The sequence below is a fragment of the Caldicellulosiruptor morganii genome (assembly GCF_026810225.1).
Taxonomy (GTDB): domain Bacteria; phylum Bacillota; class Thermoanaerobacteria; order Caldicellulosiruptorales; family Caldicellulosiruptoraceae; genus Caldicellulosiruptor; species Caldicellulosiruptor morganii.
On the sequence record NZ_CP113865.1, the window covers coordinates 2161103 to 2218773 of the forward strand.

At 38.3% G+C, this 57671-nt stretch carries 31 protein-coding genes and 1 riboswitch (2 of these 32 running past the window's edge); of the genes, 2 read left to right on the plus strand and 29 right to left on the minus strand.

Annotated features, from left to right (window positions below; translation table 11 throughout):
- The 22 genes from OTK00_RS10775 to OTK00_RS10880 form a co-directional block, all read right to left on the minus strand.
- Positions 1-606 carry the 5' portion of a glycosyltransferase family 4 protein gene (locus OTK00_RS10775; RefSeq protein ID WP_045168830.1) on the minus strand. Its footprint begins 564 nt before the window's first position, so only the first 606 of its 1170 coding nucleotides appear in the window; its start codon is at positions 604-606; its stop codon lies beyond the left edge, outside the window.
- Positions 607-654: 48 nt separating this feature from the next.
- Entirely contained in the window at positions 655-1773 is a 1119-nt protein-coding gene (locus tag OTK00_RS10780; protein WP_045168829.1) for a glycosyltransferase family 4 protein, read from the minus strand.
- Positions 1766-2914 carry a DegT/DnrJ/EryC1/StrS family aminotransferase gene (locus tag OTK00_RS10785; RefSeq protein WP_045170075.1) on the minus strand — a complete coding sequence of 383 codons (1149 nt, stop codon included), beginning with the start codon at positions 2912-2914 and terminating at the stop codon, positions 1766-1768. The genes OTK00_RS10780 and OTK00_RS10785 overlap by 8 nt, the downstream gene beginning before the upstream one ends.
- Before the next feature lie 10 nt (positions 2915-2924).
- Positions 2925-3566 carry an acetyltransferase gene (locus OTK00_RS10790; RefSeq protein WP_045168827.1) on the minus strand — a complete coding sequence of 214 codons (642 nt, stop codon included), beginning with the start codon at positions 3564-3566 and terminating at the stop codon, positions 2925-2927.
- Positions 3563-4201 (minus strand): sugar transferase, encoded by a 639-nt coding sequence (locus OTK00_RS10795; RefSeq protein WP_045168826.1) that lies wholly within the window; start codon positions 4199-4201, stop codon positions 3563-3565. The genes OTK00_RS10790 and OTK00_RS10795 overlap by 4 nt, the downstream gene beginning before the upstream one ends.
- Positions 4198-6078 carry a polysaccharide biosynthesis protein gene (locus tag OTK00_RS10800; protein ID WP_045168825.1) on the minus strand — a complete coding sequence of 627 codons (1881 nt, stop codon included), beginning with the start codon at positions 6076-6078 and terminating at the stop codon, positions 4198-4200. Before OTK00_RS10800 ends, OTK00_RS10795 begins: the two co-directional genes overlap by 4 nt.
- Before the next feature lie 167 nt (positions 6079-6245).
- A complete protein-coding gene (locus OTK00_RS10805; RefSeq protein ID WP_052670823.1) occupies positions 6246-8705 on the minus strand; it encodes an S-layer homology domain-containing protein in 2460 nt (819 codons plus the stop codon).
- 10 nt (positions 8706-8715) lie between these two features.
- Positions 8716-9447 (minus strand): tyrosine-protein phosphatase, encoded by a 732-nt coding sequence (locus OTK00_RS10810; RefSeq protein WP_108720981.1) that lies wholly within the window; start codon positions 9445-9447, stop codon positions 8716-8718.
- Positions 9431-10207, minus strand: a complete 777-nt coding sequence (locus tag OTK00_RS10815; RefSeq protein WP_045168823.1) for a CpsD/CapB family tyrosine-protein kinase — start codon at positions 10205-10207, stop codon at positions 9431-9433. Before OTK00_RS10815 ends, OTK00_RS10810 begins: the two co-directional genes overlap by 17 nt.
- A gap of 3 nt (positions 10208-10210) precedes the next feature.
- Positions 10211-10894: a YveK family protein gene (locus tag OTK00_RS10820; RefSeq protein WP_045168822.1), complete on the minus strand. Its 684-nt coding sequence runs from the start codon at positions 10892-10894 to the stop codon at positions 10211-10213.
- 201 nt (positions 10895-11095) lie between these two features.
- A complete protein-coding gene (locus OTK00_RS10825) occupies positions 11096-12238 on the minus strand; it encodes an O-antigen ligase family protein (RefSeq protein ID WP_157841004.1) in 1143 nt (380 codons plus the stop codon).
- 269 nt (positions 12239-12507) lie between these two features.
- On the minus strand, positions 12508-13608 hold the full coding sequence (locus OTK00_RS10830; RefSeq protein WP_268760785.1) for a glycosyltransferase: 1101 nt from the start codon (positions 13606-13608) through the stop codon (positions 12508-12510).
- A 176-nt stretch (positions 13609-13784) separates the two neighbouring features.
- Positions 13785-14951 (minus strand): glycosyltransferase family 4 protein, encoded by a 1167-nt coding sequence (locus OTK00_RS10835; protein ID WP_045168819.1) that lies wholly within the window; start codon positions 14949-14951, stop codon positions 13785-13787.
- Positions 14948-15076 carry a hypothetical protein gene (locus OTK00_RS10840; RefSeq protein WP_268760786.1) on the minus strand — a complete coding sequence of 43 codons (129 nt, stop codon included), beginning with the start codon at positions 15074-15076 and terminating at the stop codon, positions 14948-14950. The genes OTK00_RS10835 and OTK00_RS10840 overlap by 4 nt, the downstream gene beginning before the upstream one ends.
- A gap of 33 nt (positions 15077-15109) precedes the next feature.
- A complete protein-coding gene (locus OTK00_RS10845; RefSeq protein WP_045168818.1) occupies positions 15110-15853 on the minus strand; it encodes a WecB/TagA/CpsF family glycosyltransferase in 744 nt (247 codons plus the stop codon).
- A gap of 28 nt (positions 15854-15881) precedes the next feature.
- On the minus strand, positions 15882-16811 hold the full coding sequence (locus tag OTK00_RS10850) for a UDP-glucuronic acid decarboxylase family protein (RefSeq protein ID WP_045168817.1): 930 nt from the start codon (positions 16809-16811) through the stop codon (positions 15882-15884).
- Complete coding sequence (locus OTK00_RS10855) at positions 16808-18166, minus strand: UDP-glucose dehydrogenase family protein (RefSeq protein ID WP_241765525.1); 1359 nt, start codon at positions 18164-18166, stop codon at positions 16808-16810. Before OTK00_RS10855 ends, OTK00_RS10850 begins: the two co-directional genes overlap by 4 nt.
- A 47-nt stretch (positions 18167-18213) precedes the next feature.
- On the minus strand, positions 18214-19605 hold the full coding sequence (locus OTK00_RS10860) for a sugar transferase (protein WP_082054595.1): 1392 nt from the start codon (positions 19603-19605) through the stop codon (positions 18214-18216).
- Positions 19606-19622: 17 nt separating this feature from the next.
- Positions 19623-20552: a GDP-L-fucose synthase gene (gene fcl, locus OTK00_RS10865; RefSeq protein ID WP_045168815.1), complete on the minus strand. Its 930-nt coding sequence runs from the start codon at positions 20550-20552 to the stop codon at positions 19623-19625.
- Positions 20553-20566: 14 nt separating this feature from the next.
- Complete coding sequence (gene gmd, locus OTK00_RS10870) at positions 20567-21655, minus strand: GDP-mannose 4,6-dehydratase (RefSeq protein WP_045168814.1); 1089 nt, start codon at positions 21653-21655, stop codon at positions 20567-20569.
- Positions 21656-21692: 37 nt separating this feature from the next.
- A complete protein-coding gene (locus tag OTK00_RS10875; protein ID WP_045168813.1) occupies positions 21693-22256 on the minus strand; it encodes a hypothetical protein in 564 nt (187 codons plus the stop codon).
- Between the two features lie 98 nt (positions 22257-22354).
- Positions 22355-25192 (minus strand): S-layer homology domain-containing protein, encoded by a 2838-nt coding sequence (locus tag OTK00_RS10880; RefSeq protein ID WP_052670820.1) that lies wholly within the window; start codon positions 25190-25192, stop codon positions 22355-22357.
- Between the two features lie 510 nt (positions 25193-25702).
- Here OTK00_RS10880 and OTK00_RS10885 point away from each other — a divergent pair.
- Positions 25703-26947: an IS110 family RNA-guided transposase gene (locus tag OTK00_RS10885; protein ID WP_045168518.1), complete on the plus strand. Its 1245-nt coding sequence runs from the start codon at positions 25703-25705 to the stop codon at positions 26945-26947.
- An 883-nt stretch (positions 26948-27830) separates the two neighbouring features.
- On the opposite strand, the gene OTK00_RS10890 is transcribed toward OTK00_RS10885, so the two are convergent.
- The 7 genes from OTK00_RS10890 to OTK00_RS10920 form a co-directional block, all read right to left on the minus strand.
- Complete coding sequence (locus OTK00_RS10890) at positions 27831-29372, minus strand: WG repeat-containing protein (protein WP_045168812.1); 1542 nt, start codon at positions 29370-29372, stop codon at positions 27831-27833.
- Positions 29373-29485: 113 nt separating this feature from the next.
- Positions 29486-30943: a hypothetical protein gene (locus OTK00_RS10895; RefSeq protein ID WP_052670818.1), complete on the minus strand. Its 1458-nt coding sequence runs from the start codon at positions 30941-30943 to the stop codon at positions 29486-29488.
- Positions 30944-30976: 33 nt separating this feature from the next.
- Positions 30977-32662: a glycosyltransferase family 39 protein gene (locus tag OTK00_RS10900; RefSeq protein ID WP_045168811.1), complete on the minus strand. Its 1686-nt coding sequence runs from the start codon at positions 32660-32662 to the stop codon at positions 30977-30979.
- Between the two features lie 284 nt (positions 32663-32946).
- Complete coding sequence (locus OTK00_RS10905) at positions 32947-38229, minus strand: glycoside hydrolase family 9 protein (protein WP_045168810.1); 5283 nt, start codon at positions 38227-38229, stop codon at positions 32947-32949.
- 120 nt (positions 38230-38349) lie between these two features.
- Positions 38350-43212, minus strand: a complete 4863-nt coding sequence (locus tag OTK00_RS10910) for a glycoside hydrolase family 48 protein (RefSeq protein ID WP_082054594.1) — start codon at positions 43210-43212, stop codon at positions 38350-38352.
- Between the two features lie 160 nt (positions 43213-43372).
- Positions 43373-48802: a glycoside hydrolase family 48 protein gene (locus OTK00_RS10915; protein ID WP_082054593.1), complete on the minus strand. Its 5430-nt coding sequence runs from the start codon at positions 48800-48802 to the stop codon at positions 43373-43375.
- Positions 48803-48920: 118 nt separating this feature from the next.
- Positions 48921-54641, minus strand: a complete 5721-nt coding sequence (locus OTK00_RS10920) for a glycoside hydrolase family 48 protein (protein WP_082054592.1) — start codon at positions 54639-54641, stop codon at positions 48921-48923.
- A gap of 577 nt (positions 54642-55218) precedes the next feature.
- Positions 55219-55446, plus strand: a riboswitch (cobalamin riboswitch).
- A 258-nt stretch (positions 55447-55704) separates the two neighbouring features.
- On the opposite strand from OTK00_RS10920, the gene metE reads away from it, so the two are divergent.
- Positions 55705-57671, plus strand: the 5' portion of a protein-coding gene (metE, locus tag OTK00_RS10925; RefSeq protein ID WP_045168809.1) for a 5-methyltetrahydropteroyltriglutamate--homocysteine S-methyltransferase. Its footprint extends 307 nt past the window's final position; only the first 1967 of its 2274 coding nucleotides appear in the window; the start codon lies at positions 55705-55707; its stop codon lies beyond the right edge, outside the window.

The following is a 57671-nucleotide window of genomic DNA, read 5'->3' on the forward strand; positions in this document are numbered from 1 at the left end:
TCTTCTTAATCGCTTTTCTATTATGTCCTCAGAAAGTGAGGGTATCACCACATCTGAACAACTAAGTTTATAACCCTTAGTTGGATAACGTCTCTGAAGAAATTCATTAGAAACATAAATAACAAATTTTGATTTCAAAATCCAACGCCTGTACAAAAAAAACATAAAAGGTGCTATAATTTTTCCTTTTAGACTGTAATTCCATAAAGCATCCCATATACATCCCACAACCTCAACTAAACAAGCTTTTTTAAATTTTTTAGCTGCTTTTGCAGCCATTAGTCCTAAGGTACTCGTTCTAGCAATTACTCCATCACATTCTTTAACAATATTTTCTATTTCTTTTTGGACAAATTTTATATTAAATAAACCCCGTATCGAGTTTACATTTGGCATTCCTACGAATTTAATTTTATTTGAGGTTATTAAATTTAAATTTCTCACTTGATTTGAATCAATTCGCTCCACTCTTCCTATAACAATTAACTCATCACACAGCTTTGTATATCTTTCGAACACCTCATTATTAAAAGCACCTCCAGAATATAAATTCCCTTTCTCATCTAATTTAAACTTATTGTCATGAGCAAAAACAAGTTTTACCAAACTACCACTCCTTTTGTTTTTATATACCACAAATCTAATTAAACTTAATTATTTATATAGGTTATAAATTGTTTTCATGTGCTCACAAATTACTGATATAGAGAAGTTAGATATTTTCTCTAAATTCTTTTTGCCAATTATACTTCTCAAATCCTTATTATTATACATATTCTCTATTGCTTTATCAAAGCTAACAACACCCTTAATATCAATTAGTAAGCCATTTACACTATCTTCTATCAAATCTACATTCCCTCTAATTCTTGTTGCAATTACTGGTAACCCGCAAGCCATTGCTTCCATTAAAGCTCTTGGTAAACCTTCTTGTTTGGATGGAAAAACAAATACATCTGAAGCTTTGAGAATTTCTATGACATCCTTTCGATGCCCCAAAAATACAACATGATCTTCGATATTTAATTTTTGAGATAATCTCTTTAATTTCAACTCTAAAATACCTTTTCCTACAATTAAGTAATATATATTTTTACTTCGAATATCAATTTTTGAGAGAGCTTTAATTACTTGAGAGTGATTTTTTCTTGGTATTAATTCCCCCACACTTACCAATACAAATGCATTTTCTGGAATACCCAATTCTCTTCTCTTTTGAATTTTATCAACTTCTATCATTTTTATCCGCTCAACGTCTATACCTACTCCAGGGACATAAAACAATTTCCCATCTTTTGCGAGTTTAAATGTTTTGGCTCTTTCATAATCCTCTGAATTGATTGTTATTAGTCCATCTGTATACCTTGCTAAAAATTTTTCTATAGGGTAATACAACAGCCAATTAATAATTGGTGCTCCTTTGTAAAAATGAAACCCGTGAGCTGTATATAAAACTTTTGTTCCTCTTTTTCTTGCATTTATAGCTGCTAATCTTGCTAACACACCACCCATTGGTGTGTGGCAATGAACAAGATCATATTTATTCTCCTCAATTATTCTCTTCAATATGAAATATGCTCGTATATTGTTCAACCTATAAGGCGATCTTTCTATAGGAATATTAAACTTTTTATCACAATATGGTAAATCTAAATCTCCTTTAGCTGCAACATGAAGTTCCCATCCTTCTTCTTTTAGCATTTTAAAATAAGGTAAGTGAAATGCTTCAAAATGATAATCTACTGTAGCAACAAATAATATTTTTTTATTCATATCTGTCACCCTTAAAAATGCTCTTTATAAGAGAAATAATGACACTTTGTTCTTCTTCATTTAAATTCACTCCTGAAGGCAAACAAATCCCCTTTTCAAATAAAGTTTTTGATACATCAGTATCGTGTTCAAAATATCTAAATTTACTAAATATGGGTTGTAAATGCATCGGTTTCCACACCGGTCGCGATTCTATATTATTCTTTTCTAATCCATTAATAATTGCATCAGGTGTTACATTACAATTTTCGTCAATTGTCATCACAGAAAGCCAATAATTCGGCTCCCCTTCTTCAAAAATTGGCATCATTTGAATGGACAAATCTTTAAAAGCTTCTTTGTATCTGTAATAAATTTCTTTTTTTCTTTTAACTCGATATTCAATATCTTTTAACTGTGCCCTGCCTAATGTAGCACAGATATTCGACATTCTATAGTTATATCCTATCTCTTTGTGTTCATAATGCCTAACAGGTTCACGTGCTTGGGTTGCCCAAAACCTCATTTTCTTTATGGCATCCTCATCATTAGAAACTACCATCCCGCCACCAGAAGTTGTAATTATTTTATTTCCATTAAATGAAAATATTCCTATATATCCAAAAGACCCACACTTTCTGCCTTTATATGATGCACCTAAAGCTTCTGCAGCATCTTCAATTACAGGAACTTTATAATACTCACATATTGGTAATAATTTATCATAGTTTGCACTTTGACCATACAGATCTACAACTATAACCGCCTTGGGTAATTTACCTTCTTTCTTTGCCCAATAAAAAGCTTTCTCCAGTGCCTCTGGGGACATATTCCACGTTTCAGGCTCAGAGTCAATAAATACAGGAATGGCCTTTTCATATAAAATTGGAAAGCAGGTCCCTGCAAATGTCAATGTAGAACAAAAAACTAAATCGCCTTCTTTTACACCCACATATTTTAACGCCAAATGAATTGCAGCAGTCCCTGACGAAGTTGCCAATCCATATTTTACTCCTACGTATTCACAAATCTCTTTTTCAAATGCTTCAACATGTGGCCCCAACGGAGCTATCCATCCTGAGTCTAAAGCATCTAATATGTAACCTTTTTCGATTCCTGATAAATACGGTGGTGAAAGATAAATTCTATTTTCATTTTTCATTTTTTTCACCTTATCTTGTTTCATTAAGTTTAATGATCTTTTTTATTTCACCCGGTACACCGGCTATCATAACATTATCCGGAACATCTCTTATTACAGTTGAACCTGCTGCAATAATGCAATTTTTACCAATGTTTATATTGTTAATGATCGTTGCACCAATACACACCCATGTATTATCACCTATATTGACTGACCCACCAATCGTTACACCTGGTGATATATGAACTCCATCACCAATTTGACAATCATGGTCTATGCTTGCATTTGTATTTATTATACATGCTTTCCCTATTACAGTATTTGTATTAATTATACTTCCTGGCATTATCACAGTTCCTTTATTAATTTTAACATTATTGCTTATTATACTACTTGGGTGAATTAAAACAGGAATTTCATAATTCATTTCTTCCAAGTATTTAAACCACTCTACTCTCTTCATATTGTCACCTATAGAAACAAAAGCATGCGTAAACTCCTTTCTCAATTCCTTTATCTTATCCAATGTACCTATTACCTTGATACCATTAATTTCCTGTCCCACTTTATTATCATCAAGAAAATAAATGTCATCCCACTTTTTCATAAGTAGTGCTATTTCAGATACAACCTTCCCATGTCCACCAGCACCCAAAATTAATAACTTCATGTTGCTATTTTTTCTCCTTTTTTACTTGCCATTATTTCATCGAATCTTGGCATAGTAAGATAATCACTACTATTGACACCTTCCTTTTTAAGCACCTTAATTAAGGTAAGTAAAATAATTTTCAAGTCAAGCATAAAAGACATATTTTCTACATACCAAACATCATACTTAAATCTTTCTTCCCAACTCAGTAGATTTCTTCCATTTACTTGTGCCCAGCCAGTTATTCCTGGAAGTACTTTATGTCTTTTTAGCTGATATTCATCATAATACTCAAGATATTCAACTAATAGAGGTCGAGGGCCAACAAAACTCATTTCTCCTTTAATTATATTAAAAAGTTGCGGTAGCTCATCAAGTGAGAATAATCTCAAAAATCTTCCCAATCTTGTCATCCTTTCAAAATCAGAAAGTTGTCTGCCATCTCTGTTAGTTTCTACTATCATCGTTCTGAATTTATATATCGTAAATACTTTATTGTCTTTTCCCACTCTCTTTTGTTTATATAGAATAGGCCCTTTTGAATCAACTTTTATCAAAAGAGCAATAATTAACATTATAGGTAAGCATATTATTAAAAGAATAAAGGCAGCTATCAAATCCAGAACACGTTTTACAGTGGGATAGAAAATCATATTTCCCCTTTCTCCTCCATAACAGTAATTAGAGGTTGTTCAAATTCTTCAATAAGAGCTTTTAAATAAGTTTTAATTTCCTCCGAATTTAATACTTCAATTTTATCTTTAAGGAAAAACAAATTGCTCAATATGTCTTCCTTTTGGCTTAAAACATTGTGATTTACTTTTTCAATCCATATCTTATCATTCTTAGTAGCCACACAATTTTCCTTATCAATCAAAAGCTCTTCATATAACTTCTCCCCTGGGCGAAGCCCAGTGATTTCAATTTTAATATCTTTATCCGGTTCATAGCCATAAATTCTTATCAAATCTCTTGCTAAGTCAATTATCCTAACAGGTTCTCCCATATCCAGTACAAAAACCTCGCCACCTTTTGCAAAAGCTGCAGCTTGCAGTACAAGCTGCACAGCTTCATTAATGGTCATAAAATACCTTCTTACTTCTTCATGAGTAACTGTAACAGGACCACCTTTTTCTATTTGCTTTATAAATAAAGGCACAACACTGCCATTGCTTCCCAATACATTGCCAAATCTGACAATTGAAAATTCAGTTTTGCTCTTTGCATTAAAAGCCTGAACAAGCAGTTCACAAATTCTTTTTGTCATGCCCATTACACTTGTAGGATTTACTGCTTTGTCTGTTGAAATCATAATAAACTTCTGCACATTGTATTTTTCTGATACTTCTATCAAATTGAGTGTTCCAAATATATTGTTTTTAACTGCTTCTTGAGGATTCTCTTCCATAAGTGGAACATGTTTATGTGCAGCAGCGTGAAAAACAACCTCTGGTCTATATTTGTTAAATATGCTTTCCAATCTACTGACATCCCTTATGCTTCCAATTAGAAACCTGCATTTAGAAATATATGGGGTACTTCTCAGTTCTTGCTGTAACTCATACAATGTATTTTCGTATATATCCAAACATACAACCTCAGCCGGTTCAAACCTTAAAACCTGCCGAACAATTTCTGAACCAATAGAACCCCCCGCTCCTGTTACAATCACTCTCTTATTCACTAAAAATTCAGTTACATCTTCTAAATCAATCTTTATTTGCTCTCTCTTTAGTAAGTCCTCTAAATTTATCTTTCTTATGTTTCTTGCATTTAACACCTGTGGATTCCGCAATATCTCATATATTCCCGGAATAGTTCTAAGCTCTACTTTTGCTTGATTGCAAAGTTCCAAAACATGTCTCAGTAAATTAGAAGGTGCTGAAGGAATAGCATAAATTATCAGATCAACACTCTTTTCTTCAACAGCATATGGCAAATCTTCTATATTACCCAGAACAACTACACCGTTTATGTATCTTCTATGCTTGCTTTTATCGTCATCAAGAAAAGCAACCGGTTTTATCCCCATTTCAGGATGTTTTTTTATTTCATCCAAAATTAACTGCCCTGCTGATCCCGCTCCAACAATTATTGCTCTCCTCTGTTTCTGACTTTTTACACCTTTTGTTATGCCAATTTTTCGATTTGCATACATGTACACAATTCTAATCCCTGATAAAAAGATTGACGTTAACACAAATGTAAGAATTGATATACTACGGGGAATACTCATCTGGAAAATATAACATATAAAAGTTGCAAAACTGCAACCAATCAAGATTGAAAACAGCAACTTTATAAGTTCATCAGCTGTTGCGTATTTCCATATTATGTGATATCCCTTAAATAGCCAAATCGAAACGGTAATTGATATCACAAAAAACAATGTGGTAATTAAAATATTTCTGTAATATGTATAATCGATTTTAAAATCAAATCTAATCAAATATGAAGAAAAATACGAAAAGGCAATTAAAATAGCATCAAATAGCACAAGAGCACTGGTCTTTTTATTAAAGTAAAACATTACTCAATACACCTTCTCTGTTTTTTTATAGCAGAATCTCAGTACTTACTATACAATTTTTATATATATACCAAGTCTAATTTTTAGTATTTTACAATAATCTTATTATATCCATCCCAATTTTAAACCTCCAAAATTACCCACCCAATAGAAATATTAATTTCAGTTTACTTAAACATAGCACGAAGTAAAACTGTCACAACCTCCGCCCTTGTTGCATTTGCCTTTGGCACAAAAGCATTTTGTCCTCTTCCTTCCATAATGCCATTTTTAACAGCTATCTCAACATACTCTTTTGCCCAGTTAGCTATTTCATTTTTATCTCTGAAATCATGTTTATCGCTGTCAGAAACAAGTTTTTTCCCCGTTTTTAAAAGAGAAATTGATATAACTTTGGCAATCTCTTCTCTTGTAACTGGTTCATTTGGTGCAAACCTCTTTTCACTTTTCCCATTTATTATCCCTAAATTATAAAGTGTAGTAACATAGGGATAGAACCAGTCTGTTTGTTGTACATCCTCAAATTTTGCAGTGTTCTGAGATATTATATCAAATTGAAAAGCCTTTACAACCATTTTGGCAAATTCTGCCCTTGTCACCAATTTGTTTGGTCGGAAGGTTTTGTCCGGATAACCCTCACATATTCCTTTGGCACAAGCTGCCTGAATGCTTTCATAAAACCACGCCTTCAAATCCAAATCTGAGTAAGTTTTTCTAAAAACAGTCGCATAATATGCACCATTAAAAGCTTTTTCAATAAACAAACTGCTTATTGTTGATATATATATGCTCGGAACAATTTCATTTTGGTTCTCAGATATTCTATAAACAGCAACAGACAAATTATCTGATGCTTTATCAGAAATTTTAAGTATTAACGTTACAGGTTTATTCAAAGTCTTGTGCTGACTATCACCTGTAGTTATACTTACATAAATCGCTGGAGATAAAGCATCAGAAACCTGCTTTTGAGCTATATTTATTGCCAATTGTTTAGAAGGTAAATCTGTAACCGAAAAAATAATTGTGGCATCTTGAGTAGCCAACAATATGTTTTTAATTTTATTTTCGTTTTTTATTTTTTCTATTGCTTCTTTTTCAAAGATGACAACAGCATTTTTGTTTTTAGTTGTAACATTTAGAGAAAGAACATAATTAACGTTATTTAGAACTTTTCTTAAAACTTGATTTGAAATAGACTGCATAGCCAGAGCAATTCTCTCTGTTTTTGAAATCACTACAGGTATATCATTTTCATCAATCTTAAATATTACATTCGCCGACTCTTCTGTCTTTTTTGGCACTAATGCAACTGCCTCATAAGCCTTAACAAACAACCCCGTTATTTCAAACTTCAGTTCTTCGAGCAGGTGCTGTTTCTCCACATTTGAAATTGATTGTTTCTGGATATTTAAAGCAACCTGATCTGCAGCCTTTATTAGACTTTTCATAATAGAATCTTTATCAGACTCATTTAAAACCTTATGCAAAACTAAAGCTACCTTTTTCGTAACATTTTCAAAGATCAATACTTCTTTATTTATATCTCTTTCAGATGCTAAAACCGAAGGCAAAACATTAAGAATTTCAGGTATTTGACCAAACTTTTCTTGATTAATTATTTGTTCAAGGCGTTCTGTAAAATCTGCTATCGTTGCAAAACTGGGTTGTTGGACGTTTTGAGGATTCTGAGTTTGTCGGGAATCTTGGACCGGCAAAGTACCATCCGGTATCCCTGCACTACTGCTGTTTGTGCCATTTTCGGAGGATATTGGCTGTATCTGCTGTGCACTTTGATTAGGCTGAACCTGCTGAAGTGCCCCATCAGTTTTGCTATTTTTTTCATCTATACTGCTCGCATTTGAGTTGGTGCTTGTAGAAGGAACCACAAGCAAAAAACCATACGCTTCCAATAAGGCTCTTGCCCCTTTTTTTTCATCCAGTGTTCTAGATGCATTAATGTTTGTGACAAATGTTACAAAAGCAGCAGTTATTAAATCTTTAATTTTTTGTGAGTCAATAGAACCCCCCAGAACTGTACTTGCAATACCAATTAAATTATCCAAACCTGTCTGATTAATATAAAAAGTAAATGTCGATTCATCAAGCTTTGTCGTTTTTAACTGGTTACTTGCTCTCATCAAACTTATTAACATATTCATTTTGCTCAGCTGTGATTCAGCCTGTTTAATATCACCAACCAACGCCACATATTTATTTGCAAAATCAATGGCTGCATTATCTAATATCTTACTGTCATTTGATGTCACAAGATTTACAAGCCAAAATTGATTTGAACCATCCTGATAATTGAACACCCACTCAAACAAATAACTTAGCGCCTTTGTATTTAATCCTAAACTAGAAAGCTGACTAAACAAATCTGTAAGAAGCACCTTACCACTACCATTAATAAATTTACCAATCTGTTCAGCTGTTTGTGAAGGTGAATCTGTTTTTTTAGCATAATCCACCATGTACTGCAAAAGATTTTTAGCAGCATCAATACAACCTTGATTTGCTATTTGGGAACTTGAATCCCCGAAAGCAATTATATTGCATAACATAACTGCTATAGCTATTTGTAAACTAATTATTTTTTTTATTGATTTTTTAAAACCATGCATAACAGAGGTTTTACCTCCTCAAAGTTTTTTTAAATATCATTTTAATGAAATTGTCTTTCTTGAAAGCGACAGATTTTACTGTGGTTATATCCCCAATTACCGCCTGCTGGTTTTGCAACAAAAGAACATCAACCTGCTCTTTAGAACCATATTTGCCAATCAAATATCTTTTTGCATCACTAACATAAAATCTTCTTTTTTGGCTATCATGTGCATCAGAAGCTAAAAAATGACATAAACCCTTTTCCATCAGTTGGATAGCAAACTTCTGGACTTCTCTTCCAAATATCCCGAGAATACTTCCGCATGTAATTTGAAAATAAATACCCATTTCGCTGAGCTTATAAAGCTTCTCCATGTCTTTTATAGCAAAAGATCTTTCAGGGTGAGCAACAATAACCTCATACCCGGCAACTCTAAGCTCATAAATTTGATTAAATATATAGTCACCAAGAAAACCATGTTTAATTTCTATCAATACATATTCAGAACCGGCCAATGTAGTAAGCTTTCCCTTCTCCAAGAGTGCATCATGAATACTATATTCACAGCCTTTGTGAAGAATAATCCCTTTATTGCTGGCAATTTTTTTTATTTCTTCAAACCTGCTTTCATATAAATTTTTTAGCCTCGCTGAGTAATGAGGTGTTACTATAATCTCTTTTATCCCTTCTTCTTGAGCAAGTTCAAGCATTTTCTCTGCTTCATCTATTGTTTGTGGACCATCATCCACGTTCACCATCAGATGGCAGTGTATATCTATCATTTTTTCTTCTCCTACTGGCTTTTTTCTTTTTTACTTTTTCATCATTTTCGTCGTAATAATAGTAATAGTAATAATAATAGTAGTAATAATATCCCGAAGCCTTTCTTTTTACTTTGTTTAGAACAACTCCTAAAATGTTTGCATTTACCTTCTGAAGGTTTTCCTTTGCCTGCTGAATTGCCTCAATTTGCACCTCTCCTGCAGCTGCAACCAATATTACCCCATCCACAATTCTTCCTACTATAGCAGCATCGGTTAAACTACCACACGGCGGTGTATCAATAATTATATAATCATAATTCTGACAGCATGTGTTTATGAAGTTTTCAAATTTTTTTGAACCAAGCAACTCGGCTGGATTGGGTGGAATTGGACCTGATGTTATAATATCCAATCCCTCTACACCGTTTTTCAAAACAATATCTTCAAATTTTTTATTTTCGACAAGTAAATTGGTTAAACCCATTTTGTTATTAATACCAAAAACTTTATGTACGCTGGGTCGCCTCAAGTCAGCATCTATTATAAGAACTTTGCTACCAGCTTGTGCCATCACAACCGCCAGGTTTGCAGAAGTAATTGTTTTTCCTTCCGAAGGACCTGTACTGGTAACAACTATGGTTTTTATTGGCTTGTCCAAGCTTGAATACTGAATGTTTGTCCTCAGCATCCTATAGCTTTCAGTAATAGGTGACCGAGGTTCGTGCAGGGCAATAACTTCTTTTACAACATTCATCTACTATTTTCCTCCTTCATTCATATCTGTTATAATAGCCAATACAGGAAGCTCCAGGTATTTCTCTACATCATCAGGTGTTTTAATGGTATTATCCATGTATTCAACAAAAAATGCTATACCTACTCCACCCATCAAACCTATTACAAAAGCTACCACTGTGTTCAGGAGCTTTTTGGGCTTCTCCGGTTTTTTGGGGATTACAGCATTATCAACAATTTGCACATTTTCAATTTTCATGATTCTCTGTACCGCCTCTATAAAAACTTCTGCCAGCTTATTTGCAATAGTTGCGGCCATCTTTGGATCTCTGCTTTCAATACTTATCATAAGTATCCGGGTATCATTTTTAAGCTGCACAGAAACCATGCTGCCAAGCTCTTCAGTTGTCATATTTAAATTCAGCTCTTTTATCACTTTTTCTAAAACATTTCGGCTTACAGCTATCTCTCTGTAATCTTTTACAAGTTGCTGACCTAACAGAACATCACTGTACAGAGTTTGGATGGTGTCCTTATTTCCGTCACTATTTGTAGATCGCCCCGCAAAGAGTGTAACACTTGCCTTATAAATCGGAGGAAGAACATAAAAACTCAATAAAAGTGCAATTAAAGTTGAAATCAAGGTAGTTGAAATTATTAAGGGAAGCCTTTTTCTAATAATTAATACATACTCTTTTATTTCCATACCTGCATCCTCTCCTATTTTTATTGTATTTTTCCTTTGGTTAAATAGACATATTCATGCTTCATGCTAATAGTTTCGCTACATACATAATTATACTATTAAAAAAGTGCATTTTTCAACAACTTCAGAAAACTTTTTTATCCTTTGTTTTATTATTAAAAATCAAATGGTTAAAAATAGAATAAATCAGATGTGAGTAACTCACTGATAATTTTGTCTGGTTTTTAAATTAAAAAATTCGCTTTTAATGTCAATACCATCTTCGGATGTCTTTTTCAATATATATGTTAGTAAATACATTAATATTGTTAATAACTGTAAATTAAAGCTGATTGTTGTCAGGTTTGCTTCTGTCAAACCCCGAACAGAAAAATAAGTAAAATACAATAACGCCATCAATGTTTCAATTTCGTACTTTTCTCTGAAATAAAATATACAGGTTAACAGTTTTTTAATGTATGTTATAAAAACAAATAAATATAAACTCAAACCAATAGCTCCAAAATTAAATATAACATTTAAAAAATCATTATGAGCGCTTCCAATTCTCACCGCTGCTACCTGTGGTCCAACTTCTCTGAAAGCCAAAAATCCATATCCCATAAGTAATCTTTCCTTTATCATATAAAGTGTATATTGCCAGATTATTGTCCTACCCGTTAACGTAGAAATTAATCTTTGATTTTCAATATAATCAGTTATATAATCACCAATAAAATACCTGTACACAATGTAAAAAACCCCAGTGAAAAATAAAATGAGAAATAACTTTGTTTTAAAGGTAAGTCTGCTGAATAAAATAAGCACCAACATTGTTACCGTAAAAGCTATAATTGCAGTCTTACTGATGGTCAAAAACAAGCAAACCATTAAAAAACTCAGCACAACTACATCTACTACTCTAAACCCTTTGTAACGGTATCTATACTCATACATGCAAACTACACTACCAATTAAAGACATCGATAGTAAATTCCCCAGAACATTGGGATGCAAAAATTCATCATTGCCAAGCCTGCCCACACTGTTGAACCCATTGAAGAGAGCAATTATAGCCAGTATTACGCCACCCACAATTATGCCCTTCAGAGTATGCTCTAAAACTTTTTCTATCTCAAAGGTTTTTAAAAAAAATAAAATTGTAAAAACATCCGCCATGGAAGTTAGCCAGTATACAAATGCTGAAAAAAAGTTTGCTGCTGTCCATAAAATAGATAGAAACATCCATCCCAAAAATAAAATTAAAACAAACGGTATATTACTCAGTTTCATGTAATTTCTATCCAGTGGTCTTATTCTTGAAAAATATATGATAACTATGCACAGATATACTATTTTAACCATTAAGATAGTTAATGTGCCTATTTGAGGATCTTTCCTAAAAAAAAGCAGATGTATTGAATGCAAAAAGTAAAATATTATCCAGTAAAAAGAAATCAAACTATATCCTTTTGATGTATTAACACTTATATTATTCATTTTATAGATCATATTTCCATTTCACCCAAACTTTCGTAAATTTGTGCAAATTTATACTGTCTGGACATGTAATAGCCCACCGACTTTCAAAAGCTGCCTCAATCCAATCGGGTGGTTTTCGAAACAACCGGCAGCTATTCCATTACTCTCGACAATACATTGCCAAAAACTTTAACAGTATTATTTTCAGCAAATTTTTTACATCCCATTTTCAACAATTCGTATATACTTTTTTCTTTCATAATTGTCTCCAGGCAACTTCTCAAACTATTAAAATTACCATAATCAAATGTTAAGCCAATGTTATTAGTCTTTACTCTGTATCCAATCAATCCGTGAGAAGTAGTGATTACAGGAACCCCTGTAGCGCACGCTCTTACCAAAACACCGCTTGAAAAACCAAACTCTTTTGAATACGGAAGCAAAATAACATCTGCCACAGCAAAAGAGTATGCTATTTCATCCTCGCTTAAAAACCTATCAATATATATAATCCTTTCCGGATATTTACCTACAATATTTCGCAATGTATTCTCTTCTATCTGGTTTTCTATTTTCCCGCTAATAAAAACAACAATATTTCTATTTATTTGTAAAATATCCTCCAAATGTAATAAAATAAACGAAAAACCTTTACGTTTGTTCTGCCTTCCAATCAATGATATTACAAATTTATCATCCCCTATGTTGTATCTTTTTCTGGCACTGGCTCTTAAATTACCTGAATAAGGACCCTCCCAGGGATCAGGCAAAATATAAAACCCCTTCTTAACACAAGCAGGTAATTCCCGCACCCGTTCATCAAATACCAATATCTTAAATTTTCTTGCAATCAGGTACTTTAATAAAGTAATCACGGTAAACTGCTTTATCTTCTCTAATGTGTTAGTGCCGGTGTAAAGAATTCTATATCTTATCCCAAAATACCTAATGCCTTTTTTTCTGAGCAGAAAAAATTCGTGTAACATAACAAAAGGCAAAAAATAATCATCCAAAGCCATAAAAATCACATCAATCTTTGCATTATCTTGCATCCTTAGTTTGTTAATTAAATCTCTTAAAGTTTTAAACACTGCTTTCATCTCTTTTATTGTGAGTTTTTTAAGCCAGGCGTTTTTCAAATCTAAACTTTCAATTGCAACTACGGTGTATTTGGCTTCTGTCCTGGCTGAAAATTCCTTAAAGTGGTCTGTAAAATAATCTTTCCTTGTTATTATATAAATTTCATCATACATGTTTTTTAAAGAATTTAAGGTGTAAAAGAGTATTTGTAATCTACTGCCTCTAAAAATCGGCTCTAAAAGTATCAGGTATTTCAAAATCATATCGCCTCTTTTCAAATTGTTTTTTACCTTTTCTTACAAGTTGAAAAAACAACTTTAATTCATTCTTTAAAATATTTGTTCATAATTTATTTAAGAACCTCTGTATATATCTTTTCTATTATATCCCAATTTTTTGTGCTTATATATCTATCTTCAATATACACCTTGTTTCCCTCACTCTCTTCCATACCATTCTTTTCCAGGTTATCTAAAACTTTTAATATCACGTCAGGCAAATTCTGTTCAGAGAAATCAAATAAGTATCCGTTCACACCCTCTTTAACAATCTCAGATACTCCGCCTAAATTATTTGCTAAAACAGGAGTTCCAACGCTGAATGCTTCCAGAATAGTCATTGGAAATCCTTCAAACCAGATGCTTGGAAATATCAGTAATTTTGCTTTGCTTATTAGCTCCAATACTTTGTCTCTCTTCTGTGCTCCCAAATATTTTATATTGTTTAACCTGTTTTTTTCTATGAAATTTATAACATCCTGCCTTAAAGGACCATCTCCAACAACCAAAAGTGTTATTTTTCTCTCAATTTGCTTCATAGCTTCTAATAACAGCATTATCCCTTTTTCATATGAAAGTCTGCCAACAAAAATTATATAATTTTCTTTGGTGCAGACCGGATTTATCTCATCCACAAATATAAAGTTGGGTTTAACTGCTATTTTACTGTAAGGAATACCAAATTTTATAAATAAATCGCGCGCAAAGCTTGTCAATGCAATAAGTTTATCAACATAATCAAATACATTTTTCTTATAATTAATCATATTTGCCAAGGCAATAGCAATATTTCTAATCCAGTTATTTGAACAAATTGTATAAAATGTTGCACCAATTCCTTTGTCCAAACATTTAGTACATATTTTCTTCTTTTTGTAGTCAAAAAAAGTTGCATTGGCACAAATTAAACGATAGTTATGTAACGTTTGAATTACCTTTGCTCCACTTTCTTGGGCAGCAATATATACTGAAGGTGAAATGTAAGGAAAAATATTGTGGCAATGCACTATATTAATCTTTTTCTCTTTTACAACCTCTCGGACCTCATTGTATGTTTTCCTGTTAAAGATCATATTTTTAGTTAATAATGGCAAATCAAAAAAACTTATTTCTGAATTATGATACGTATATTCAAAAACTTCAATCCCATTTTGAATAAGTAGCTTTCTTTCCTGCTCGAATACTCTATCTTCGCCTCCATACTGTCGATAAAATGAATGAACAAGTAAAACTCTCATTTTTTCTCTTCCTCTTTAGATAATTTACCTTTAATTGCTTTTTTGTTAAAAACATAAAAACATGCTTCCTCCCAAAGTTCCATTTCACTTTCAGCATGTAAACATTTTATTAACAATTCCCTCAATTTTCCTTCCCTTAGAAAAAGTTCACTTTCAATTTACTTTGCTATCTGGTTGTGTAACATTAAACAAATAAATTTAAAATTTGTATACAAATATCTCCTCCATAACCTTCGTGGCTCCTGGATTAATCTGTACAGCCACTCAAAACCCAGCCTTTGCAACCATTGAGGTGCCTGCTTTACTTTACCTGCATGAAAGGAAAAAGCAGCACCCACGCCCAGCATAACTGCGTTTATTCTACCTTTGTTTTTTATAATCCACTTTTCCTGTTTGGGACAACCCAATGCAACAAAAAGAATCTGAACTTTACTTTCATTTATATTTTTCACAATATTCTTTTCTTCTTCCTTTGTTAGTTCTCTGAAAGGAGGAGCAAATGAATACACTATGTTCAATGCTGGAAATTTCATCTTCAATTTACTTATCAAGCTATGCAATGTGTCGCTGTCACTCCCGTATAACCCTATGTTGTACTGTTTTTTTTCTGCCAACTCGCAAATCTCCAGCATCATTTCCGGACCATATACTCTTTCTTGATACACCTCACCGTTTTTTCTCAGCCACCAAACCAGAGGCATTCCATCCGGGCAAACAACATCAGCATAATTATTCAGAAGCTGCTGAAATTGATTGTTCTTGTAACTTTCTATGTTCATGTGCACATTTGCAAAACAAATCACCCTGCTTTCCCTTTTTTCTGCCCATTTGGATACAATTTCAAGCAATTCATTCTTTGAAATTGAATGAAGTTTCATATTGTTGATATAATATGTTTTCATTTCCACACCACCTAAGGCAAAAGTTCATTCAGATTAGCTTTCTGAAATAATCAATGGTTTTTAGTAATCCTTCTTTCACGGCAGTTTTCGGTTCCCAACCCAGTATTCTTTTTGCACAAGAAATGTCTGGTTTCCTTCTTTCCGGATCATCTTCTGGCAGAGGTAAATATTCAACTTTACTTTTGCTGTCTGTCAGTTTTATAATCATCTCAGCCAGATCTCTTATTGTATATTCCTCTGGATTTCCAATATTTACTGGTTCATGGTATTCAACCTCCATTAATCTTAGAATACCTTCAATCAAATCATCAATATATTGGAAGCTTCTGGTTTGTTTCCCATCACCATAAATTGTAATGGGTTCATTTTTAAGTGCCTGAGTAATAAAGTTTGAAACAACTCTACCATCATTTGGATCCATTTTGGGACCGTAGGTATTGAATATTCTAACAATTCTTACTGATAAACCATATTTTCTTCTATACGCAGCAATCAGAGCTTCGGCATATCTTTTAGACTCGTCATAAACACTTCGAGGACCTATGGGATTAACATTACCCCAGTAACTCTCTGTTTGGGGATGAACTAAAGGATTACCATATACTTCACTGGTAGAACTAAATAAAAACTTTGCCCCTTTTCTCCGAGCCAATTCAAGTAAATGCAAAGTGCCTTCACTGTTTACTCTCATGGTCTCTACAGGATATTTCAAGTATTTAGGAGGACTCGCTGGGCTTGCCAAATGAACAATCCAATCAAGTTCTTCTTCTATGTCAATAGGTTCAATTACATCGTGATTCATAAAAGTAAAATTTGAAGTATTTAAAAACTCTTCAATGTTCTCAATTCTCCCTGTTATGAGGTTATCAACCCCTATAACCCTGTGGCCCTCGGTTAATAGTCGCTCAACAAGGTTGCTGCCTATGAAACCACATGCACCTGTTATTAAATATCTCATCTCCCTACCCCCACATATTTAAAATTCAGCTTGCTTAATTGTTCTTCATCCAATGCATTTCTCCCATCTACAATCAAATTCCCTGCCATTATATTCTTCACTTTTTCCCAATCCAGTTCTTTGTACTCATCCCAATCTGTTACAAGAATTAATGCATCACAATCTTCTACCATTTGATAAACATCTTCATTCACCACTACATTCAAACTGGAATACATACTTCTAAAATTATCCAGTGCTACAGGATCATGTACTTTTAAGTGCGCCCCTCTCTCTAACAATGTTCTTATTATATCAATAGCCGGTGAATCTCTCAGGTCATCAGTATTTGGCTTAAATGCCAACCCCAGGATTCCTATTGTTTTGCCCTTTACAATCTTTAATTTTTCATAAAGCTTTTCTATAATTCTTTTCCTTTGAAGATAATTTACTTTTCTAACTGCTTCAATAATGTGCATTTCAAGTCCATATTCTTTGCCCATCTCAACCAATGCTGCAGTATCTTTACCAAAGCAGCTGCCACCCCAGCCAACTCCTGCATTTAAAAACTTTGAACCTATTCTTGAGTCAAGTCCAATTCCCTTGGCAATTTCCTTAATATCGGCTCCAACTTTTTCGCACAGGTTTGCTATTTCGTTTATAAAACTAATCTTTGTCGCTAAGAATGCGTTGGATGCATATTTTATTAATTCAGCCGACACTAAGTTTGTAGTAATTATTGGTACAGCACTCAACCCGTTGGGTCGAGGTAGAAACGGAGGTGGATTAAAACTCTGATTCATTATTGGGCGGAACAATTCCAGCAAAACTTCAAAAGCCCGATTATTATCAGCACCAATAACAATTCTTTCTGGATAAAAGGCATCATACAATGCAGAGCCTTCTCTTAAAAATTCAGGATTGGAGGCAACAACAAAGTTATGTCCTTGATTGCTTCTACACTTATCATTAAGGTTGGTTTTAATAACTGACTCAACCCAATTTCCTCCTCCTACAGGAACAGTTGACTTGTTAACAATTACTTTAAATTTACCATTCAGATATCTTCCTATCTCTTTTGCCGCTGCTGTTAAACCTGTTAGATCTGGTTTCCCATCTTTATCAGGTGGAGTTCCCACACAAATGAATATGATATCAGCCTTTTCAATTGCCTCCTTGTATTCTGTAGAAAATTCCAAATTACTGTATACTAAATTCAACATCTCTTCAATATATGGTTCATAGAATGGTATAACTCTGTTTTTGAGTTTCTCTATTTTTTGTCTGTCTATGTCAACAAAAATAACTTTATTGCCCAAATATGCAAATAACAAACCTGTTGTCAGCCCCACATAGCCCGTACCTATTACCGACACATTCAAAGCAAATCACCTCACTTTCAAAAAAATCTGTCCGATAATTTTTATCGCCCTGTCATTTTCAAAACAGCCATTATCGTCTTTAGTAATAGTACAATATCTAAAAGCAAGTTTCTCTTCATAACATACTCTTTGTCCATATTCATCCATTCACAATAACTGACGCTGTTTCTACCTGACACCTGCCAAATGCATGTTAAACCCGGCTTCACCGCATGCCTAATCTGGTGTTCTATTTCGCACTCAATCCCTTCACTTGTTGGTAATGGACGCGGACCTACCAAACTCATTTCGCCTTTTAAAACATTTATAAGTTGAGGTAATTCGTCCAAACTAAGTTTTCTTAAAATTTTCCCAATTCTTGTTATTCGTGGATCATTTGTAATCTTGAAAACCGGCCCATCCATTTCATTATATTTTGCTAACTCTTTCTTTCGTTTCTCTGCATCTGGTATCATTGTTCTAAATTTAATGAGTTTGAACCTGCGCCCATTTAAACCAATTCGCTCCTGAATGAAAAAAACCGGTCCTTCTGGAGAATCAATTTTTATTAGTATAGCAATAAGCAGGAAAAGTGGCGACGTTAAAACCAGAGCAGCTGCAGACAATATTATGTCAAACAACCGTTTTACAAATTTGTATACAGTTGAGGTTTCAACCGGTCTTAATTCAAAAATAAGCTTATCATCGACAGCAGCAAAATAAACCTTTTCATTGCCAAATTCATTTCGGAAAATTATCTTCAGCCTTCGCCCTGTTAATTTGCATATGTTGATCACTTTTTGTTGAAATTCCTTATCGAGCGTATCACATGCAAGAATCACAACCTCGTCAACTATTGAATTTTTTACTAAATTGATTAGCATTTCAATCGCAGCATTATATGAACTTTGATCCATATTATCAATTGTAATGTCATGTACTTTGGTTTTCATTTCTTTGTTCAAATTCAAAAAAATATTTTCCAACTTTACAAATTTTAGTTGGTTTTTTGTTCCAATAACTGCTATGTAATAGTCAGTCGAACACTTAAATATTAGTTTTTCAACTTTTAGCAAACCAATTTTAAAGATTGCTTCAAGTAAGATATAAACAATTAGAAATGTTGCAATAAAAATTCTACTTAAGTCAAGCTTGATAACCAAGCTTATACATGCGACATAAACAAATATTAACCCTGCTCTTTTCAATATATGCAGGACAAATAAATTTCTTACAGTTATTTTATTTGTATTTAATTCTTTAGAAAATCCAAAAGCAATTAGTAATAGAAAAATAAAAATTAGTACATATAATAATTTATAGTCACTTTTCTCAAATACTATCTCCTTCTGCCCAAATCTAAATTTATACCCCAAACAAAAAGACAGGCTCAGCGAAATAAAGCTTGTAAAGTTATAAACAATTTTTCTAAATGCCTTGAGCTCATCAATCAATTATGGTCTCTCCTCTTTTATTTATAATTATCAATAAACCATTTATATGTCATTCTGAGTCCTTCTTCTAACCCAACTTTTCTTTGCCAGCCCAAATTCTTAAGTCTTGTTGTATCAAGTAGCTTTCTGGGCGTCCCATCAGGCATTTTTGAATTAAAAACAATTTCACCCTTGTAACCAACAACCTTTTTTATTAGTTCAGCAAGTTCTGCAATAGAAATTTCTTCACCGCTCCCCACATTTATCCACAGTTCGTCATCATAATTCTCCATTAAAAATACACAGGCATCTGCTAAATCATCTACATATAGAAATTCTCTAAGTGGTTTGCCAGTACCCCAAACCTCCACATAGGGATAGTTATTAATCTTTGCTTCATGAAATTTCCTAATCAATGCTGGAATAACATGAGAAGTATTTAAATCAAAATTGTCATTAATTCCATATAAGTTTGTTGGCATGCAACTTATAAAGTTAGCTCCATATTGTCTTTTGTAAAACTGACATAGTTTTAAACCCGCAATTTTGGCTACAGCATATGCCTCATTTGTTTGTTCTAAATATCCCGATAACAGGTATTCCTCCTTCATTGGCTGAGGACAATCTCGAGGATATATGCAAGAACTGCCCAAAAATAAAAGCTTCTTTACTCCAAATTTATATGCACTATGAATAACATTGCATTCTATCATAAGATTCTGATAAATGAACTCTGCCGGGTATGTATTGTTGGCATAAATTCCACCAACTCTTGCAGCAGCTAAAAAAACATATTCCGGCCTGTGTTCTTCAAAAAACCTCTCAACCTCTTCCTGTCGGGTTAGATCTACCTCTTCTCTCCCCTTCAGTATCAGATTAGTATAATTCTCTTTTAAAAGTCGCCTTACAATTGCCGAGCCAACCAGACCACGGTGTCCCGCTACATATATTTTGCTGCTTTTTTCCATTTTTTTATTCCCCTCTATTCAATATAAGTTTGCTGGTATATATATCCTCTATTTTTAAATAATAATTCTTTTTCAACTTCTTTTAAATCAGAGTCCATCATTATTTGAACAAGCTCATCAAATGAAACTGTTGGTTGCCAGCCCAGAACTTCCCTTGCCTTTGATGCGTCACCAACTAATATATCAACCTCAGTAGGTCTGAAATATCTGGGATCCACTTCTATCAGGACTTTTCCTGTGTTCTTGTCAATGCCTTTTTCATAAATACCCTTTCCAATCCATTCTATTTCTATCCCGACATAACTAAAAGCTTTTTCAACAAATTCTCTAACGCTGTGAACTTCACCAGTTGCAATTACATAATCATCAGGTACTTCATGATTCAGTATCATCCACATTGCACGTACATAATCTTTTGCATAACCCCAGTCTCTCTTTGCATCAAGATTACCCAAATAAAGTTTATCTTGAAGTCCGTATCTTATTCGTGCAACTGCACGAGTTATCTTTCTTGTTACAAAAGTCTCTCCTCGTATAGGTGACTCATGATTAAATAATATCCCATTGCATGCAAAGATACCATAAGCTTCCCTGTAATTAACAGTAATCCAGTATGCATACAGCTTAGCAACAGCATAAGGACTTCGTGGATAAAATGGCGTTGTCTCTTTCTGAGGAATTTCTTGAACTTTGCCAAAAAGTTCACTCGTTGATGCCTGGTAGAACCTGGTTTTACTTTCCAATTTCAATATCCTAATAGCTTCTAACAAACGCAGAGTCCCCAGTGCATCTGCATTTGCTGTGTATTCGGGAGATTCAAATGATACCTTGACATGGCTTTGCGCTGCAAGGTTATAAATTTCATCTGGTTGAACTTCTTGAATTATTCTTATCAAATTTGTTGAATCAGTCATATCACCGTAGTGAAGGTAAAATCTCCTGTTTTCACAATGAGGTTCTTCATAGAGATGATCTATTCGCTGTGTGTTAATTAGAGAACTTCTTCTTTTTATACCATGAACCTCATAACCCTTTTCTAATAAATATTCTGCCAAGTAAGCACCATCTTGGCCGGTGATGCCGGTTATCAATGCCTTTTTCATAATTATAACACCTACTCTCTAATATTTATATTATTTATTACTTTTTATAGTATTTGTAATAAATCTCCTTCAATCTGTTCTTCTGCTGGGAACTAAGTCTGGCACTTAATATTTGTTTAAACTTTCCTATTGCCTCAGCTTTTTTACCCGACTTGTACATATTTGTTAGTTCTTTTATTTCAGAGATAGACATTACTGATAAGATAATTTTCATTACTTCAACCTGATCCGAATATGCTATTTTTATATTGCCTGTATTACTTTTTTGCACCTCCGATTGATTAACATTGCTAATACTTTCTTGTGTTTTTACTGAGTCTTCATCAAATTGATTATTTTCCACTAAAATATTTTTAGAATTCACATTTTTTTCGTTTATACCTGGCGTGCGATAAATTTCTCGTTGCACTTCTTCTGGTGTTATAGCATTTTTTGCAATCTTCTCAATTTCTTTTTTTAAATCTTCGTCTTCCATTAACTGTTTAACCATGGTGGGTGATATAATCGAGTTCACAGTTTTCTCCACCATTACGACTATCAGAATACCCACTACAATGATTAAAATTGTTATTATCAAAAGAGTCTTCCTTTTTTTCGTCACTATTACCACTTCCTTCTAAAATGCCTTGAGGTCTCATCAACTGAGACCTCAAGGCAACATATTATTCACAATTTTCTTAAATTGTAACTCCAACCTAATTATTTGAGAAATGCCCTCATAATAACCGCTGCAGTCTCTGCTCTGGTTGCATTGCTCTTGGGCGCAAAAGCATTATTTGCTCTGCCTTCCATTATTCCATTTTCGACCACAGTGGATACATATCCTTTTGCCCACTCTGCAATCTGATCATTGTCAGTAAATGTATATTTTGCCTCTGTAGAATTCGAGATTTTACCAGTCTTCAACAGTACCATTGCAATTATTTTTGTCATTTCTTCTCTTGTAATTGGTGCATTTGGAGCAAACTGCGTTGCACTTCTACCATTTACAATTCCCAAATTATACAATGTAGCAACGTATGGATAGAACCAGTCTGTTTTCTTAACATCTTTAAATTTGGTAACCTCCTGATCTTCCACGTCAAACTGGAAAGCCTGAACAATCATCTTTGCAAACTCTGCTCTTGTCACATTCTTCTGCGGTTTAAATGTTCCATCCAAATAGCCCTCTGTAATACCTTTTGCAGAAACTAATTGAACATATTCAAAATACCATGCCTTTGAATCAACATCCTTATATGTCTTGGAATAATTACCAATATAAATGTATGAGCCAAGTCTATTTATATTTACTATAAAACTGTTCAAAGCTTTTGCGTAGTTACCAGGAACAATACCTGTTCCTAATGTGTCTGCACTGTAAGCAGCATAATTTGTCTCTTTATCAATCTTCTTATTCAAGATTAAAACAATAGATAATGATGGATTCACTTTTGTAAGCATCTCATCACCAGCACTTATACTTACTGCAACAGCCTGTGAAACAGCATCCGAAATTGTTGTCGGCGATACAGTAATAACAACTTTATCACTACTAATAGCTGATTTTGGAACAAAAATCACAAAGTTTTTAGAAGTCAACAATACACCGGTAATCTTGCTGTCACCATTTATCTTTTCAATGGCGTCTTTTTCTATGACAATGTTTGCTTCTTTGTCACCCATTATACCAACTGGCACAGCACCACTAATCATATTTATCAAATTCTTAAATGCCGCATTTTTTATTTTGCCAGCTACAGTGCTCATATATGAAGTTTTTGAAAGTGCATCTGCAACAAAACTGCTGTCTACTGAGTAGGTAATGCTATCTTCACTTTCAATCATCTTTGGAACAACAGCACTTATTGCAAATGCCTTTACGAATATGCTGTAGAGCTCATTTTTTGTTTTCCCATAAATTACCGTTTTCTGAACTGCTGATAATGAGCTATTTTGTACAACTTTATCAAAAGCATTTGCAATATTAACTGCATTATCAATTATGCTCTTTACTTGATTCGTATTGCTGAACTTGTCAATTGCATTTACAATTGTTTGGCTTACTTTTTCAAAGATATCTACTGCATTGTTTGCATCCTTTTCACTGGCCAACTTATTCGCTAATTGCTGTGATAAAGTTACAAATGTATCAATATCACCTGATTTACTTGTCTCATCCATTCTATCTAAAATCTCTGGTATAGTCAAAACCTCAGGAGTCGGTTTGGGAGTTACTGTTGGCTTTGGAACAGGTGTTGATACAGGTGTTTCTGTGGGAGCTACTGTTGGTGTTGGTGTCACAGATGCTGTTGGTTCAGGTGTGACAACAGGACCGACTATCGGACCCGGAATAATTGGACTTCCAATAGGCAATGTTGGTGTTGCTGTTGGGGTTGGTGTTGGTGTCTCTGTTGGTGTTGCTGTTGGGGTTGGTGTTGGTGTCTCTGTTGGTGTTGCTGTTGGGGTTGGTGTTGGTGTCTCTGTTGGTGTTGCTGTTGGGGTTGGTGTTGGTGTCTCTGTTGGTGTTGCTGTTGGGGTTGGTGCTGGTGTCTCTGTTGGTGTTGCTGTTGGGGTTGGTGTTGGTGTCTCTGTTGGTGTTGCTGTTGGGGTTGGTGTTGGTGTCTCTGTTGGTGTTGCTGTTGGGGTTGGTGCTGGTGTCTCTGTTGGTGTTGCTGTTGGGGTTGGTGCTGGTGTCTCTGTTGGTGTTGCTGTTGGGGTTGGTGCTGGTGTCTCTGTTGGTGTTGCTGTTGGGGTTGGTGCTGGTGTCTCTGTTGGGGTTGGTGTTGGTATAACTTCAGTGTAAATTAATCCGAGCGAATCTAAAACAAGTTTTGCACCAACTTTTTCCTGTTCATTTCCAACTAAATTGACGGCATCTACAATAATTTGAAATGCATCTCTTATTGCCAACTTATTGTCAGCTGACTCAATGGGATCAGTTAACTGAGTATTCAGAAGATCTATTAAATTATAAACTCCATGATCGTAGACATAAAATTTATTTTCTTTCTCATCATATATAATTGGCTTATACTCATTACCAATGTAACTTAATATTATAATTCCATCTCTTACTTTCTTCAAAAGATACTCTGCTTTGCTCACATCACCCACAATTTCTATAAGCTTATTTACAAAATCACCTGCAGCAACATCCAGGGAAACAGTACCATTTACCAGGCTCACAAACCAGCTCTGCCCCTCGTTACTCTGTGAAGGTGGATAACCTGCCATCCAGGAAAGAAGATTTTCTATCGCTGTTTCATCCAATCCCAAAACATCCTTAAGCCTTTGTGCAGCCCCTGGTCCACTCGATAGCTTTTCAAAAGCGTCTATCAAGTATTGCTTACCTTCACCACTTACAAACTTGCTAATAAGTGCAGCAATCTCTTCGGCTGCATTTGAATCTTTAACTGCTGAAATAAACCTACTCAAAATCTCTTCAGTATAGCTCTTGCAGTTGTCATAGGAAGAACTTTGCCCGTATGCAATTATGTTTACCAGTAGAAACGCACATATCATTCCAAGACTAACTATTCTCTTGATTTTTTTCATCACTTTACCTCCTCGTATAATATGATTATCAAATCACTTAAAACTTCATATCTCAATTGGTACATTAAATTATTAGTACCAATTGATTACTGGAAACTGACCTTGATAACAAAGCTTTTCTTAACACATTCACTTCTTAAAAAATTGAATATTAAAATTGACTGCTACAGTTTAAATTTGCCCTTTATCTCTGGTAAACTAATATCAGAAAAAGTTTAAGCCTGATTTAGTTTATTTGGATATTTTTTGACCACCTCCTGCTGGACGTGCTTTGATATCTGCACGCCACAGCTTGAGAAAGACTGAACCCCAAAGGATTACATGAGTAATGTTTACTCGTTTGCTGTGCACGGTCAGTTTACCACATCTGATTTGAGCATGTCAGATGTGTGCACCCTGTAAACTGCTCCGTAGCTCTAATATCGGCGAGGCTGCATTACATGTAATCCCCAGGGATAAAGGGCAAAACTTTTTTCTAACACCACACACTTTAGAAAGGAGGCCTTTAAATTGCCAAATACTTTAATCGTGGGCATTGATATCAGTAGTCAGTCAAATTCTATCTTCTTCATCGATGATGCCGGAAATCACTTGATTAAAAAACCCTTTTCCTTGCCTAACGATCAAGAAGGTGCTAATGAATTAATCAAAAGAGTCATTGACTGCCTCAGCCAGTATAATCTGTCCTACGTTAAATTCGGCATGGAAGCAACTTCACATTACGGTTGGCATCTGCATTTGTATCTTGCTTCCTCTTCTGAATTACTACCTTACAAACCAACCTTTTACGTGCTCAACCCAAGCATCGTCAAAGGATTTAAAAAGATCTACACTTTCTTGCCTAAAACAGATAACATCGACGCTGTCGTTATTGCTGAATGCGTCAGGTTCAGTAAGCTAAATCCAACACCTTTGCCTGACTTCAAATATGCTGCACTACAACGCCTTACCAGAATGCGCTATCACCTTGTTCATAATCTAACTCGCGAAAAAAACAGAGCTCTCAATCTCATATACCTTAAATTCTCCACTTATTCTCAAGACTGCCCATTTTCTGATATCTTCGGTAAGGCATCTTGCGCTATCATCGAAAACTTCACCCCAGATGATATTGCTTCCATGCCTTTAGAAGATTTAATTAAATTTGTATCTGACAACGGCAACAACAGATTATCAGATGTCAATAAAATCGCTGAAATACTTAAAACCGCTGCTAATCGTTCATACAGATTACATCCTCTGTTGGCTGAGGCAAATGACTTAGCTTTGTCTATGACTCTTGAAAACATTAGATTTATGCAAGAACAACTTAAAAAACTCGACAAAGAAATCTCAAAACTTCTTAAAGCTTTCTCCCAAACCTTGACCACCATCCCTGGCATAGGAGATGTTCTTGCAGCCGGCATCATCGCTGAAATCGGTGATATCAAGCGCTTCAAAAATGAAGCTGCTTTAGCTAAATACTCCGGCCTTGTTTGGACTCAATACCAATCAGGCAATTTCAATGCCCAGGAAACCTCATTGGCTAAGTGTGGTAACCAATACCTGAGATACTATCTTGTTGAGGCTGCTAACTGTGTTAGGGTGCACACAGTCCGTTATAAAGCCTTCTACAACAAGAAGTTCTCAGAGGTTACCAAACATCAGCATAAACGTGCCCTCGTCCTCACCGCAAGACGATTAATTCCTCTGATCTTTGCAATGCTCAGCAAAGGTCAAATATATCAAGAAAGAGGTGATGTTTACAATACTTAGTTAATCCCATTTCTTAATTTAATAATCTTCTCAAAACAAGCTGCCAGTTAAATTTTTCCAGGCTGAGCGGCTCGGTATTCTATTGCCTTTTTTGCCCTAATTATCTAAAAAATTTTTTTAAAAAACCCCCTTGACATTATACCGTTTGTCTTTTTTTAGTACATTTTGTAATTAAATAGACATTTTTTTTGAAAAATTTTGAGTTTCACTTAAGCTTCTAAAAATTTAAATAAGGCTAAAATTTGATGGGCATAATATACTGTTACTTTGTTGAAATTTCTTTTCAGGTAATGTCTATTAGGTACAGCACATCCAAGTACGATTGCCAATAATACACCAGGCTCTTAGCTGCACTCCTATCAACAAAAGCTTCCCTGGAATATCCAAAACCACTGTACATGCGCATTTAAACCTCATTTAGCACTTCCTCAAGGCATAAAGTTTTATCCCCCATCACCTCACTCAATTTTGTATTTTTCGTCAGTAAATTTCCCACACATTGTCTTTAATTAGGAAGACTTAAAAATTTGTCGCTTCTCCAGCCAAGCATTGTTATGGACTTTTTAGAAGCCCTGACACATTAAAATTACCACTTGATATGCTGCAATTTGTTGGTTTGTTTTTGCTGACTATTTTTAGTTTAAGTTTTACCGCAAAATTTTCTACTCTATTATTATACAAAAAAAGGTTTTATATTTTCAACATAAAATTTCTCTAATGGATTTTATCTGTAAGGCATATTTGTATTTTCTGACATATTAGGTTGCACGCTTTCATTCAATTGATTATCCTAATTCATATGCGCAAACTGCTGCGTTATTTCTGTATTGTAATCACTCAAAATATTACCAATTTTAGATAGTGAAAAATTTGTTATATAAGGCTACTTTAGCAGGAATAACAACCTATACTTATTGTTTGGTGTAATGATACCATAAACACTATCATTTATTTTTGAAATTGTTGATGTATTCAAGCTATAAGATAAAACTTTATAGCCTTTTCTCAAAAGGATAAACCATTTAACATCTCTTCGTGCAAAAATAATATTATTGCTGTGTATAATAATTTCATTGTATTTTGCAGAAACAAGTTCTTTTGTATTTAAATCAGCAACTCCCCAATTCCCATTCAACTGAAATGCCACCAGTCCACTTTTTACTTCACCAATTAGATCATATCTAATTGGTAATAATATATCACCATTTAAGTTTAACAATCCCCATTTCTTATTCTTTTGGACTATCATATAATTTTTTTCACCCAACCATATTGCATCATATACAGGTTTTATAACAAATTCCCCTTTTTGATTTACAACCCCCCATTTTTGACCGACTTTAACTGCAGCATAACCTGCGTTAAATTGTGTGATTTCATCACCTTTAACTCTGTTGACAATTTTCTCTTTGTTTATATTAATGAAATAAATAAACCCATCTACATCTTTGACACATATCAGGTTATCAGATGAGAGCATAACCGCATTCCTGTCAAAACTTTGTGTTAAAAACCTTCCTGTTTTAAAGTATATATATGTTCTATTTCCTTTTTTTAATTCGATCCACCCTTCTTTATGTGACCATGCATCTTCATAGGAAGCTGGAACTCTTTGCTGAAAAGTTTGTATATCCAAAATACCCCATTTCCCATCTATCATAATTGGCAGACAATTCTTTACATTGATTCTAAAATCACTAAAATAAAAATTCTCAAACATTTTCTCATTTTTAGTTGATCTGGGTTTGACCACCTTATAACCTTTTTTGTTTTTCACAAGGAAAGTTTCCTCATCTTCAAGGACTTGAACATCATCATAATCAAATGGCACAAGAACTTTATTTTCCAGTGATATGATGCCCCATTTATTATTCTTTTTTGCTGCTATTGTTTTGTTTGTATGTATTATTATGTCTTGATACTGTGGTTTTACCAGATACCTTCCTGTATTGTCTATTATCCCCCATTTACCGCCATAGCATACCGCTGCAATTCCTTTTGTAAAAGACGTTACATTCTGATACTTACAATCAACAACCTCTTTACCATTTATGTTAATAAATCCCCATTTTCCTTCTCTTTTAACAGGCAATAACCTTTCACATTCAGGTAATATCCTTTCAAATTGGGGTTTAACAATAATATGCCCTCGCTTATCCATAATACCCCATTTATCATTTTGTTGAAACATAATAAGATTGCTCCCTGCACTTGCTACATTTTCAAACTCTTCTTTTGATATTTTGAAATACCCATTTGCAATTCTTGCTTTGTATGTATTATATCCAAGCACTGTAATTATTAACATTGGTACAGCAATTGCAACTGCTATAAAAAATTTTTTTAAATAAACCATATTAATGCCTTTTGAAACCTTTTCTACAGTTTTTTTTCTCTTCTTTGCCTTTTTTTTCTTATTTGACACTTTGTCAGTCCCCCTTCCTGCTGTGATAATTATAAGCCTTGTACATTAATAATTGTGTATGATTCAAATAACCTCAAATTATCATTTTTACTTCGGCTCAGCAGAATTAAATTCTATTTGAATTTTATTTGCTGACTCTTTATCTTAAGTGCTTCTAAAGTAAGAACAGTTACTATTAAAACTGATGCAAAACAATTAATACACGATACTATGGTGTTCATAGCATCCTGTTTGATAAAATAGGTGTTCCTAAAGGCGTATTTTAGCACATCAGCTGTATTAATAAAAGACAAAATAGAAATACCTATTGTTATAAAAAACCACTTTTCTTTTCTCGTAAATTTAAAGACTAAAAGTGAAAATATTAGCGTATATATCAGGTATCTTTCATGCATTCCAGTCATAAAATTAAAAGTTACCAGGCCTATCAGAAAAAACGAAGTGCAAAGCCCTTCAGCATAAGCAAATGTATCCTCATTGTCATTTTTCCGTGTTTTGTTATCAAACTTAGATATCAGAATCAAAACACTGAGAGTGTATACAAACAGCAGTACAATTATATTAATGATGTTGTACATCGAACCCAATTTCACCCAGTTGAGTCCCAATGCATAGTAAATGTTGTATGCATTTACTGTATAATAGGGATATTCACCCGCAATTTTTTTATAAAATTCTATTAACCACAGGTAATTATGATAAGGCATAAATGCCAAATAAAATCCAGCACACACAATAATAAAGCCAATAATTTCACCAAAAACAAATTTAACATCCTTCTTCCCCATCAATCGATAAAGCCACGTAAAAAATACTGCAGGAAGGAATAACAACACCTGAGGCTTTGTAAATGTCAAAAAGCCAAGAACCACTCCACCAAATGTGTACCAATTATACCTAATACACAAAACATATAACATAAATAAAAACAGGACAAAATTATCAGTTTGCCCCCACATTGAAGACAACAAAATTAATACAGGACTCAAGGCAACAAAAATTTCAATTTTCTTCTCATTTTTTGTACCATGCTGTTTCAATGTACCAAGCAGAAGTACAATTCCAATATCCGACATTATATTCGGTATCTTTACTAAGAAGGTATCAATAGTATTGTTGATTGATAACTTTACGGCGATTGACTTTATCAATCCGATTATAATCAAATAACCAGGAAAATAGTCAATAAATATTCCTTTTTCGTATAATTCAAATGGTTCTGTTGCAGCAATATTCATCCATGCACGAAAACAGTTAATATCAATTGGATGCCCAGTAGTATTAATTCCTAAAATAAGCCTTATTAAAGTTGCAATAATTAAAAAGTACAAATAACTGTTTGAATTTGTAACAAAAGAACTTTCGGAAAAAAGCAAAAAGTAAGCATAAATTACTACCGCATAAAAAGCAAAGAAATACAAAGAAATAACGTCAAAATTATTTGAATTTACTCCCATATCTTTTGCATGCAAACCAAATTCGAAAATCCACCACACAATCATTAAAACTAAAAACATGGAAATAAAAAGTAGTTTATATGATAGAGAGTTTTTTTCTGCTTTCTTTTGCATTTTACCTTCTATCCCCTTTAGTTAAAAATACATCTAAAAAATCCAGCTTTTCATTATTTTAAGCATATCAATATATTTTGTGGATACTGTCACTCCTGATATTACAGGATAGTATAGGACAAACATAATTATTGTTAAAATATTTAAGCCTATGAGAATTTTATTTTTTACCTTTTCGGCAGCTTTTATCTTTTTCAAAACCATAATTATTGCAATGTACAACCATGGAATTGCCAAGTAGTAGTGGTATATAAATCTTATTCTTCCAATAAACATCCATGGCACTATTGAAAATATGTAACATAATATTACAGCCCAACTCTTCCACTCTTTCTCTTTTGAAGTTACTGTCATAATAGTAAGTAGAGCAATACTCAAAAGTCCTACTCCCCACATTACTGGATTGCCCAGCATTGCAATGGTGGATTTTAAATTCGAAGGTAACGAAACATCAAAATATGCCCATAGTGGTTTTGTTGACAATAACCACTGATACCATTCAGATGAAAATGGATGAGTTGCATTTAAAGTTGAATGGTACTTCCATATATGATTTTGAAGCATTACAAAGTCACCTACGAGTCCTTTTGGTAGTCCATAGTAGGGATATTTGATTATAATTGGTAGATATGTCAAATAATATGGGACAATGAATCCTACGGCTGATAGTACAAGTCTTTTAGCAATTTTGCTTAGTTTTGCTTTCGTTTTATAGCATGTTAATATGAATGCAAAAACAACTCCTACGAGTAAGGGTATAAGTGGAAATATTGCATTCCATTTGCAGGCAAATGCCATCCCTGCAAATGTGAAAGTTAAATAGTAATTTAGGGTAGTGTTTGAATTTTCGTTTTTCTGTTCGCATATTAAATTTATATAGTTCATTGCAAATATCGCAGTCAAAATGTCAAAAAGCAGGCTAAATGTATCCAAATTTGCTATTCTCGATAAAGTAAAGTGCATAAAATCTGTCGCAATCAAGACTAAAAGAGTAAAACTTTCAATCGTTGAAAACTTAAAATGTTTACTCACAAGCAAAATTAAAAACCCTATCAGCAGTGTTCCTCCCAAAAGATTAATAATTCTCCAGCCAAATGGATTACCCCCAAAAATACATATGCCAACTGAGATTAACCATTTCCCCAGCGGGGGATGAACTAAATCATATGGAGGTAACCCTTTAGCAAATTCATAAGCAGTCCTTGCATGATAAATTTCATCAAAATAGGAACTAAATTTGTAGTTTGTCACTTGCGACATTTTGGATTGCTCATCCACTAAATTTCTCAGCTCACCCTCATACTTTGTACCGCTTATCAAGCTTATGTTTGAATCTTCTAAGTTGATAACTCTGCCTTTTTCGTCTTTAATGGCTATTTCTCTAATTTCAAAAACTCCATTTGTGATAAGTATAACTTTATCTACTTCTGCATTTAAAATTACATTTTTGGCCTGGAAAAAAGTAGGCTGAAGTGACTGTTGAAGTACCAAACTATTGTCTCTATAAAACTGACAGTCTATTTTACCTTCGCCATATCCAAAATATACTAAAAATTCTTTCACATATGGTTTCTTGCCCAGGTCAATACTTATTGTAGCTACATCCAGTGGTTTCCAGTATGTCTCTGGTATATTTCGTGCACCTATAGTCGATATTTGTACTAAAAAGTATGCTACCATTACTAAAATTGTAGCAGCAATTATCTTTTTATCTTTCATTTACTGATACATCCTCCTATGTAATATTTCTCCGTGCTTCTTTTGAATTTTTAAATTGTATTTGTAATTAAATCCCTCTACGTTTATTTGCAATAATTTAAGTCAATTATAACAATTTTCTAATGTTATAATCAATAGAATTTCGAATTCAAATCATTTAAAACAAAGTTATCGTCTGTTTTATAATTTAAACATCTCTAACTGTATTAGAATAAGTGATTATAAGACACTGCTGCACATATCAACTTTTACCATGCAGCAGTGTCTCCATTTTTATCCTTTTTCTACTTTGAAGAGGTTAAAACAATGTGGTATACCGTCAGATTCGGTACTTCTATGGTGATTGTGTTGTTTTGTATATTGCTGAGCACTCCTATCTTCCTGATTTGAGAGCTTGTACTGTCAAACCCGTATATCTCTCCACCTGTGTATACCCTGGTATTATTCATCTTTATCTCTGCCTTCAGTTTCCTGTCATAATTCCTGTTAATTAATATAATATGCACAGTCGAATCATCTTCTCCCTCAATTGAAGCATATACCGGCATGTTCTCAACGTCAGTTGTCTCAGCGCTCACACACGTTGAACCGTATCTCGAACCTTTCCCATCATAGTTGAGATAAATGTTGTACGCCGCCTGTGCATAGCTCCCCGAATCTCCCCATCTTGCTGCCATGTATACTCCATACTTGCCGAATATCCCTAAGACATCTGCTAAAGCTATTCCTCCCGATATGTGGTCCTTCCCTCCATAATCAAACTCAGTTATAGCAAGTTTGGTACCAGGATAATACTTGTCTATATCTGCCTTTATATTTGGAAGCAGTGGTAGATATTCCGGAAACCATTGATTTATCCAGCTATTTTCTCCCGCTGTTATCTGACCCTTCTGTGCAGTTTTATATGTCGGATCCCATAGCGTTCTCGGTGCCTGCATCCTCGCTATTGCCACATCCCTTGAAGTATTATTTTCACCGTCAAAGCATATTCGCACACCGCCACCCTGTGCCTCCGGGTACCAGTGTATGTCAAGCACATCCAATAACCTCTTCCCAAAACTATCCGAGGCCTTCTTCATCTGTTCAAGATACCAGCTCAAAAACCATCTGTGATTTCCTTTAACCTGATTCCAGTCAGGTGCATCCTGCAATGTTAAATATCCCGCAAAACCATACGATGCAGGTCCAAAAACTTCTGCATCCGGATCAAGTGTCTTTATTACCTTCGCCAGCTCCACCGATTTATTTATCAATTCACTGCAGGTTACCTTCTGTGGATGAATTCGCGGATGAGTAGCCGACCATAAGTCCGGCTCGTTGTCAAGTATATATCCTTTAATTCCCGTCGCAGACGATGCTTTGCCATACTTGTTAATCAAATAGTTAATAAACTCATCCATATATACATAGTTATCATTAACGTCAGGCTGCAATGACAGTGCACCATCTTTTTTAAACTTGACTTCAGCCCATCTCGGTGAAGGTGCTGTCTCTGACTCGCTCACTGTACCATTACCATCTTTTGCTACATAACCTGCCATCTGCAATGTGATGGCTGAATATGCATTTTGTTTTATTGACTGCTCGTGAAATTTGCTTACAACAGCTGCTGGAACTTTCTTATCATTCCCTGTTATACCCATAATATAACACATATAATCATCGCTCGAATGATACCAGTCACTCCCCGCATTGGACATATTGTTCTCCCAGTTGTAACCCGTCAATCTGTTCCCACCAAGTCGTCTTGCAGGGTGAACAACACCCTGGATATCCTGATTTGCTCCATAAATATACGGACTTATTTTTGTTCTTCCACTGGACGTATCGATCGATATTTTAACATCGGGGGTCACCGCAGGCGTTGGAGTTGGGGTCACCGTAACAGTCGGTGTTGGTGTCGGTGTTGGCGTCACTGTCGGGGTCGGTGCCGGGGTTGGTGTCACTCCACCCGCCGGCTTTGTACCCCTGCTCGGCTCTCTTCCCCATACTATCGCATCATCTATATACCCCGTTACCTTCTCGTTCTCTATATAGCTCGTCACACTTCTTACCGAATAGTCATTCGACTGATTGTAGCTGCCGCTGCTCTTCTGTATGCTTAGCCTTATCTCCTTCGTGCTCTGACCCGCTGCCAAAACACCCGCTCCACTCTTAAAACCTACCTCTACATAATAGTCCGCTCCGCCTGCATTCGCCCTAAGCTTCACTACCCTCACATCTATATACGCAGGATTTATGCTGCTTGCTACACTTACACTCTGCGTCGCCTCTCCATCTATCGTGTACCAGTATCTTACCTTAACCCTGCTAAGATCTACCGCCGTCGTCCCTACATTCTCTATCTTTATCTTCGGATTCAATACATTCGTCGTGCTGCTCAAATTACCATTCGCATACCATACCTTGATCTGGGCGTTCCTGCCCGGCTCTTTGCCCCATACAAGTACATCATCTATATACCCCGTTACCTTCTCGTTCTCTATATAGCTCGTCACACTTCTTACCGAATAGTCATTCGACTGATTGTAGCTGCCGCTGCCCTTCTGTATGCTTAGCCTTATCTCCTTCGTGCTCTGACCCGCTGCCAAAACACCTGCTCCACTCTTAAAACCTACCTCTACATAATAGTCCGCTCCGCCTGCATTCGCCCTAAGCTTCACAAACTTCACATCTATATACGCAGGATTTATGCTGCTTGCTACACTTACATTCTGCGTCGCCTCTCCATCTATCGTGTACCAGTATCTTACCTTAACCCTGCTAAGATCTACCGCCGTCGTCCCTACATTCTCTATCTTTATCTTCGGATTCAATACATTCGTCGTACTACTCAAATTACCATTCGCATACCATACCTTCAGCGCACCGTAACTCTCACTCGGTATCCAGTAACTCCCACCTGCCGGTGATGCCGTCGGTGCCGGTGTTGGCATTACACTCACTGTCGGTGTCGGGGTCGCTGTCGCTGTAGGTGTGGGTGTAGGTGTTGGGGTTGGTGTTGATGTTACTGTAGGCCTTGGCGTTGGTGTTGCTGTGCTTGTCGGTGCAGGTGTCGCTCCTCCCGGCTCCTGCCCCCATACCAGAACTCCATCTACATACAGCGTTACCTTCGTATTCTCTCCATAATTCGTCATGCTCTGCATCCATGACCAGTCGTCTGCCTGATTGTAATTGCTCCAGTCATTCTTGTTAAACCTTACCTGTATATCCCCTGTGTCCTTTCCAGGCTGCAGCTGCCCAGCTCCACTGCTAAACCCTACCTCCAAGTAATAATCCGCTCCACTCACTCCGCTGCTCAGCTTCACAAAGTTGAATGTCACATTGCTTGCTCCTATCTGTGCCCAGTCACATACCGCACTCTGCGGCTTGTCACCATCCACCGTGTACCAGTATCTTATCTTAACTCTGCTAAGATCAACACTGCTGCTGCCTCCATTCACTATCTTAAACCATGGCCTTATTGATGCCGCACTCGCACTCGTCTCATTGTTCTTGTACAGTACCTTCAATCCACTTCCCGTACCAGGTGCACCCGTCGGTGTCGGGGTTGGTGTCGGAGTTACACTTACTGTTGGTGTCGGGGTTGGCGTTGGTGTTGGTGTAACTGTCACCGTCGGTGTCGGGGTCGAAGTTGGTGTTGCTGTTGGTGCAGGTGTGGATGTCGCAGCACCCGGCTCTAAACCCCATACCAGATTATTATTATCATATGCGGCAATATATTTATTTTTTTCTAATTGACTGGTTAATCCTTTATATGAAGGATCATTAGTCGGATCCCATGGATACCCCTGCGGAACAGATATTTTAAATTGAGCCTGCTTTTTGTGTTCAACTTCACCGCCAGGATATATCTTTGTTCCACTAAAATCCACAAGAACATAGTATATATTCCTATTCTTGTCCCATACATAAGGACCGCTAATTTTTCCTCCTTCGATGTAGTATGTGTCAACTTTGACAACATCAGGCGAATATCCTGCCTGGACTAATTCTGTTAGGTCAATAAAATATTTAAAACTGAGTTTATCGGTTACTCTCGGTGGCCACCCAGTTCGATTATAGATATAGGAAATTACTTCGGTATAATTTGGACCCTGTGAATTCCCGAATTTCGATTCGACAAAAATTTCATCATTTGTCGGCGTTTCAATTGCTTTAAAGTTATCAATAGGCTCTCCTCCATATAGCTGGTACATCTTTGCCAGTGCGCCAACAATTCCAGCATTATAATCGCAGGCAACCTCATTTTGTACATAATCGGTAATGTCATCATTATAACTATCATCACTACCAGGACCACCAACCAGTGCTCCATATAATATGTGTCTGTGATACTCGGGTATTTTCATGCTGTTAGCCCATGAACTGTGCGCATTCCTGTGATGCGGATGTTGCGGATAATTGGTGCCAAATCCTACTACAAAACTTCTACCTGTGGAACCCAGTGCATAGTCAATCTGGCTTTTTGCAAAGTTCAAATATTTGGTCTTTTTGTTCGAATCGCACCCTGACCAGTCTGCATAGACACATGCTAAAAATGCAGCTGTTGTCGCATATCTTAATGAACCCCATCCTGTCAGATATGCCATCCCTTTCGGCGTATACGTAATTCTGTCAGTCCAATAGTCTAAGTTTCTCTCTACAGCTCCTTTATATAACTCTTTCCCTGTAATCTTTGCAAGCATGATCAATGTTCCATATCGAACATCATCCCAGCATTGTGTCCATGTATTTGTTCCATTAGCATATTCTGACATCAACTCTTCTGCTTTCGCCAAATAACTACTGTCATTTGTTGCAATATAAAGCCATACAGCAGCCCATCCAAGATCATCTATAAAGCCACCCGATGTGTAGAAACCTGTTGCAGCAGTATACCCAGCATCACTTCTTGTGGTATCTGCAAACTCAAACAGGTCTTTGGCATGTTGGAGATAAGAGACTGCTTTCTGAGAGTTTCTTTCTTTTATAACAATTGAAGCCACTGCAAGAGATGCAGCTGTTTCTGCTACTACAGAGGATGCTGGATTTGATAAATCACACTTATATGCTGGACGCTTCATTTGCATTACTTCTGCCGGTCCCCAAAAATTGTGATCTGCAATTGGATCCCCAACCTGATAATAATATACATATTTTGAAGGATGACACTTTACAAAGTAGTCATTTGCCCACTCTATTTGATTTAAAATGTGCTCCAGTTGTTTGCTCTTTACAAATGCATCCTTATATTCATAAACAGCCCACCCCAGCATTGAAGCACTGTACGACATTGGTAGGTTAAACTTTACGTGATCACCTGCGTCATGCCAGCCACCTGTCAAATCAAGCCCTACATCCTTGCCATCATCTAAGCCAGAGTCACCCCTCCAATTGTTCCTTACCCAGGAAGGTAGTTTCCCTGACATTTGGAATTCATAAAACATTATTGTTTTCTGTAGTGCCTCACCGTAATTATATGTTCCCCCTGCATAAGCTTTTACAGGCATGATTCCAGGAAAACATACTGAAAGTATCAAAACAAATAAAACAATTATCGAAAAAGCTCTCTTAATTACTTTCATTTTTTTGCATCCTACCCCTCTCTTAACTTATTTTGTTTTTATTTAACTTTTCAAATTGGGGAAGTAGCACAGAGCGGTGCTACTTCCCTTCCTAATATCTTTCACACGCCCACTTTTAACTTACTGATTACCGAACAGGATTTCATATGTTGCATTGGCGATTGCTATGTCACACTGTGCCCAGAATCTGTGATACCTGAACTCCGGTGCCTGCCCGGCATTGTATGCTGAAACCAGCTTCTGCCAGTCAGGATCCTGTTTGTACTTGCTCCTTATGTCTATAAACTTCACTCCACTCTTTATTACATCCCCGTTCGGCATCTTCCCTGTCCAGCCCGCTGGAATGTATACCTCTTGCTCAAAGAACCTCTTGTAATCCCCTCTCTTCTCGGGTGCCGACAAACCTTTGTCATCCCTGTATAAGTTCCACATCCTGTCAAGCAGCTCTTTCGCCAAATTCTTCGCTGCTTCATCAAATACTCCGTACTTCTTCGTCGCCGCACTGTAGTACAAAAGCGCATTCGCAAGTGATGCAGTTATTCCTAAATCTGTTCCATAATCCACTACCTTCACATGCAGATTTGGATTGCCCGTATATGTCCCATTCCATGTATCCGGCTGACCGCTCCAGTCAAGTGTCGACGGTATCGCAAATGTACCATCACTGTTAAGCTTCACTACACTCTTTACCCAGCTTACCCACTTCTCAAGCAATGCTCCTGCATCCCTGTCTCCTGTTACATAGTAGTACTCTGCTACCCTCTGCATCGACCATGCCTGGAATCCAAACCATGTGTTGCTGCCAGGATCATGGTATACCGGGTTCGGCTCATATGCCATACCATAAAATGTCGCTGTCCCTGCCGGATACTTCTCATATCTACCATTCCATGAATTGGTCGCTCCGCCTGCTATCGCTCCCTCAGCTGATTGCAGCCATCTGTAAAATTCTACCTGCCTCTTCAAGCTCTTCGCCCAGTCATTCGCCCCGTTCGGTGACTTCGGCTTAATATCACTATCATTAGCCAACACCCATGCTGCCATCGGATTTTGATATCCAAAGTGCGCATGGCTACAACCTATCTTCCACGACCATGTCCCGTCAAGAGCTCCTCCCCATGCATAGTACCATGACAGCAGATAGTGCGCACTTCCATATCCTGTTGCACCAGCTGCGTACTTGTCCTGGCACCCCAATGGCTTGAAATACTTGTCAAACATCGCATACCTCAAATAGTCGCCCATCTTCGCTGCCTTCGCTACATAGCTGCTTATCTCATTGAGCTTGCCCTGTTGCTTTGCCCATTCCTTCGCCCAGTATGTCGCCTGTATTGCCCTCGCATCTGCATCCGGTGCATTAGTATATCTCCATTGCTTCGCATAATTCTGATCCTTGATAAACAGATCCAAAAATCCATTCGGTCCGCCCCACTTAAATGTCTCCCAGCTCGGATGTGGCACTGTCTCCCATACAGACTCCTCCGGCCCTCTCTGGAACGTGTTGATAAATGATGCTCTGCTTACTCCATCTCCTCTCCTGCCATATCCATACCAGTTGTCTACGTCCATCAACCAGTGCATCCCATACATCATCTGTGTACCATATGTGTTAACCAGCTCACTGTGCAAAGGATCCTGCCCAACCGGTACGTCAAACTCAAGCGGTGATGGATACTTGTCCGGTGTCTCCCATTCTCCTGCATATGTCGCTGGCTTGCTCGGATTGTATCCTCCCATCGGCTGATCCTCTGCTGATGGTATCATATACTTCTCAAGCGTATCCCATGCCGTCTTGAACTTGCTCCAGTCACCTGTCAACTTCCCATATACCGCCTCAAGCCATACATAGTACGAAAATGCTTCACTTGTCGTCAAATGTCCATAATCAGGTGCCTCACATATCAATGTCTCCACTGAATGATATGGTATCCCGTCCTGGTTAAAATAGCCGTTTGCCGGATCATGTATCTTGTTCCACAACCACATAAACCTCTGCCCGTATACACCAAGTCCACTGCTCGATGTCGGTGTCGGAGTAGGTGTTGGGGTAGTTGTTGCTGTCGGCGTCGGTGTCGGGGTTGGTGTGATTGTAGGTGTCGGAGTAGGAGTTGCCGTCGGCGTCGGCGCCGGTGTCGGTGTCACTCCACCCGCCGGCTTTGTACCCCTGCTCGGCTCTTTACCCCATACTATCGCATCATCTATATACCCTGTTACCTTCTCGTTCTCTATATAGCTCGTCACACTTCTTACCGAATAGTCATTTGACTGATTGTAGCTGCCACTGCTCTTCTGTATGCTTAGCCTTATCTCCTTCGTGCTCTGACCTGCTGCCAAAACACCTGCTCCACTCTTAAACCCTATCTCTACATAATAGTCCGCTCCGCCTACATTCGCCCCAAGCTTCACAAACTTCACATCTATATATGCAGGATTTATGCTGCTTGCTACACTTACACTCTGTGTCGCCTCTCCATCTATCGTGTACCAGTATCTTACCTTAACCCTGCTAAGATCTACCGCCGTCGTCCCTACATTCTCTATCTTTATCTTCGGATTCAATACATTCGTCGTGCTGCTCAAATTACCATTCGCATACCATACCTTGATCTGGGCGTTCCTGCTCGGCTCTTTGCCCCATACAAGTACATCATCTATATACCCTGTTACCTTCTCGTTCTCTATATAGCTATTTGCACTCCTTACCGAATAGTCATTCGACTGATTGTAGCTGCCGCTGCCCTTCTGTATGCTTAGCCTTATCTCCTTCGTGCTCTGACCCGCTGCCAAAACACCTGCTCCACTCTTAAAACCTACCTCTACATAATAGTCCGCTCCGCCTGCATTCGCCCTAAGCTTCACAAACTTCACATCTATATATGCAGGATTTATGCTGCTTGCTACACTTACATTCTGCGTCGCCTCTCCATCTATCGTGTACCAGTATCTTACCTTAACCCTGCTAAGATCTACCGCCGTCGTCCCTACATTCTCTATCTTTATCTTCGGATTCAATACATTCGTCGTACTACTCAAATTACCATTCGCATACCATACCTTCAGCGCACCGTAACTCTCACTCGGTGTCCAGTAACTCCCACCTGCCGGTGATGCCGTCGGTGCTGGTGTTGGCATTACACTCACTGTCGGTGTCGGGGTCGGCGTTGGTGTGGATGTCGGCCTTGGCGTTGCTGTCGCTGTAGGTGTAGGTGTTGGAGTTGGTGTCGATGTTACTGTCGGCGTTGGCGTTGGTGTTGCTGTGCTTGTCGGTGCAGGTGTCGCTCCTCCCGGCTCCTGCCCCCATACCAGAACTCCATCTACATACAGCGTTACCTTCGTATTTTCTCCATAATTCGTCATGCTCTGCATCCATGACCAGTCGTCTGCCTGATTGTAATTGCTCCAGTCATTCTTGTTAAACCTTACCTGTATATCCCCTGTGTCCTTTCCAGGCTGCAGCTGCCCAGCTCCACTGCTAAACCCTACCTCCAAGTAATAATCCGCTCCACTCACAGCGCTGCTCAGCTTCACAAACTTGAATGTCACATTGCTTGCTCCTATCTGTGCCCAGTCACATACCGCACTCTGCGGCTTGTCACCATCCACCGTGTACCAGTATCTTATCTTAACCCTGCTAAGATCAACACTGCTGCTGCCTCCATTCACTATCTTAAACCATGGCCTTATTGATGCCGCACTCGCACTCGTCTCATTGTTCTTGTACAGTACCTTCAATCCACTTCCTGTACCAGGCGCACCCGTCGGTGTAGGGGTTGGTGTCGGTGTTGCTGTGGATGTCGGCCTTGGCGTTGCTGTCGTTGTAGGAGTTGGGGTAACTGTTGATGTTGGGCTTGGAGATGCACTTGCACCCGCTGCCTCAATCACCGACCAGTACGCCGGCTTTGCACTGTAATCCTCAAAGAACAACAGCGGCCAATCCCTCTTGCTGGATGAGTTCAGCCATGAATAATCATCCTTCAAACCCCAGAATGTAACACATGTTACAATACCTTTGTATTTCCTCAGCATTGTAAATATGTCTTTATACTTCTGTGCCTGCTTCTGAAGCAAATCCTGAGGTGGTGTTGAATAATTCTCATTTGATCCATAGTTGTATAAACTCATGTCAAGCTCTGTTATGTGAATCTCAATCCCAGGTATCGAACTGAACAACTTTATACTGTTCTCTATCTCGCTCACCGATGGCCAGTTCACATTTATATGGCTCTGCATCCCTATACCATGAATCGGCACACCCTTGGATTTTAAATTCTTTACCATGTTGTAAATGAAATCTCTCTTCTTCGATATCTCTGTATTATAGTCGTTATAAAACAGCTTCGCATTCGGATCGGCTTCATGCGCCCATATGAATGCCTTCTCTATATACTCCGGACCACAGATTTGATACCATGTCGAGCGTCTGTATCCATCAGGCTGGTTCTCATCTATAGCCTCATTTACAACATCCCATGCATATACCTTACCCTTATACCTACCAACAACATCATAAATGTATTGCTTCAGCCTCGCTAACAGTGCATCTTTCGATAACATCTGCCCACTGCTGTTTCTAAAAAACCAATCAGGTGTTTGATTGTGCCATACCAGTGTATGCCCTCTAATCCCTATATTGTTCGTGTTTGCAAAGTTAACAAACGTATCAGCTGTGCTAAATCTGTAACTCAATCCAGTGCTTGTCTGCCCTGCCAATAAACTTTCAGGCTTCATCTCATTCTCTGCTGTAATACTGTTAAAATGCTTCAATACCATTCGCTTGTCCGTATCATTGCTCAAACATCTCGCAGGTATCGCTACTCCTATCTTAAAATCATTCTTATAACTCTCGCATAAACTCGGTATACTCCAGTCAGGTGCAGCTTCGGTCTTTACAGGAAAATAACTCATTGATCCCACTAAGCTTATGCTCATAATAAACACTGCCAGTATGAGCCGGGAAACAAACCTTAAAACTCTCTTTTTCATTTTACTAACTCCCCTCCCGATTGTTCACTTTTACTTATACATTTTGACTGTTAAAATCCATTATTTTTGTGCTATTTTTCAAACACCCGTATATAGGATTTTAGCGAGGCAGCACACCTTTCCTATAGATGTGCTACCTCGCTAAATTTCTACTTACTCATTACTGATTACCGAACAGGATTTCATATGTTGCATTGGCGATTGCTATGTCACACTGTGCCCAGAATCTGTGATACCTGAACTCCGGTGCCTGCCCGGCATTGTATGCTGAAACCAGCTTCTGCCAGTCAGGATCCTGTTTGTACTTGCTCCTTATGTCTATAAACTTCACTCCACTCTTTATTACATCCCCGTTCGGCATCTTCCCTGTCCAGCCCGCTGGAATGTATACCTCTTGCTCAAAGAACCTCTTGTAATCCCCTCTCTTCTCGGGTGCCGACAAACCTTTGTCATCCCTGTATAAGTTCCACATCCTGTCAAGCAGCTCTTTCGCCAAATTCTTCGCTGCTTCATCAAATACTCCGTACTTCTTCGTCGCCGCACTGTAGTACAAAAGCGCATTCGCAAGTGATGCAGTTATTCCTAAATCTGTTCCATAATCCACTACCTTCACATGCAGATTTGGATTGCCCGTATATGTCCCATTCCATGTATCCGGCTGACCGCTCCAGTCAAGTGTCGACGGTATCGCAAATGTACCATCACTGTTAAGCTTCACTACACTCTTTACCCAGCTTACCCACTTCTCAAGCAATGCTCCTGCATCCCTGTCTCCTGTTACATAGTAGTACTCTGCTACCCTCTGCATCGACCATGCCTGGAATCCAAACCATGTGTTGCTGCCAGGATCATGGTATACCGGGTTCGGCTCATATGCCATACCATAAAATGTCGCTGTCCCTGCCGGATACTTCTCATATCTACCATTCCATGAATTGGTCGCTCCGCCTGCTATCGCTCCCTCAGCTGATTGCAGCCATCTGTAAAATTCTACCTGCCTCTTCAAGCTCTTCGCCCAGTCATTCGCCCCGTTCGGTGACTTCGGCTTAATATCACTATCATTAGCCAACACCCATGCTGCCATCGGATTTTGATATCCAAAGTGCGCATGGCTACAACCTATCTTCCACGACCATGTCCCGTCAAGAGCTCCTCCCCATGCATAGTACCATGACAGCAGATAGTGCGCACTTCCATATCCTGTTGCACCAGCTGCGTACTTGTCCTGGCACCCCAATGGCTTGAAATACTTGTCAAACATCGCATACCTCAAATAGTCGCCCATCTTCGCTGCCTTCGCTACATAGCTGCTTATCTCATTGAGCTTGCCCTGTTGCTTTGCCCATTCCTTCGCCCAGTATGTCGCCTGTATTGCCCTCGCATCTGCATCCGGTGCATTAGTATATCTCCATTGCTTCGCATAATTCTGATCCTTGATAAACAGATCCAAAAATCCATTCGGTCCGCCCCACTTAAATGTCTCCCAGCTCGGATGTGGCACTGTCTCCCATACAGACTCCTCCGGCCCTCTCTGGAACGTGTTGATAAATGATGCTCTGCTTACTCCATCTCCTCTCCTGCCATATCCATACCAGTTGTCTACGTCCATCAACCAGTGCATCCCATACATCATCTGTGTACCATATGTGTTAACCAGCTCACTGTGCAAAGGATCCTGCCCAACCGGTACGTCAAACTCAAGCGGTGATGGATACTTGTCCGGTGTCTCCCATTCTCCTGCATATGTCGCTGGCTTGCTCGGATTGTATCCTCCCATCGGCTGATCCTCTGCTGATGGTATCATATACTTCTCAAGCGTATCCCATGCCGTCTTGAACTTGCTCCAGTCACCTGTCAACTTCCCATATACCGCCTCAAGCCATACATAGTACGAAAATGCTTCACTTGTCGTCAAATGTCCATAATCAGGTGCCTCACATATCAATGTCTCCACTGAATGATATGGTATCCCGTCCTGGTTAAAATAGCCGTTTGCCGGATCATGTATCTTGTTCCACAACCACATAAACCTCTGCCCGTATACACCAAGTCCACTGCTCGATGTCGGTGTCGGAGTAGGTGTTGGGGTAGTTGTTGCTGTCGGCGTCGGTGTCGGGGTTGGTGTGATTGTAGGTGTCGGAGTAGGAGTTGCCGTCGGCGTCGGCGCCGGTGTCGGTGTCACTCCACCCGCCGGCTTTGTACCCCTGCTCGGCTCTTTACCCCATACTATCGCATCATCTATATACCCTGTTACCTTCTCGTTCTCTATATAGCTCGTCACACTTCTTACCGAATAGTCATTTGACTGATTGTAGCTGCCACTGCTCTTCTGTATGCTTAGCCTTATCTCCTTCGTGCTCTGACCTGCTGCCAAAACACCTGCTCCACTCTTAAACCCTATCTCTACATAATAGTCCGCTCCGCCTGCATTCGCCCCAAGCTTCACAAACTTCACATCTATATATGCAGGATTTATGCTGCTTGCTACACTTACACTCTGTGTCGCCTCTCCATCTATCGTGTACCAGTATCTTACCTTAACCCTGCTAAGATCTACCGCCGTCGTCCCTACATTCTCTATCTTTATCTTCGGATTCAATACATTCGTCGTGCTGCTCAAATTACCATTCGCATACCATACCTTGATCTGGGCGTTCCTGCTCGGCTCTTTGCCCCATACAAGTACATCATCTATATACCCTGTTACCTTCTCGTTCTCTATATAGCTCGTCACACTTCTTACCGAATAGTCATTCGACTGATTGTAGCTGCCACTGCTCTTCTGTATGCTTAGCCTTATCTCCTTCGTGCTCTGACCCGCTGCCAAAACACCTGCTCCACTCTTAAAACCTACCTCTACATAATAGTCCGCTCCGCCTGCATTCGCCCTAAGCTTCACAAACTTCACATCTATATATGCAGGATTTATGCTGCTTGCTACACTTACACTCTGCGTCGCCTCTCCATCTATCGTGTACCAGTATCTTACCTTAACCCTGCTAAGATCTACCGCCGTCGTCCCTACATTCTCTATCTTTATCTTCGGATTCAATACATTCGTCGTGCTACTCAAATTACCATTTGCATACCATACCTTCAGCGCACCGTAACTCTCACTCGGTGTCCAGTAACTCCCACCTGCCGGTGATGCCGTCGGTGCCGGTGTTGGCATTACACTCACTGTCGGTGTCGGGGTCACTGTCGGTGTAGGTGTAGGTGTTGGAGTTGGTGTTGATGTTACTGTCGGCGTTGGCGTTGGTGTTACTGTGCTTGTCGGTGCAGGTGTCGCTCCTCCCGGCTCCTGCCCCCATACCAGAACTCCATCTACATATAGCGTTACCTTCGCATTTTCTCCATAATTCGTCATGCTCTGCATCCATGACCAGTCGTCTGCCTGGTTGTAATTGCTCCAGTCATTCTTGTTAAACCTTACCTGTATATCCCCTGTGTCCTTTCCAGGCTGCAGCTGCCCAGCTCCACTGCTAAACCCTACCTCCAAGTAATAATCCGCTCCACTCACAGCGCTGCTCAGCTTCACAAAGTTGAATGTCACATTGCTTGCTCCTATCTGTGCCCAGTCACATACCGCACTCTGCGGCTTGTCACCATCCACCGTGTACCAGTATCTTATCTTAACCCTGCTAAGATCAACACTGCTGCTGCCTCCATTCACTATCTTAAACCATGGCCTTATTGATGCCGCACTCGCACTCGTCTCATTGTTCTTGTACAGTACCTTCAATCCACTTCCCGTACCAGGTGCACCCGTCGGTGTCGGGGTCGGTGTCGGAGTTACACTTACTGTTGGTGTCGGGGTTGGCGTTGGTGTTGGGGTAACTGTTGATGTTGGGCTTGGTGTCGGGGTTGAACTGCTGCTACCAATTGCATTCGCTTTAAACCATGCACCCCATTGTGTTGGATTATTAGGATCCCAGTTATTTACCATATCCAAATATCCAACATAGCTTGAGTTTCCACACCATGACCATCCAAATAATCCAATTTTATATTGCTTAGCATACTTTACTATAGAAGCCTCATCAGGATCTCCATCTGTATGATTATGTCCAAATTCGCCTATAACCAATGGTAATCCTCTATCAACAAATGACTTTATATAACTTTCCACCTTATCCGCAGTATTGTATACGCCGTACATATGAATCGAAAATACCAGATTACGCAGTGGATCAGAATTGTATATTGCTGTCGCATTGTCTCTCATAGTATAGCTCCAATCCTGTCCCCAGTTCGGCGCATCAACCATTATTGTATGTTTAAACCCTGCATTTCTCAATGCAACTATTGCATTTTTAGTATCATCAACCCATTTCTGGTAATTATTATTGCCATATGGCTCATTTCCTATATTGATTATTACAAAGTCTTCATTACCATCAAGTACACTCTTGATTTCCTTCCAGTACTCTACTGCCTGTGCCAAGGAACATGCTGCTCCATCTTCTCCATAACCAGTTGTGTCGTGCACCTCCAAAACTATAGCCTTAAATCCTAATGTTCGTGATAGCGATATAATGTTTGCTACCTCGTTTGCAGGTATTTTTGTCCATCTATAGCCATTGCTCAGAACAATCCTGACCGAATTTGCACCCCATGAGCGTATGCCTCTCAAAGCTACATCAAGTTTGTCTCTGTACCAGCAATGTGCATGATTTATACCAACTAAATCACTTGTGTCAATTTTCACTACTCCGCCACTCGGAGCTGGTGTCGGTGTCGTAGTAGGAGCTGCCGTTGGTGTTGGCGTTGGTGTTGAATTAGATGTTCCTACATTTACTGAGTAATTTGTTATTTTTACGCTCGCATTCCCATAAAATACTTCAGTGCCTACCTCAACACTTATTACATACTTTGATGCATCCAGCCCTCTCTGCTGGACAAGTGTATTTAAGAATTCCATTATGTCAAAGCTTGCAGAACTAACACCCGATGTTCTTACAAATGAATAAACTTTCCATGTATTATAGCCCTCATACAAATCCCATGTAGCACCTGCTATGTTAAATGTAGCAACTTTACTACCTATCGGGTTAGGTCCACCCCATCTATTTAGCCATATCATTATCTCGTCAGTTGGTGTAGTATTAGAATTTGGCTGACTTGAATTATATAGCCAAATATCATACGCAAAATTTAGACGACTGCTTTCCGCGCCTGTTATTTCATATGCAATAGAAGTATTTATGCTTTTTTTAGATGCTATCTGTACAGGTAATCCTGTTCCTGTCCCACAACCATTTGTCCAGTGCCATCCACATACAATTGATTGATATGCTTTCACTGAGTCAGGGTTTACATTTGCGTAGCTAAAGCTCCATCCCATATCTGCCTGATACGTACTTTCATTATATGAATTAAAGAATATTTTTGACCACCAGCCCGATCCCGCTGAACTCGAACCCCATGTATTGTTGAATAAATAGTATTTGTTGTTTGCAAAATATATTTTTGCGTACTGATCCGATGATTCTTGAGCTACTGAAATGACTCCTGGCGATAGGATCATTGTTATTATAGCCATTACAAAAAGAAAAGATAAAAATCTTTTCATTTTAGGTACTTTGCCCATAATTTAAAATACCCTCCTTCTACTTTTTTTAACCAGTAATTTAACAAATTGCTACCGCAAAGGAGTTTTTTGTACTTTACTCCTTTGCGGTAGCTTTAATTTGATTCTTTTTTAGCGATTACTGATTACCGAACAGGATTTCATATGTTGCATTGGCGATTGCTATGTCACACTGTGCCCAGAATCTGTGATACCTGAACTCCGGTGCCTGCCCGGCATTGTATGCTGAAACCAGCTTCTGCCAGTCAGGATCCTGTTTGTACTTGCTCCTTATGTCTATAAACTTCACTCCACTCTTTATTACATCCCCGTTCGGCATCTTCCCTGTCCAGCCCGCTGGAATGTATACCTCTTGCTCAAAGAACCTCTTGTAATCCCCTCTCTTCTCGGGTGCCGACAAACCTTTGTCATCCCTGTATAAGTTCCACATCCTGTCAAGCAGCTCTTTCGCCAAATTCTTCGCTGCTTCATCAAATACTCCGTACTTCTTCGTCGCCGCACTGTAGTACAAAAGCGCATTCGCAAGTGATGCAGTTATTCCTAAATCTGTTCCATAATCCACTACCTTCACATGCAGATTTGGATTGCCCGTATATGTCCCATTCCATGTATCCGGCTGGCCGCTCCAGTCAAGTGTCGACGGTATCGCAAATGTACCATCACTGTTAAGCTTCACTACACTCTTTACCCAGCTTACCCACTTCTCAAGCAATGCTCCTGCATCCCTGTCTCCTGTTACATAGTAGTACTCTGCTACCCTCTGCATCGACCATGCCTGGAATCCAAACCATGTGTTGCTGCCAGGATCATGGTATACCGGGTTCGGCTCATATGCCATACCATAAAATGTCGCTGTCCCTGCCGGATACTTCTCATATCTACCATTCCATGAATTGGTCGCTCCGCCTGCTATCGCTCCCTCAGCTGATTGCAGCCATCTGTAAAATTCTACCTGCCTCTTCAAGCTCTTCGCCCAGTCATTCGCCCCGTTCGGTGACTTCGGCTTCATATCACTATCATTAGCCAACACCCATGCTGCCATCGGATTTTGATATCCAAAGTGCGCATGGCTACAACCTATCTTCCACGACCATGTCCCGTCAAGAGCTCCACCCCATGCATAGTACCATGACAGCAGATAGTGCGCACTTCCATATCCTGTTGCACCAGCTGCGTACTTGTCCTGGCACCCCAATGGCTTGAAATACTTGTCAAACATCGCATACCTCAAATAGTCGCCCATCTTCGCTGCCTTCGCTACATAGCTGCTTATCTCATTGAGCTTGCCCTGTTGCTTTGCCCATTCCTTCGCCCAGTATGTCGCCTGTATTGCCCTCGCATCTGCATCCGGTGCATTAGTATATCTCCATTGCTTCGCATAATTCTGATCCTTGATAAACAGATCCAAAAATCCATTCGGTCCGCCCCACTTAAATGTCTCCCAGCTCGGATGTGGCACTGTCTCCCATACAGACTCCTCCGGCCCTCTCTGGAACGTGTTGATAAATGATGCTCTGCTTACTCCATCTCCTCTCCTGCCATATCCATACCAGTTGTCTACGTCCATCAACCAGTGCATCCCATACATCATCTGTGTACCATATGTGTTAACCAGCTCACTGTGCAAAGGATCCTGCCCAACCGGTACGTCAAACTCAAGCGGTGATGGATACTTGTCCGGTGTCTCCCATTCTCCTGCATATGTCGCTGGCTTGCTCGGATTGTATCCTCCCATCGGCTGATCCTCTGCTGATGGTATCATATACTTCTCAAGCGTATCCCATGCCGTCTTGAACTTGCTCCAGTCACCTGTCAACTTCCCATATACCGCCTCAAGCCATACATAGTACGAAAATGCTTCACTTGTCGTCAAATGTCCATAATCAGGTGCCTCACATATCAACGTCTCCACTGAATGATATGGTATCCCGTCCTGGTTAAAATAGCCGTTTGCCGGATCATGTATCTTGTTCCACAACCACATAAATCTCTGCCCGTATACACCAAGTCCACTGCTCGATGTCGGTGTCGGAGTAGGTGTTGGGGTAGTTGTTGCTGTCGGCGTCGGTGTCGGGGTTGGTGTAATTGTAGGTGTCGGAGTTGGCGTTGCTGTCGGGGTCGGTGCCGGGGTTGGTGTCACTCCACCCGCCGGCTTTGTACCCCTGCTCGGCTCTTTGCCCCATACTATCGCATCATCTATATACCCTGTTACCTTCTCGTTCTCTATATAGCTCGTCACACTTCTTACCGAATAGTCATTTGACTGATTGTAGCTGCCACTGCTCTTCTGTATGCTTAGCCTTATCTCCTTCGTGCTCTGACCCGCTGCCAAAACACCTGCTCCACTCTTAAAACCTACCTCTACATAATAGTCCGCTCCGCCTGCATTCGCCCCAAGCTTCACAAACTTCACATCTATATATGCAGGATTTATGCTGCTTGCTACACTTACACTCTGCGTCGCCTCTCCATCTATCGTGTACCAGTATCTTACCTTAACCCTGCTAAGATCTACCGCCGTCGTCCCTACATTCTCTATCTTTATCTTCGGATTCAATACATTCGTCGTACTACTCAAATTACCATTCGCATACCATACCTTGATCTGGGCGTTCCTGCTCGGCTCTTTGCCCCATACAAGTACATCATCTATATACCCTGTTACCTTCTCGTTCTCTATATAGCTCGTCACACTCCTTACCGAATAGTCATTCGACTGATTGTAGCTGCCGCTGCCCTTCTGTATGCTTAGCCTTATCTCCTTCGTGCTCTGACCCGCTGCCAAAACACCTGCTCCACTCTTAAAACCTACCTCTACATAATAGTCCGCTCCGCCTGCATTCGCCCTAAGCTTCACAAACTTCACATCTATATATGCAGGATTTATGCTGCTTGCTACACTTACATTCTGCGTCGCCTCTCCATCTATCGTGTACCAGTATCTTACCTTAACCCTGCTAAGATCTACCGCCGTCGTCCCTACATTCTCTATCTTTATCTTCGGATTCAATACATTCGTCGTACTACTCAAATTACCATTCGCATACCATACCTTCAGCGCACCGTAACTCTCACTCGGTGTCCAGTAACTCCCACCTGCCGGTGATGCCGTCGGTGCTGGTGTTGGCATTACACTCACTGTCGGTGTCGGGGTCGGCGTTGGTGTGGATGTCGGCCTTGGCGTTGCTGTCGCTGTAGGTGTAGGTGTTGGAGTTGGTGTCGATGTTACTGTCGGCGTTGGCGTTGGTGTTGCTGTGCTTGTCGGTGCAGGTGTCGCTCCTCCCGGCTCCTGCCCCCATACCAGAACTCCATCTACATACAGCGTTACCTTCGTATTTTCTCCATAATTCGTCATGCTCTGCATCCATGACCAGTCGTCTGCCTGATTGTAATTGCTCCAGTCATTCTTGTTAAACCTTACCTGTATATCCCCTGTGTCCTTTCCAGGCTGCAGCTGCCCAGCTCCACTGCTAAACCCTACCTCCAAGTAATAATCCGCTCCACTCACAGCGCTGCTCAGCTTCACAAACTTGAATGTCACATTGCTTGCTCCTATCTGTGCCCAGTCACATACCGCACTCTGCGGCTTGTCACCATCCACCGTGTACCAGTATCTTATCTTAACCCTGCTAAGATCAACACTGCTGCTGCCTCCATTCACTATCTTAAACCATGGCCTTATTGATGCCGCACTCGCACTCGTCTCATTGTTCTTGTACAGTACCTTCAATCCACTTCCCGTACCAGGTGCACCCGTCGGTGTCGGGGTCGGTGTCGGAGTTACACTTACTGTTGGTGTCGGGGTCGCGGTTGGCGTTGGTGTTGGGGTAACTGTCACCGTCGGTGTTGGGGTCGGAGTTGGTGTTGCTGTTGCTGTTGGTGCAGGTGTGGATGTTGCAGCACCCGGCTCTAAACCCCATACCTTAACATCTCCATCATAAAGTGCAATATACTTGGTTTTTACAACCTGACCCGATGTTACACTTCTTATATCCTGATATGAAAAGTCATTGCTGGAATCCCATGTAACATTTTGTGGATATGCCATTCTAAATTGAACTTCTTTCTTGTACTTGTCCTGCCCACCAGGATAAATCAGTGTTCCCGTAAAGTCAACCAGAACATAGTAAATATTCTTGCTTGCATCCCATACATATGGTCCGCTGACCTTTGCACCCTGATTGTAGCTTGTGCTAAGAGTTACATTGCTTGCACTGTATCCAGCCTTAATTAGCTCACTCAAATCTACGAAATATCTGAATTTAAGTTTGTCTGTTGCTCTTGCCGGCCAACCACTCTGATTGTTAACAACAGCCTTTATCTCAAGGAAGTTAGTTCCACTTGCATTAACTCCTGCTTCTACAAAGAATTCGTCATTTGTTGGCGTCTCTATTGCTTTGAAATCAGGAATAGGATTGCCACCATACAATAGATACATCTTTGCAAGCGCACCAACAAAGCCTGCGTTGTAGTCACATGCCACCTCATTGTTAACATAATTGCTAATGTCATCTGTATAACTGTCATCAGAACCAGGTCCACCTACCAAAGCACCATATAGAGTATGTCTATGGTATGATGGAATGCTCATGCTATCCGCCCATGAGCTATGCGCAGTTCTATGATGTGGTCTCTTTGGCGGATTTGTGCCAAATCCAACTACAAAGCTTCTTCCAGCAGAACCCAGTGCATAATCTATTTGACTTTCTCCAAATTTTCTATAAGTATCCTTTTTACTTGCTGGACAGCCACTCCAGTCACTGTATACAAACGCCAGAAATGCCTGTGTTGTGGCATATCTCAATGAACCCCACTGATCCAACCATGCCAATCCCTTAGGTGTATATCTTATCCTCTGCCCGTTGTAGCCTGTTGTCCAGTAGTCCAGATTGCTCTCAATTATCTGTTTATAAGTATCTTTGCCTGTTATTTTTGCCAGTAAAAGCGCAGCTCCATTGTGCACATCATCCCAGCAGTGTGCCCACTTGTAATCTACAGTGGTGCTACCTTGTAATTTAGGCCAATTTTGAACATATGACTCAGCTTTACTTAAATATGTGCTATCATTTGTTGCTAAATACAGCCATGCGCCTGCCCACGAAAGTTCATCATAAAATCCGCTCCATGAGTTATAATATCCATTTGCAGCAGTATACCCAGCATCACTCTTTGTTACTTCTGCAAATTCATATAAATCTTTTGCATGTTGCAAATATGTTGCAGCCTTCGTTGGGTTGGTATCCCTTAAAACTATTGACGCTGCCGCCAGTGATGCCGCTGTTTCAGCAACCACTGCTGAACCAGGACTGCTCTGTGTCACTTTGAATGAAGGTCTTTCCATCTGCATTACTTCAGCCGGTCCCCACCACGCATGATCTTTACTACCATCACCAACTTGATAGTAGTAAACATATTTGCTTGGATGACATTTTACAAAATAGTCGTTTGCCCATTCAATCTGTTTCAATATCCAGTCCAATTGTCCGCTTTTAACAAATGCATCTTTGTATTCATATACTGCCCACGACAACATTGCTGCTGTGTATGACATTGGCAAATTAAACTTAACATGATCACCAGCATCATACCAGCCACCTGTTAAATCAAGTCCATTGTCTTGCCCATCTTTAAGTCCAGAGTCACCACGCCAGTTGTTTCTTATCCAGCTTGGCAGTTTACCTGACATCTGGAATTCATAGAACATTATAGCCTTTTGCAAAGCTTCACCATAATTGTAGGCACCCGCCTGTGCCTTCTGCAATGGCATAACGCCCGTAAACATAACCAGAATAAAAATGAGCGCTACCACCATCGCACTTACTTTTCTGAAACGTCTCATTTGATTTAAACCTCCTCTACTAATGTATATTTTATTTTCAATTTTATTATAATATCCAAAAGCACGCAAGTTCAATTGAATTTTTTTGTTTATATTGTTTGCTTTTTTGTAGGGATTAACACTATTATAAAGTGCTTATTTTTCTTAAAATTGCTATAATTAAAGTATCATTTACTTAATTACATATCATTTGGAACTGTTTTTGTGTATTTTTTTGATATTCAATGTCAATAAAATGCAACTTCATCGTTTCAAAAAATAAACACGTACAAATCATATAGAAAATTTACATTACAAATGTCATTTATTGCACATAACAAATTTTCTTTGTCTTATTAATTATAAAAATTTTTAACATTTTGTTTAATATTTTGTCTGCAAAATTTTATAACTCAACTTTTTCAGTTAGGATTTTATATTTGTCATAATCTCCTGACACTATTCTTTATCCTCATCAATCTTGACAACTTGCTTCTCTTCAATTAACATGTTTGATATAAAATTGTGTTGCATAAAAGAAACAGTTAATTTTCATTGCAATGCAAACCGATTTTGAAAACTGAATATTTTCGATAGGCTGCTTTACCATCAAGCAGGTGCCACATATGTGGCTTAATAGGGAAAGCGGTGAAAATCCGCTGCAGCCCCCGCTACTGTGAGCAGTGACATGCCCTTAAATTAAACGCCACTGGAAAGTCTGGTTCTGCAAAAATCAATTAATGCTTGCAGGGCTTGCTTTCCGGGAAGGTAAAAGGGCTATGGATGACCTGCGAGCCAGGAGACCTGCCTGCTTGAGATGCCTTGCACTGTCTTCGGTGGGAAGCACAGTCAGGGTGGTAAAGACCGCTTACAAAAAAGAAGGGTTATTCTGCCCCTTTGCCCTGTAAAAGTAGCTTCTTTTCTTTTTGTATAAACTTGCAATTACAGGGTTTAAAAAAGCAAAATAAAGAGGTCTTTACTGCCTTGATTTATGTTAAATTTTTCTTAAAATGGCGGTAAAGACCTTTTGTTTTTTGTTTATCCTCTACAAGGCAAAATTTTTGCAAGGAGGTTGAAGTTTGATATGATTTCAGTGGTTGGTTTTCCAAGGATAGGTGAAAACAGAGAACTTAAAAAGTGGGTAGAAAGCTATCTTGATAAAAAGCTTTCAAAAGAACAGCTCATTCAAAATTCAAAAGAACTAAAAAAGAAACACTGGCAGATTCAAAAAGAGCATGGCATTGATTTGATTCCATCAAATGATTTTTCATTCTACGATACCTTTCTGGATCATGCAATGCTTGTAAATGCAATCCCTGCCGGGTACAAAAATCTTGGCAAAGAAGAGCTTGACACTTATTTTGCCTTGGCTAAAGGTTATCAGACACAAAATCTTGATTTAAAAGCACTTCCTATGAAAAAGTGGTTTTTTACAAACTATCACTACATTGTGCCAGAGATAACTTCTGATACCGAATTTAAACTTTCTTCAACAAAGCCTTTTGATGAGTTTGAAGAAGCACTTTCAATCGGAATTAAAACAAAACCTGTTATAATCGGTGCACTGACCTTCTTAAAACTTGCAAAGAAAATAGATGTTAGTATTTATGAAAAAGCTTTCTGGGTGAATCTTCTTTCTGTTTATATTCAAATACTGGACAGGTTTAAAACTCTTGGTGCTGAGTTTATCCAGATTGATGAACCGGTACTTGTGACAGATCTGACTCAAGCAGATATTGAGCTTTTTGATAATTTTTACAGGCAATTGCTTTCTCAAAAAGGCAATCTCAAAATCATACTTCAGACCTACTTTGGTGATATCAGAGACATCTATGAAAAACTTTTTACTCTTGATTTTGACGCTATTGGTCTTGACTTTGTGGATGGAAAATATAACCTGGAGCTTATCAAAAAGTTCGGGTATCCCAGAGGCAAGCTTTTAATAGCCGGAATTGTAAATGGAAGAAATGTGTTTAAAAATAGCTACAAAGAAAGTCTTGAGATTCTGAACACTCTCTCAAATTATGTTGACAAAAAGGATATTGTAATTTCAACATCATGCTCTTTGATGTTTGTCCCCTATTCTTTGAAATTTGAAACTCAGCTTGACAGCAGCAAAAAGAAGTATTTAGCCTTTGCAGAAGAAAAGCTAAAAGAGCTTAATGAATTAAACATTCTCTTTAATGATAAAAATTACACCCAGAACAGCTCATATATTTACAACACTCAGCTTTTTGAAGAAATGAAGGCAAATAAGTTCTCAGACATAAACACAGTTGTAAACAATCTCAGGGATGATGACTTTGAAAGAAAACCATGCTTTGAAGAAAGAATCAAAATACAAAAGGATGTTCTAAAGCTTCCAAAACTTCCTACAACCACGATAGGATCTTTTCCACAAACTCCAGATGTGCGAAAAGCAAGAAGCGAACTTAAAAATGGCAGGATAACATTTGAAGAATATGATAAATTTATCAAACAAAAAATTGAAAATGTCATAAAACTTCAGGAAGAAATAGGCTTGGACGTTCTGGTCCACGGTGAATACGAAAGAAACGACATGGTGGAGTTTTTTGGCGAAAACTTGGAAGGATTTATCATCACCAAAAATGGCTGGGTTCAATCTTACGGTACAAGGTGTGTAAAGCCACCAATCATATTTTCAGATATCAAAAGAAAAAGACCAATCACAGTTGAGTATATAAAATACGCACAAAGCCTTACTGCAAAGCCTGTAAAAGGAATTTTAACCGGACCTGTTACAATACTCAACTGGTCGTTTGTACGCGAAGACATACCGCTTAAAGATGTTGCATTTCAGCTTGCACTTGCAATAAAAGAGGAAGTGCTGGATCTTGAAAAAGAAGGAGTGAAGATTATTCAAATTGATGAAGCGGCATTGATTGAAAAGTTACCACTGAGAAAAGCATACCATAAAGATTACTTAGACTGGGCAATAAAAGCCTTCAAACTGACATGTTCCAAAGTAAAGCCTGAAACTCAAATTCATACCCATATGTGTTACAGCAACTTTGATGATCTTTTAGATGA

Coding starts and splice junctions, on each gene's coding strand:
- OTK00_RS10780 (WP_045168829.1), bottom strand. CDS start 1,773: ATGAATAAAAAAATATTATTTGTTGCTACAGTAGATTATCATTTTGAA.
- OTK00_RS10785 (WP_045170075.1), bottom strand. CDS start 2,914: ATGAAAAATGAAAATAGAATTTATCTTTCACCACCGTATTTATCAGGA.
- OTK00_RS10790 (WP_045168827.1), bottom strand. CDS start 3,566: ATGAAGTTATTAATTTTGGGTGCTGGTGGACATGGGAAGGTTGTATCT.
- OTK00_RS10795 (WP_045168826.1), bottom strand. CDS start 4,201: ATGATTTTCTATCCCACTGTAAAACGTGTTCTGGATTTGATAGCTGCC.
- OTK00_RS10800 (WP_045168825.1), bottom strand. CDS start 6,078: ATGTTTTACTTTAATAAAAAGACCAGTGCTCTTGTGCTATTTGATGCT.
- OTK00_RS10805 (WP_052670823.1), bottom strand. CDS start 8,705: ATGCATGGTTTTAAAAAATCAATAAAAAAAATAATTAGTTTACAAATA.
- OTK00_RS10810 (WP_108720981.1), bottom strand. CDS start 9,447: ATGGTGAACGTGGATGATGGTCCACAAACAATAGATGAAGCAGAGAAA.
- OTK00_RS10815 (WP_045168823.1), bottom strand. CDS start 10,207: ATGAATGTTGTAAAAGAAGTTATTGCCCTGCACGAACCTCGGTCACCT.
- OTK00_RS10820 (WP_045168822.1), bottom strand. CDS start 10,894: ATGGAAATAAAAGAGTATGTATTAATTATTAGAAAAAGGCTTCCCTTA.
- OTK00_RS10825 (WP_157841004.1), bottom strand. CDS start 12,238: ATGGTTAAAATAGTATATCTGTGCATAGTTATCATATATTTTTCAAGA.
- OTK00_RS10830 (WP_268760785.1), bottom strand. CDS start 13,608: ATGTATGATGAAATTTATATAATAACAAGGAAAGATTATTTTACAGAC.
- OTK00_RS10835 (WP_045168819.1), bottom strand. CDS start 14,951: ATGAGAGTTTTACTTGTTCATTCATTTTATCGACAGTATGGAGGCGAA.
- OTK00_RS10845 (WP_045168818.1), bottom strand. CDS start 15,853: ATGAAAACATATTATATCAACAATATGAAACTTCATTCAATTTCAAAG.
- OTK00_RS10850 (WP_045168817.1), bottom strand. CDS start 16,811: ATGAGATATTTAATAACAGGTGCATGTGGTTTCATAGGCAGCAACCTT.
- fcl (WP_045168815.1), bottom strand. CDS start 20,552: ATGGAAAAAAGCAGCAAAATATATGTAGCGGGACACCGTGGTCTGGTT.
- gmd (WP_045168814.1), bottom strand. CDS start 21,655: ATGAAAAAGGCATTGATAACCGGCATCACCGGCCAAGATGGTGCTTAC.
- OTK00_RS10880 (WP_052670820.1), bottom strand. CDS start 25,192: ATGAAAAAAATCAAGAGAATAGTTAGTCTTGGAATGATATGTGCGTTT.
- OTK00_RS10895 (WP_052670818.1), bottom strand. CDS start 30,943: ATGCAAAAGAAAGCAGAAAAAAACTCTCTATCATATAAACTACTTTTT.
- OTK00_RS10900 (WP_045168811.1), bottom strand. CDS start 32,662: ATGAAAGATAAAAAGATAATTGCTGCTACAATTTTAGTAATGGTAGCA.
- OTK00_RS10905 (WP_045168810.1), bottom strand. CDS start 38,229: ATGAAAGTAATTAAGAGAGCTTTTTCGATAATTGTTTTATTTGTTTTG.
- OTK00_RS10910 (WP_082054594.1), bottom strand. CDS start 43,212: ATGAAAAAGAGAGTTTTAAGGTTTGTTTCCCGGCTCATACTGGCAGTG.
- OTK00_RS10915 (WP_082054593.1), bottom strand. CDS start 48,802: ATGGGCAAAGTACCTAAAATGAAAAGATTTTTATCTTTTCTTTTTGTA.
- OTK00_RS10920 (WP_082054592.1), bottom strand. CDS start 54,641: ATGAGACGTTTCAGAAAAGTAAGTGCGATGGTGGTAGCGCTCATTTTT.